At 36.6% G+C, this 57,671-nt stretch carries 57 protein-coding genes, 4 pseudogenes and 1 riboswitch; of the genes and pseudogenes, 38 read left to right on the top strand and 23 right to left on the bottom strand.

The genetic code is table 11. The annotated features are described in order from the left end of the window. Positions 1–111: 111 nt before the first annotated feature. The 6 genes from LBYS11_RS21775 (at position 112) to LBYS11_RS21750 (ending at position 5,154) form a co-directional block, all read left to right on the top strand. Positions 112–348, top strand: coding sequence for a small acid-soluble spore protein Tlp (locus LBYS11_RS21775; protein WP_066037929.1), 237 nt, complete (start codon positions 112–114; stop codon positions 346–348). Positions 349–599: 251 nt separating this feature from the next. After that, a complete protein-coding gene (locus LBYS11_RS21770; protein ID WP_004225288.1) occupies positions 600–1,133 on the top strand; it encodes an RNA polymerase sigma factor in 534 nt (177 codons plus the stop codon). Further along, a complete protein-coding gene (locus tag LBYS11_RS21765) occupies positions 1,120–2,763 on the top strand; it encodes a DUF4179 domain-containing protein (RefSeq protein ID WP_103118975.1) in 1,644 nt (547 codons plus the stop codon). Before LBYS11_RS21770 ends, LBYS11_RS21765 begins: the two co-directional genes overlap by 14 nt. Positions 2,764–2,916: 153 nt before the next feature. Continuing rightward, entirely contained in the window at positions 2,917–3,198 is a 282-nt protein-coding gene (locus LBYS11_RS21760; RefSeq protein ID WP_103118974.1) for a transporter suffix domain-containing protein, read from the top strand. Continuing rightward, positions 3,188–3,619: a MarR family winged helix-turn-helix transcriptional regulator gene (locus LBYS11_RS21755; protein ID WP_103118973.1), complete on the top strand. Its 432-nt coding sequence runs from the start codon at positions 3,188–3,190 to the stop codon at positions 3,617–3,619. Before LBYS11_RS21760 ends, LBYS11_RS21755 begins: the two co-directional genes overlap by 11 nt. A 251-nt stretch (positions 3,620–3,870) precedes the next feature. Further along, a complete protein-coding gene (locus tag LBYS11_RS21750; protein WP_103118972.1) occupies positions 3,871–5,154 on the top strand; it encodes a histidine--tRNA ligase in 1,284 nt (427 codons plus the stop codon). Between the two features lie 62 nt (positions 5,155–5,216). Here the strand turns inward: LBYS11_RS21750 and LBYS11_RS21745 are convergent, their stop codons facing one another. The 4 genes from LBYS11_RS21745 to LBYS11_RS21730 all read right to left on the bottom strand — a co-directional run bounded on the left by LBYS11_RS21745 (position 5,217) and on the right by LBYS11_RS21730 (position 9,949). Next, complete coding sequence (locus LBYS11_RS21745) at positions 5,217–6,839, bottom strand: hypothetical protein (RefSeq protein WP_066037933.1); 1,623 nt, start codon at positions 6,837–6,839, stop codon at positions 5,217–5,219. After that, a complete protein-coding gene (locus LBYS11_RS21740) occupies positions 6,836–7,618 on the bottom strand; it encodes an ABC transporter ATP-binding protein (RefSeq protein WP_066037934.1) in 783 nt (260 codons plus the stop codon). The genes LBYS11_RS21745 and LBYS11_RS21740 overlap by 4 nt, the downstream gene beginning before the upstream one ends. 419 nt (positions 7,619–8,037) lie before the next feature. Next, the gene (locus tag LBYS11_RS21735; RefSeq protein ID WP_054549706.1) at positions 8,038–9,249 is read right to left on the bottom strand and encodes a Zn-dependent hydrolase; all 1,212 of its coding nucleotides are present in this window, start codon (positions 9,247–9,249) and stop codon (positions 8,038–8,040) included. Positions 9,250–9,253: 4 nt separating this feature from the next. Next, entirely contained in the window at positions 9,254–9,949 is a 696-nt protein-coding gene (locus tag LBYS11_RS21730; protein WP_103118971.1) for an L-2-amino-thiazoline-4-carboxylic acid hydrolase, read from the bottom strand. 137 nt (positions 9,950–10,086) lie between these two features. On the opposite strand from LBYS11_RS21730, the gene LBYS11_RS21725 reads away from it, so the two are divergent. The 4 genes and pseudogenes from LBYS11_RS21725 (at position 10,087) to LBYS11_RS21710 (ending at position 15,045) form a co-directional block, all read left to right on the top strand. Further along, a complete protein-coding gene (locus LBYS11_RS21725; RefSeq protein WP_054549705.1) occupies positions 10,087–10,968 on the top strand; it encodes a LysR family transcriptional regulator in 882 nt (293 codons plus the stop codon). Positions 10,969–11,054: 86 nt separating this feature from the next. Continuing rightward, positions 11,055–12,509 carry a sodium/proline symporter gene (locus LBYS11_RS21720; RefSeq protein WP_054549704.1) on the top strand — a complete coding sequence of 485 codons (1,455 nt, stop codon included), beginning with the start codon at positions 11,055–11,057 and terminating at the stop codon, positions 12,507–12,509. Between the two features lie 176 nt (positions 12,510–12,685). Further along, a complete protein-coding gene (locus LBYS11_RS21715; RefSeq protein WP_048393985.1) occupies positions 12,686–14,125 on the top strand; it encodes a MocR-like pyridoxine biosynthesis transcription factor PdxR in 1,440 nt (479 codons plus the stop codon). A 12-nt stretch (positions 14,126–14,137) separates the two neighbouring features. After that, positions 14,138–15,045 (top strand): annotated as a pseudogene (locus LBYS11_RS21710) (D-alanine--D-alanine ligase). 263 nt (positions 15,046–15,308) lie between these two features. On the opposite strand, the gene LBYS11_RS21705 reads toward LBYS11_RS21710, so the two are convergent. Further along, on the bottom strand, positions 15,309–16,148 hold the full coding sequence (locus LBYS11_RS21705) for a YitT family protein (RefSeq protein ID WP_036079667.1): 840 nt from the start codon (positions 16,146–16,148) through the stop codon (positions 15,309–15,311). Between the two features lie 202 nt (positions 16,149–16,350). Between LBYS11_RS21705 and LBYS11_RS24155 the strand changes: the two genes are divergently transcribed. The 5 genes and pseudogenes from LBYS11_RS24155 to LBYS11_RS21690 all read left to right on the top strand — a co-directional run bounded on the left by LBYS11_RS24155 (position 16,351) and on the right by LBYS11_RS21690 (position 20,036). Continuing rightward, positions 16,351–16,395: an erythromycin resistance leader peptide gene (locus LBYS11_RS24155; RefSeq protein ID WP_115364072.1), complete on the top strand. Its 45-nt coding sequence runs from the start codon at positions 16,351–16,353 to the stop codon at positions 16,393–16,395. A 277-nt stretch (positions 16,396–16,672) separates the two neighbouring features. After that, positions 16,673–18,121 carry an Msr family ABC-F type ribosomal protection protein gene (locus tag LBYS11_RS21700; protein ID WP_103118970.1) on the top strand — a complete coding sequence of 483 codons (1,449 nt, stop codon included), beginning with the start codon at positions 16,673–16,675 and terminating at the stop codon, positions 18,119–18,121. A 123-nt stretch (positions 18,122–18,244) separates the two neighbouring features. Beyond that, entirely contained in the window at positions 18,245–18,688 is a 444-nt protein-coding gene (locus LBYS11_RS21695; protein ID WP_103118969.1) for an SRPBCC family protein, read from the top strand. A 75-nt stretch (positions 18,689–18,763) separates the two neighbouring features. Continuing rightward, positions 18,764–18,901: pseudogene (locus tag LBYS11_RS23850) on the top strand (hypothetical protein); the annotation flags it as partial. A gap of 13 nt (positions 18,902–18,914) precedes the next feature. Further along, complete coding sequence (locus LBYS11_RS21690; protein ID WP_103118968.1) at positions 18,915–20,036, top strand: serine hydrolase; 1,122 nt, start codon at positions 18,915–18,917, stop codon at positions 20,034–20,036. Between the two features lie 26 nt (positions 20,037–20,062). On the opposite strand, the gene LBYS11_RS21685 is transcribed toward LBYS11_RS21690, so the two are convergent. Further along, positions 20,063–20,524 (bottom strand): SMI1/KNR4 family protein, encoded by a 462-nt coding sequence (locus tag LBYS11_RS21685; RefSeq protein WP_103118967.1) that lies wholly within the window; start codon positions 20,522–20,524, stop codon positions 20,063–20,065. Between the two features lie 117 nt (positions 20,525–20,641). Here LBYS11_RS21685 and LBYS11_RS21680 point away from each other — a divergent pair, with 117 nt between their 5' ends. Together LBYS11_RS21680 and LBYS11_RS21675 are read left to right on the top strand one after the other, a co-directional pair. After that, positions 20,642–21,169 carry a cupin domain-containing protein gene (locus LBYS11_RS21680; protein ID WP_048393994.1) on the top strand — a complete coding sequence of 176 codons (528 nt, stop codon included), beginning with the start codon at positions 20,642–20,644 and terminating at the stop codon, positions 21,167–21,169. Positions 21,170–21,272: 103 nt separating this feature from the next. Next, complete coding sequence (locus tag LBYS11_RS21675) at positions 21,273–21,692, top strand: Rrf2 family transcriptional regulator (RefSeq protein ID WP_103118966.1); 420 nt, start codon at positions 21,273–21,275, stop codon at positions 21,690–21,692. Between the two features lie 40 nt (positions 21,693–21,732). Here the strand turns inward: LBYS11_RS21675 and LBYS11_RS21670 are convergent, their stop codons facing one another. Continuing rightward, the gene (locus LBYS11_RS21670; RefSeq protein ID WP_048393996.1) at positions 21,733–22,137 is read right to left on the bottom strand and encodes a carboxymuconolactone decarboxylase family protein; all 405 of its coding nucleotides are present in this window, start codon (positions 22,135–22,137) and stop codon (positions 21,733–21,735) included. Between the two features lie 110 nt (positions 22,138–22,247). Here LBYS11_RS21670 and LBYS11_RS21665 point away from each other — a divergent pair, with 110 nt between their 5' ends. The 4 genes from LBYS11_RS21665 to LBYS11_RS21645 all read left to right on the top strand — a co-directional run bounded on the left by LBYS11_RS21665 (position 22,248) and on the right by LBYS11_RS21645 (position 24,972). After that, entirely contained in the window at positions 22,248–22,667 is a 420-nt protein-coding gene (locus LBYS11_RS21665; RefSeq protein ID WP_103118965.1) for an Lrp/AsnC family transcriptional regulator, read from the top strand. A 215-nt stretch (positions 22,668–22,882) separates the two neighbouring features. Further along, complete coding sequence (locus LBYS11_RS21655) at positions 22,883–23,227, top strand: YunG family protein (RefSeq protein ID WP_103118964.1); 345 nt, start codon at positions 22,883–22,885, stop codon at positions 23,225–23,227. A gap of 137 nt (positions 23,228–23,364) precedes the next feature. Next, positions 23,365–23,958 carry an NADPH-dependent FMN reductase gene (locus LBYS11_RS21650; protein ID WP_004231581.1) on the top strand — a complete coding sequence of 198 codons (594 nt, stop codon included), beginning with the start codon at positions 23,365–23,367 and terminating at the stop codon, positions 23,956–23,958. A 75-nt stretch (positions 23,959–24,033) separates the two neighbouring features. Beyond that, a complete protein-coding gene (locus LBYS11_RS21645) occupies positions 24,034–24,972 on the top strand; it encodes a ring-cleaving dioxygenase (protein ID WP_158651975.1) in 939 nt (312 codons plus the stop codon). Positions 24,973–25,104: 132 nt separating this feature from the next. Here the strand turns inward: LBYS11_RS21645 and LBYS11_RS21640 are convergent. The 3 genes and pseudogenes from LBYS11_RS21640 to LBYS11_RS21630 all read right to left on the bottom strand — a co-directional run bounded on the left by LBYS11_RS21640 (position 25,105) and on the right by LBYS11_RS21630 (position 28,376). Further along, positions 25,105–26,045 (bottom strand): annotated as a pseudogene (locus tag LBYS11_RS21640) (alpha/beta hydrolase). Positions 26,046–26,073: 28 nt separating this feature from the next. Then, positions 26,074–27,147, bottom strand: coding sequence for an LLM class flavin-dependent oxidoreductase (locus tag LBYS11_RS21635; RefSeq protein WP_103118962.1), 1,074 nt, complete (start codon positions 27,145–27,147; stop codon positions 26,074–26,076). A gap of 23 nt (positions 27,148–27,170) precedes the next feature. Next, the gene (locus LBYS11_RS21630) at positions 27,171–28,376 is read right to left on the bottom strand and encodes an MFS transporter (RefSeq protein WP_103118961.1); all 1,206 of its coding nucleotides are present in this window, start codon (positions 28,374–28,376) and stop codon (positions 27,171–27,173) included. A 248-nt stretch (positions 28,377–28,624) separates the two neighbouring features. On the opposite strand from LBYS11_RS21630, the gene LBYS11_RS21625 reads away from it, so the two are divergent. Then, positions 28,625–29,206, top strand: a complete 582-nt coding sequence (locus LBYS11_RS21625) for a TetR/AcrR family transcriptional regulator (protein ID WP_048394004.1) — start codon at positions 28,625–28,627, stop codon at positions 29,204–29,206. 89 nt (positions 29,207–29,295) lie between these two features. Here LBYS11_RS21625 and LBYS11_RS21620 read toward each other — a convergent pair whose 3' ends face one another. Further along, positions 29,296–29,685, bottom strand: a complete 390-nt coding sequence (locus LBYS11_RS21620; protein WP_103118960.1) for a RidA family protein — start codon at positions 29,683–29,685, stop codon at positions 29,296–29,298. Positions 29,686–30,107: 422 nt separating this feature from the next. On the opposite strand from LBYS11_RS21620, the gene LBYS11_RS21615 reads away from it, so the two are divergent. The 3 genes from LBYS11_RS21615 (at position 30,108) to LBYS11_RS21605 (ending at position 33,016) form a co-directional block, all read left to right on the top strand. Continuing rightward, a complete protein-coding gene (locus LBYS11_RS21615) occupies positions 30,108–31,160 on the top strand; it encodes an AI-2E family transporter (protein ID WP_048394009.1) in 1,053 nt (350 codons plus the stop codon). 65 nt (positions 31,161–31,225) lie between these two features. Then, positions 31,226–31,759: a GNAT family N-acetyltransferase gene (locus LBYS11_RS21610; RefSeq protein WP_048394011.1), complete on the top strand. Its 534-nt coding sequence runs from the start codon at positions 31,226–31,228 to the stop codon at positions 31,757–31,759. Between the two features lie 225 nt (positions 31,760–31,984). Continuing rightward, positions 31,985–33,016 carry a S66 family peptidase gene (locus LBYS11_RS21605; RefSeq protein WP_103118959.1) on the top strand — a complete coding sequence of 344 codons (1,032 nt, stop codon included), beginning with the start codon at positions 31,985–31,987 and terminating at the stop codon, positions 33,014–33,016. Positions 33,017–33,058: 42 nt separating this feature from the next. Here LBYS11_RS21605 and LBYS11_RS21600 read toward each other — a convergent pair whose 3' ends face one another. Then, positions 33,059–34,402, bottom strand: coding sequence for an MATE family efflux transporter (locus tag LBYS11_RS21600; RefSeq protein ID WP_103118958.1), 1,344 nt, complete (start codon positions 34,400–34,402; stop codon positions 33,059–33,061). Beyond that, complete coding sequence (locus LBYS11_RS21595) at positions 34,389–34,856, bottom strand: GNAT family N-acetyltransferase (protein ID WP_048394017.1); 468 nt, start codon at positions 34,854–34,856, stop codon at positions 34,389–34,391. Before LBYS11_RS21595 ends, LBYS11_RS21600 begins: the two co-directional genes overlap by 14 nt. An 86-nt stretch (positions 34,857–34,942) precedes the next feature. Between LBYS11_RS21595 and LBYS11_RS21590 the strand changes: the two genes are divergently transcribed. The 3 genes from LBYS11_RS21590 (at position 34,943) to LBYS11_RS21580 (ending at position 38,436) form a co-directional block, all read left to right on the top strand. After that, positions 34,943–35,773: a MerR family transcriptional regulator gene (locus LBYS11_RS21590; RefSeq protein ID WP_009370580.1), complete on the top strand. Its 831-nt coding sequence runs from the start codon at positions 34,943–34,945 to the stop codon at positions 35,771–35,773. Between the two features lie 184 nt (positions 35,774–35,957). Continuing rightward, positions 35,958–37,259: an SMI1/KNR4 family protein gene (locus LBYS11_RS21585; RefSeq protein ID WP_103118957.1), complete on the top strand. Its 1,302-nt coding sequence runs from the start codon at positions 35,958–35,960 to the stop codon at positions 37,257–37,259. 1 nt (position 37,260) lies between these two features. Then, a complete protein-coding gene (locus LBYS11_RS21580) occupies positions 37,261–38,436 on the top strand; it encodes a DUF4272 domain-containing protein (RefSeq protein ID WP_048394020.1) in 1,176 nt (391 codons plus the stop codon). Positions 38,437–38,485: 49 nt separating this feature from the next. Here the strand turns inward: LBYS11_RS21580 and LBYS11_RS21575 are convergent, their stop codons facing one another. The 3 genes from LBYS11_RS21575 to LBYS11_RS21565 all read right to left on the bottom strand — a co-directional run bounded on the left by LBYS11_RS21575 (position 38,486) and on the right by LBYS11_RS21565 (position 41,097). Further along, on the bottom strand, positions 38,486–39,898 hold the full coding sequence (locus LBYS11_RS21575) for an erythromycin esterase family protein (protein WP_048394022.1): 1,413 nt from the start codon (positions 39,896–39,898) through the stop codon (positions 38,486–38,488). A 139-nt stretch (positions 39,899–40,037) separates the two neighbouring features. Beyond that, positions 40,038–40,391 (bottom strand): hypothetical protein, encoded by a 354-nt coding sequence (locus LBYS11_RS21570; protein WP_016993423.1) that lies wholly within the window; start codon positions 40,389–40,391, stop codon positions 40,038–40,040. A 22-nt stretch (positions 40,392–40,413) separates the two neighbouring features. After that, the gene (locus tag LBYS11_RS21565) at positions 40,414–41,097 is read right to left on the bottom strand and encodes a DUF2225 domain-containing protein (RefSeq protein ID WP_016993422.1); all 684 of its coding nucleotides are present in this window, start codon (positions 41,095–41,097) and stop codon (positions 40,414–40,416) included. Positions 41,098–41,419: 322 nt separating this feature from the next. Between LBYS11_RS21565 and LBYS11_RS21560 the strand changes: the two genes are divergently transcribed. After that, on the top strand, positions 41,420–42,193 hold the full coding sequence (locus LBYS11_RS21560; RefSeq protein WP_054549687.1) for a Cof-type HAD-IIB family hydrolase: 774 nt from the start codon (positions 41,420–41,422) through the stop codon (positions 42,191–42,193). Between the two features lie 61 nt (positions 42,194–42,254). Further along, a complete protein-coding gene (locus LBYS11_RS21555; RefSeq protein ID WP_103118956.1) occupies positions 42,255–42,851 on the top strand; it encodes a DedA family protein in 597 nt (198 codons plus the stop codon). 30 nt (positions 42,852–42,881) lie between these two features. Here LBYS11_RS21555 and LBYS11_RS21550 read toward each other — a convergent pair whose 3' ends face one another. From LBYS11_RS21550 to LBYS11_RS21530, 5 genes are all read right to left on the bottom strand, one after another. Continuing rightward, complete coding sequence (locus LBYS11_RS21550; protein WP_103118955.1) at positions 42,882–43,619, bottom strand: cyclase family protein; 738 nt, start codon at positions 43,617–43,619, stop codon at positions 42,882–42,884. 89 nt (positions 43,620–43,708) lie between these two features. Next, positions 43,709–43,814, bottom strand: a riboswitch (SAM riboswitch). Between the two features lie 81 nt (positions 43,815–43,895). After that, on the bottom strand, positions 43,896–44,300 hold the full coding sequence (locus tag LBYS11_RS21545) for a YuzC family spore coat inner layer protein (protein ID WP_233732235.1): 405 nt from the start codon (positions 44,298–44,300) through the stop codon (positions 43,896–43,898). 114 nt (positions 44,301–44,414) lie between these two features. Continuing rightward, complete coding sequence (locus tag LBYS11_RS21540; protein ID WP_103118954.1) at positions 44,415–45,986, bottom strand: helix-turn-helix domain-containing protein; 1,572 nt, start codon at positions 45,984–45,986, stop codon at positions 44,415–44,417. 74 nt (positions 45,987–46,060) lie between these two features. Then, positions 46,061–47,011, bottom strand: a complete 951-nt coding sequence (locus LBYS11_RS21535) for an ABC transporter substrate-binding protein (RefSeq protein ID WP_066037947.1) — start codon at positions 47,009–47,011, stop codon at positions 46,061–46,063. A 158-nt stretch (positions 47,012–47,169) separates the two neighbouring features. After that, positions 47,170–48,354, bottom strand: a complete 1,185-nt coding sequence (locus LBYS11_RS21530; RefSeq protein WP_054549682.1) for an MFS transporter — start codon at positions 48,352–48,354, stop codon at positions 47,170–47,172. Positions 48,355–48,464: 110 nt separating this feature from the next. Between LBYS11_RS21530 and LBYS11_RS21525 the strand changes: the two genes are divergently transcribed. Continuing rightward, positions 48,465–48,848: a winged helix-turn-helix transcriptional regulator gene (locus tag LBYS11_RS21525; RefSeq protein WP_016992625.1), complete on the top strand. Its 384-nt coding sequence runs from the start codon at positions 48,465–48,467 to the stop codon at positions 48,846–48,848. Between the two features lie 56 nt (positions 48,849–48,904). On the opposite strand, the gene LBYS11_RS21520 is transcribed toward LBYS11_RS21525, so the two are convergent. Next, entirely contained in the window at positions 48,905–49,750 is an 846-nt protein-coding gene (locus LBYS11_RS21520) for an aldo/keto reductase (RefSeq protein WP_016992626.1), read from the bottom strand. Between the two features lie 332 nt (positions 49,751–50,082). On the opposite strand from LBYS11_RS21520, the gene LBYS11_RS21515 reads away from it, so the two are divergent. Next, on the top strand, positions 50,083–50,523 hold the full coding sequence (locus LBYS11_RS21515) for a VOC family protein (protein WP_103118953.1): 441 nt from the start codon (positions 50,083–50,085) through the stop codon (positions 50,521–50,523). Between the two features lie 56 nt (positions 50,524–50,579). On the opposite strand, the pseudogene LBYS11_RS21510 reads toward LBYS11_RS21515, so the two are convergent. After that, a pseudogene (locus tag LBYS11_RS21510) lies at positions 50,580–51,457 on the bottom strand (LysR family transcriptional regulator). 424 nt (positions 51,458–51,881) lie between these two features. Between LBYS11_RS21510 and LBYS11_RS21505 the strand changes: the two are divergent. The 6 genes from LBYS11_RS21505 to LBYS11_RS21480 all read left to right on the top strand — a co-directional run bounded on the left by LBYS11_RS21505 (position 51,882) and on the right by LBYS11_RS21480 (position 57,661). Beyond that, positions 51,882–52,550, top strand: a complete 669-nt coding sequence (locus LBYS11_RS21505; RefSeq protein WP_103118952.1) for a response regulator transcription factor — start codon at positions 51,882–51,884, stop codon at positions 52,548–52,550. Next, positions 52,547–53,920: a HAMP domain-containing sensor histidine kinase gene (locus tag LBYS11_RS21500; protein WP_103118951.1), complete on the top strand. Its 1,374-nt coding sequence runs from the start codon at positions 52,547–52,549 to the stop codon at positions 53,918–53,920. Before LBYS11_RS21505 ends, LBYS11_RS21500 begins: the two co-directional genes overlap by 4 nt. 110 nt (positions 53,921–54,030) lie before the next feature. Next, positions 54,031–54,942: an ABC transporter ATP-binding protein gene (locus LBYS11_RS21495; RefSeq protein ID WP_103118950.1), complete on the top strand. Its 912-nt coding sequence runs from the start codon at positions 54,031–54,033 to the stop codon at positions 54,940–54,942. Next, complete coding sequence (locus LBYS11_RS21490; protein ID WP_054549677.1) at positions 54,939–55,649, top strand: ABC transporter permease; 711 nt, start codon at positions 54,939–54,941, stop codon at positions 55,647–55,649. Before LBYS11_RS21495 ends, LBYS11_RS21490 begins: the two co-directional genes overlap by 4 nt. After that, positions 55,649–56,386 (top strand): ABC transporter permease, encoded by a 738-nt coding sequence (locus tag LBYS11_RS21485; RefSeq protein ID WP_066037953.1) that lies wholly within the window; start codon positions 55,649–55,651, stop codon positions 56,384–56,386. Before LBYS11_RS21490 ends, LBYS11_RS21485 begins: the two co-directional genes overlap by 1 nt. A gap of 18 nt (positions 56,387–56,404) precedes the next feature. Next, a complete protein-coding gene (locus LBYS11_RS21480; RefSeq protein ID WP_103118949.1) occupies positions 56,405–57,661 on the top strand; it encodes an erythromycin esterase family protein in 1,257 nt (418 codons plus the stop codon). Positions 57,662–57,671: the final 10 nt, after the last annotated feature.

Genomic DNA, 57,671 nt, shown 5'->3' with positions numbered 1-57,671 from the left:
GAATTATTGGATAGATAGCGTTTAAAGGATGTTATTTTAGTAAAAGTTAGCACTCATATAATGATAAAATCATTCCAAAATAACCTTATGTCATAATTTGAGGAGGTTAACATGGCTAATTCAAGACATCGAAAACCAGATGATCGCTCCAATAATGTTGAACGCATTCGTGATATTGTTAAAAATACTGAGGAGAAAGTGCAGGAAGCAGAAATTAGTATGGAATTTGCAGATCCTCTAGAAAGTAACAGGCTAAAGGAAAAAAATAAGCGACGTAAACAGTCAATTGAAGCTTTAAAAGATGAAATGAAAGATGAAATGACAGCACGAAAAAAAGGTGAAGTTTAAAATTAGTTTCTAGAAGAATCAAATGTGATTCATGATATTGCCTTCGCTCACCATTTCCCAATAGCCAAAAACAGATGGATTAGATGTTCCATAACGGACCTCTATTGCCATCTGTTTTTTTGTACATTAACTGGATCTTTTTACATAAACACTAAATTAAAAAAGTACGTATATGAATTTCTTAAAAAAATGAACCTTTTCAAGTAGTCATTTGTTTATAACGTAGAACCATCAGAAAGGAGTGCCTTGGATTGACAGAACGTGAATTATTCGATTCATACAACAAAGATGTTTACCGTACCTGTTATTATATGCTACGGAATGCCCAAGATGCGGAAGATCTCTGCCATGATGTATTTGTCACCGTCTTTCGTCAGGATTGGAGAAGTGTAGAGCATACACGTGCTTGGATTTTACGGATTGCGATGAATCAATGTTTAAATTTGCTTAAAAGAAAGCAGGCTCAGTTAAAAAAAGTGAGTCAGGTACAGTTGCTACAGGAGCAAACTACGGCATCAGTTAAATCTGTAGACACCATTGTACTGGAGAAGGCAGCTGAGGAGGAGTGGGAGGCACTACTCAGACAGTTACCAGAAAAGTTAATGGCTGTTGTCACCCTCCGCTACATTGGTGAGCTATCATTAGTGGAAATTGCGGAAACGCTAAAGATTCCAGTGGGAACAGTGAAATCGAGACTCCATAAGGCATTGAAAATCATGCGCAAAAAACTAGAACAAAATCAAAATTTATGGTTGAAGGGAGAGAATCAATTTGGAACGCATTGAAAAGAAATTGAAAAAAGAGATGAACGCAGACCATAACATGAAGTATCCTGACTTTGAACAAATGTGGAATGGTATCCAGCAGGATGAACTAAAAATGGTAAATGAACCGATCGAACTTCTACCTCGAAAAAGGAAGAGATTTGTTTTGGTCGCAGGATTAGCTGTTGCTCTAATGGCTACACCTGTCTATGCAGCACTGAACTATGATTGGTCAACTATTCTATCTTATAGAGCTGGTATTCAGTCGGCATTAGACCAGGGCTTAGGGCAGACGATTGAGAAATCCGTTACGAAGGATGGGTTTACGTTGACCGTACATACGGCGTTTATCGATGATAACAGAACCTTTCTTTTATATAGTTTGAAACCTGATGCCACTTGGGATGGAATGAATGTGAGTTTTGATCAAATCGGACTTCAAGATTCTAATGGTGATTTTATTCAAGGGAATTACTCACATCGCTGGAATGAAGATCTTGGTCTTTTCCAAGGGTATTTTGAGACAGACTGGGTGGCAGATAATCAGAAGTCAGACATTAAATTTTTAATGAAGAATATTCATTCTATTGGTGATAAAGAACTGCCTATTAATTACAACCCTAATGACTCTCATACGCAGAATTTCACCATTCAAAAGGATGGAATTGACAATGTAATTCTACAAACCTTTGAACAATCAGACGGGAAAGTAATGCTTCAATCAGCGGTTCAATTTACAGATTCTGAAATGAAGAACAAATGGGTACGAATTAAGGCGCTAGATGATAAAAATCAGACTATTAAAGAAGCGGAAACACCTGTTTTTGGAACTCCTGGTGCAACTGGTGAATACTTTAGTCAGCAAATTTTCACTTCAGACAGCTTACGAGCGAAGGATACAAAGTTCCAACTAACTTATGAACATACATTAGATATTGCAAAGGATAATTGGAATATAGAGATGAATTTATCCAAAGAACAATTAAACAAGGGATCATTTAAAAAAGTCGTCAATATTCCTTTAGAAAATGCATCTAATGGAATAGTAATTCATGAAATGAAAGTTACTCCAACACAGGTACGTTTAATACTGACCCATAAGGAAAAATATGCACATATTCCTTACATGGGCTATCAGCTGGATATTGGTGGCGTACTTTTGGATGGAGGTAGATGGAATATAGAAAACGAGCCTTATAAAACCGAACTTCGTTTTGAATTGACTGGAGTGGATGTGACCTCGTTAGCGAATCAATCTGTGGCATTGGTAGCTAAACATCGTGTTGATATAAAAGACGGTGACGAGCAACCGATTCATTTGACTGATATATCAGATACACCTCAAAGTAAGACATCTACGATTGGAGAGTATTCAATTACATGGACTTACTATAAGAAAGATAGCAATCTCTATGTGGAATCCTTTAGCACTGAACCTACATTTGGTGGTGTCTCTCAGACTTATTATCTAGATCATAAAGAGCGAAATTATGGAATGCCTATGATGACTGGCATACTTGGTGATGAAAATAATAAGCAGATGGATGAGTATAAGAATTTTAAAGATAAAGATCTTGATATTTATATTTGGAAATATACTACGAATTATCCAGATGCAGAGCTTCGTATACCACTTACATTTGGAAAATAACAGTACTAGCAGCCCCATCTATTTGATTCTTCGCTATTCAAATAGATGGGGCTTTTTAATTTCTTATAAAGATTAAAGGGCTTTACATAAAAAGAAATGTATCATATAGTTTAGTTAACTTAAATAAATTAATTATTGTACAGGAGAAGATACATGACCTCTAACGAAAAAACACAAAAATCTTTTGCTTATAAGCTTGGATTAGGCATTATTATCTTTTCACTTTCTTTATGGTTAATCCCAATTATTACACCTTTCACACCGATACCTACAAAAGTAAAGGCAGGGATAATACCAGGAAGTATTATTTTGGCTGAAATCTTATTTTGGCTTGGTGCTTTACTTGTTGGAAAAGAAGTAGCCAACAAATTTAAAAGCTATCTAAATCCTAAAAAATGGCGAGAAAAAGGTGACACTCAAAAAAATGAAGAATAACCAGGTAGCGGAGCAAATAAATCAAACCATTGAAGATATTTGGATCATGCTTGAGAAAATGGAAAGGGCTTATACTAATTTCTCCTTAAATAATCAGCAATATGTTCTTTTAACATTAGTGATGCGTCATCCATTCTGCTCGCCTTCAGAACTAGCAGATAAAATGGCTATTACAAAAAGTGCAGTGAGTCAGCAATTAACCAAGCTTGAACAGGATGGCTATATAATGAAAAGGCAGCATGAGGAGGATAAGCGTGCCTTTTCTGTCGAATTGGGTGAGAAGGGTCTATTATATAAACAGGAAATTGAAGCCTTTAATCAACAGATTACAGAAAAGTACCATGCTAACTTAACAACTGAAGAATTAGCTGAAATGTTAGCTACTCTAGAAAAAATGAAAAAAATACTGTATGAATTTTAGAAAAAATTTGACATTTTGTTAGGTGTGTCTTATAGTAACCCTTAATAAAAAAGGGGGAATAAACATGGTCATTACTCTTGTCCAATCATTCACAACAAAACATCATCATAATCACTAGTCTTGCTATCTTTATTAACTTATTAATATTGAATAGGAAGACTATTTCTCATGTAATCGTATAAATAAAGCTGATTTGAAGCTTTATCGCTATACGGTTTTTTTATTGCTCAAAAAATGAGGAGGAGATTATGATGAAAAAAATAATGGACTATCAGAATGTTCGAGGAACACAAGATTATTTACCAGAGCAAGAGGCTACTCGTCGTGTGATACGACGTACGTTAGAAGATACATTTATAGCCTATGGCTGCAAGCCGTTAGAAACACCTATTCTTAACTATACAGAGTTGATGGCTTCTAAATATGCTGGTGGTGCTGAGATTTTAGAGGAGATGTATACATTAACAGATCGAGGTGAGCGAGATTTAGCGTTACGCTATGATTTAACAATTCCATTTGCAAAAGTTGTAGCGATGAATCCAGCGATTGCTATGCCATTTAAACGATATGAGATTGGCAAAGTGTTTCGAGATGGCCCCATCAAGGCTGGCCGTTTTCGCGAATTTACACAATGTGATGTAGATATTGTTGGGGTAGAATCACAGGCTGCTGAGGCGGAGCTAATGATGATGGCGATAGATGCCTTTAATCAGCTTAAACTTAAAATTAATCTCCAATATAATAATCGCAAGCTTTTAGTTGGTTTACTGCAATTATTTGAGGTTGAACAGGAACAAATGAATCGAGTTATTTTAACATTAGATAAGATTGAAAAAATAGACGAGAAAACAATGCTCGCAGAATTGAAGGCATTGGGGTTATCAGATAATAGTATTCATAAAATAAAGCACTTTTTAGATGAACGTCCTCAAATAAGTATGGCGTATTTTGAAGGATTCGCGACCGAGAATGTCTTTTTACAACAAGGTTTACAGGAATTAATGGAACTAACTTCTTATTTAGAGGCACTTGAAATAAGTGACCAATGTATTTTCAATCCATTTTTAGCGAGGGGACTTGAAATTTACACAGGAACAATTTATGAAATTTTTTTAGCAGATGGAACAATCCGCTCAAGTATTGGTAGTGGGGGACGCTATGACAATGCTATTGGTGGCCTTTTAGAGACAAATCAAACCTATGCTACTGTTGGTATTTCATTTGGTTTAGATGTCATCTATACAGCATTGGAGCTTTCGGGAAAAACAGAGCAAAACGCTCCTAGCGTGGATATTTATATTATTCCTCTGGGAACAGAAAAAGAGGCACTAAAGCTAGCAACTGCATTACGGCGAGAAAAATATAAGATAGAAGTTGAGCTAAGTGGGAAAAAAGTGAAAAAGGCGATGGAAAAAGCCAATCGTGAAAACACACCAAAGGTTATTGTATTAGGAGATAACGAGGTCAATCAAAATATGTATAAAATAAAAGATATGAAAAGCGGTGAGGAAGAAATCGTTGCATTTATCTTTTAAACACCATAGCATGGAAAAAACGGCTGATCCCACTCTATTATAGGATTTGAGCCGTTTTTTGGTTATTTTTTCGATTTAAAAACCAGTTTCCATATCAAGATGTTGATGAAGAAAAGCACAATGAAATATATAGTGGAGCCGTATGTTATCTGACTAGCTATTATATAGTGCAGCCCTACAAGTAAACCTAAAGGGAGCAATAACAAAAGAATCTTCCAGCCTTGCGCATCATTAACTTCATCATAGGGTTTGGTAAAGGGTAATTTGTTTGTCATCATGACGAAACAAAGGATGGTATATAACCAACTTGTTACCAAAACAGCTAGTAAATCAGGGATAATTCGAATACCATAAATATAGCTAAAGACTATACTTAGTACTAAAAATAACGGAGTATACAATTTAATTAAAAATGCCTTTAAGCTACCTTTTTGTAAATCTGTATAATCTTTAAGCGGTAGCGTTTTATAAATCCATGCAGCCTTATATTTAGCAGAGTGACCAAGCATAAGGACAGCGGATGGTATAATCATCATACTAAAATAGATATTTAAATAGCTCATACTACTAGCATAATCGACTTCTTCCCCTCTGCTAAAAGTAAACATGAAAATAAAGGGAATAATAAATGAAAAGCCTAAAGATGGGTAGACCTTTAGCTTAAACTCTCGCTCTTGCTTCATCATCAGAGCTGCGAAGCGATAGAAAGCTCGTTCCTCGTGTGTTCTACACACAATGGTTAATAAAAACGACTTTAGTCGATTGTTCTTTTCCTTTTTAGACTTACTTGTACTTAGCAGTTTTTGGAGATTGCGTTCAAAGGTTGGTATGAGTTTAATATAGATCCAAATCGAAATAATAGGTACAATCACTGCTAAGATGGTATAAATGACTGTCAATAAGGATGTGTCACCATGCAGTATGAGTTCATAAGGGGCAGCGAACCACATCGGTATTAAGAAGAGGTTCCACCAATGAAACGATACTACCATATCTAAATTGACGAATTCAAAGGATCGAATAAGAACTTGGTAGCCAATCATCAGCATTAGAGATAAAGCGATTTGTACATAATTAATCATATCCTTCAGCTTTTCACCATCGAAGAAGCGTAAAATGGCAATATATAAAATGGCTGTGATGGCAACTATAAATAAATTCATTAATAGAATCTCAAGACCTGTTAAAATAAAAAACACAATACCTTGAGTAAAAAGGCTGACTATTAGAGGGATGGCTGTTAGGGCCAATGTTAAATAGGATAAATAAATAAAAATATGCATAAATTTTGCTGCATTAATTGTTTTAGCTGAAATAGGCTTAGTTGAAAGTATGCTTTTATCTCGTACATCTAAAAGCACAGAAGAAAAGTCAGAAATCAATGAAGTCATAATCAAAAAGATGATCATTGCAAAGGCGATACTCATCTGAAATAGAAAATTTTGACCAAATCCCATAAGCGGGATGAGTATAAGCCCGAATAACATATAAATCCATAGAGACTTAATGTAGCCATACTTTTGATTGTCTTTCTTTTTGTTTTGATTAAATAGGGTAGGTACTTTCCGTTCATCCATTGTTAATTTTATATGGAGGATTTTTCTCATCATGTCATAATCAATGCCCATTTTTATAAAAAGCCATCGGAACTTATCAAGCAATCGTAGCGTTTTGAAATCTGTCATAATTGTCCCCCACGAACGACGGACACAAATTTTTCTCCGATTTCCTGATGTTCATGAAATCCTGTTAACTGGTTAAAAATTCTTTCTAATGTTCCTTCAGTATTATCTGCTTGTAATTGGGCAAATGTTCCGTCCGCTGCAATTTTTCCATCATACAGCAAAATGATGCGGCTACTGATTTTTTCAACGACATCCATAATGTGTGATGAGTAAAATATAGTCTTTCCATTGGCAGCTAGTTGCGTTAAGATTTCTTTAAAAATCATGACACTGTTTGCGTCTAGGCCATTGATTGGTTCATCTAAAAATAGCAGGTCTGGATTATGTATAAGGCTTGCAATAATTAGTAGTTTTTGACGCATGCCTTTAGAATAGGAAGAAATTCTAGAATGGTATGCTTCACCAACTCCAAACAGTTCCATTAGTGATTTGGATTTGTCAGCCGCCTCCTCTAGCTCTAATCCATATAGCTGGCCGATGAAGGTTAAATACTCATAGCCTGTTAAGTTATCATAAACATCAGCGATTTCAGGGACGTAACCAATTCGCCGTTTATAATCAATCTGGTCTTGTCCTATGCTTTTCCCAAAGAGCTTAATCTCGCCACCATAATCACCTTCTAGCCCTAGAATAAGTTTTACAGTTGTACTTTTACCCGCGCCATTGGGGCCGATATAACCGATGATTTCACCTCTAGCTGCGTGAAGGTCAATCCCTTTCAAAATTTCCTTGTTTCCATAACTCTTCGTTAAATTCGTAATTGTTAAAATCTCTTCCATTTTATAGCCCCTTTCAATTAATTTGGAAAATTAACCATAATTACACTATATCATATTAAAAGAGATAATATTCCTTATGCTAAAATGAAACCAGTTCAATCAAAAATAGAGAGATCTTCTTATATAAAGGGAAATTTAAAAACGAAATAGATTTATTATTTTAAGGTAAATACGCTTTATTTATAGTTGGCTTATTTCAAAAAGTGAGGTGAAGGACACATGAAAAAAATTGAAGTGGTATTGTCCGACTATAAAACCAAATTGGGCTATCTTTTTCAATATGATTCGCCCAACATATACTCTGAAAAAAGAGCCTTTTATTCAAAAGGTGATTACTCAAGCTAAAAATGAAGGTTATGGAAAAAATTAAAAAAGCCATTCTAAAAAAATTAGAGAATGGCTTTCTTCTATATAGTAGTCTATTTAGCAAGTTCAACAACTGTATCATAAAAAATATTAGTTGCTACAATAATATCCTCATCTGAACTGTATTCTAAGGGATTGTGACTAATACCATCCTTTGAACGGACGAATAGCATCCCAATCGGGGCAATTTCAGCTATATTCATTGCATCATGCCCAGCACCACTTATGAGAGAATAAGGACGTATACCTTGCTTTTCAATACTTGTAGTAAGTTGCTGTTGTAGTAAGGCATCGGTTTTTGCAGGCTTAATGCGCTGTAATACTTTAGAAGCCAATGAGACATGTCTTCGTTCAGCAATTTGTTGAAGCTGTTGCATAATTTCTTGCTCTAATGCACTTACTTTATTTTCGTCAATATCACGAAGATCAATCGAGAACGTAACTTTACCTGGTATAACGTTTGTCCCATTTGGGGAGACCGTTAGCTTACCAACCGTTGCAACGGAATCTGTTGTATTGGTTAATAGTTGCTCAATAGCTAAAATCATTTCACTTGCTGCAGTTAGAGCATCCTGACGAATCGGCATAGGGGTTGCACCAGCATGTTCACTGACACCCGTTACGGTTACCTCTAACCATAATGGGGCTGCAATACCTGTGACAACACCGACTGGTAGGTCTTCATTTTCTAACACTTTTCCTTGCTCGATATGCATTTCTAAATAAGCTTTTATGTCATTACGATGCACTTGTGTTAAAGGATAAGGTGATAAATGGAAATCTTTCATGGCTTCTTCGATGGAAATGCCAGCTTCATCTGTATGCTGTAATTGCTCCTCTGTTAAAAGACCAGCCATTGCACTACTGCCAAGGAGCCCAAAGCCAAATCTCGTTCCTTCCTCATCCTTAAAAGCGACAACTTGAATTTTTTTAGAGGGTATCAACTGTTGCTCATGCATAGTATGTACCACTTCAATAGCTGCTAGCACCCCTAATGCTCCATCATATTTGCCACCCTCTGGTACTGTATCGATGTGAGAACCTAGCATAATGGTTTCATTTCCTTCACCATATGTACCAATAAGGTTTCCAACTGCATCGATTGTGACATTCATACCTGCTTGTTCCATATAAGTTGTAACTAACTCAATTGCCTGCTTTTCTTCTGGTGTGAACGAGAAGCGGTTAATGCCACCTGTCTTTTCATTACGACCAATTTGACTTAAGTCTTGAAGATGCTGTACGAGCCTAACTCCGTTAATCATGACATCACTCTTTCATTTGGAATTGGAAGTGGCACTGTCCTTCACGTAAAACAAATTGATCATGTACCACCTCTAGGCTTTTATTGTACCCTTTAGCAATAGAGGGGTCGATGACTTTACAATACAAAATTCCATATTTACCCATATCATCATCTGCCCATTGTTGACCTAATGGGCAGTGAGTAAACGTTTGTTCAACCTCATTTTCCTTATAAACTGTATCGATTTCAAACAAATCACTGCGACCCATATCATAGTTAGTTAAATAATGCTCCACGGAATTTTCTAGACCGTTTGTGCGAGCACGTTGAGCAATACCTTGGCCTCGCTTATGACCAAAACGTTCTACTGCCCGCATAATCACTTGTTCACCAGCTTCTCCATATTCATCTACAACTGGCTTGGCAATCTGTGCAAACATTTTAGAAAATCGAGCAAACGGTGTTAAATCAGCAAATTTCTCTTCACCTACAACGATTTGGGGTAAGTATTCAAAGAAAGTATGATTTTCCCCTTCTGCTGTTGCTTTTTTCGCCATGGCTTCAGCATCCTTTAAACCAAACGCCTCTAAGCCTTTTTGTACTAATCTCCGACCATGCTCTCCATACTGCTCTGTAATGGAGAGATGTAATTCTGTAAACATTTTTGCGGTAATTATGTCCATAGATAAAGCCTTCATCATTAATTTTTCCTCTGCCATTTTATGAGCCCCCTCATTAACAAATCATATTGATTTACTTGGATTTTATTTTTATTATAGAGGTGGCAAATAATTTAAATCAAATGAATATTTACACAATCAACTATGAAAAAAAATCATAAAAGGAGCAGAATAGCATGGCTACATTAGCACAATATATTGCTTTCCATACACTTATCGATACAGGAAATTTTACAGAAACAGGCTTAAAGCTCAATCTCACACAGTCTTCAATCAGTCATACGATTAGTAATTTAGAGGCAGAATTAGGGCTTTCTCTAATTATTCGAAACCGCAATAATATTGTTTTAACGAGTGAGGGGAAAATTGTTTACGAACACATCTCAAAAATATTGCAGCAACAACAGCAGCTTGAAACCTCTGTAGCAAATTTAAAAAATCTCATTGGGGGGACGTTATCGGTTGGTATTCTACCAAGTGTTTCTCTGGTCTTATTACCAAAGGTTTTAGCGTATTTCGAACAGCATCATCCAGACCTACAAATACGTTTGATGGAGGGAGATTATGATCAAATCGAAGAATGGCTTCATAATGGCGTTGTCGATATCGGTTTTTTAGTGCAACCAAATTCTAAACATCTTGTATTCGATGCGATTTTTAATGATGAGCTTGTTTGCATTATGGCACAGGAGCATCCATTGGCGAAGGAAGAGATGCTCTCTCTAGAGCAATTGCAGGATGAACGCTGGATTATGCCTAAACGTACGATTGATCGAGATGTATCAAGGATCTTAGCTAAACATAAAATCCATCCCAATGTAGTCTATGAATTATCAGTTGACCAAGTCATTTTGACAATGGTCAATGAAAATTTAGGCATTTCTGTTGTGCCGAATTCGCTTTTACTACATGCACCAAGTAACCTGATTAGAAAAAAATTTTATCAAGCATATATTAGACAGGTTGGAATTGCACACAAACACAGTATTCATCTTTCTCCAGGAGCTTTAAAGTTTGTAGAAATATCGAAATACTTTGCCTCCTTTTTACAAAATTAGTTATTGACAATTAAAAAAACCCGAACTATTATCTGATAAAACCAATTGGGATTGTTTAGATTAATCAGATGGAGGACTTTGGGTATATGCATACAATTGTTTATGTTGAAATATTTATCTATTTACTCGCTATGCTAGGAGTAGGGATATACTTCAGTAAAAAAGATTTATCACATAATGATTACTTTCTAGGGGGAAATAAACTACCGGGCTGGGCGTTAGCCTTTTCTGAACGTGCAACGGGTGAATCCGCCTATATGTTTTTAGGGGCAATTGGCTTTATTTATGTGGCTGGGCTGTCAGGCATTTGGATTTTATCTGGCATGCTTTTAGGGGTTGTTGCATCATGGCTATTTTTATCAAAGCGCTTTATGACAGAGCAACAAAAATATAAGGTGAATAGCCTAACAGATTATATTGCTGTTAAATTTCCAAAGCACGCAGATATAATTCGTTGGTTAGCTTCTGCAGTAATGGTGTTATTCTTTGTTTGCTATTTAGCAGCTCAATTTTCCGGGATGGGTAAAACGATTTATTCATTCTCAGGACTCAACATCACTTGGGGAACAATTATTATTGGAGCAATAATAATTGCCTATTCATGTATGGGAGGATTTATGTCCGTTGTTTGGACAGATACAATCCAAAGTTTTTTAATGCTGATCTCGTTTGTTATTGTTCCAATTGCAGCTTATATGGAAATTCAACATCAAGGTTTAAGCATTTCAACAGAGCTAGCTCAAATGGGCAATGGTGCGGATAGTTGGGTTGGAGGCTTAAATGGACTTGCCTTAGGGGCGATGTTATTTACAAATCTATCCTGGTTCTTTGGCTGGCTTGGGGGGCAACCTCAATTGAGCTCTCGCTTTATGGCTATTACTACTGAAAAAGAGCGAATTACTGGCCGTAATATGGCGATTATTTGGACATTAATTGTCTATGTGGGTGCCTTTTTATCTGCGATTTTCGCCTCCACTTTGTATAAGCAAGGTTCTATTGAAGATCCTGAAATGATATTGCCACATATGGTATTTGAAATTTTACCACCTTGGGTTGCGGGAATTATTGTGGCTGGTATTTTAGCAGCTATTATGTCAACAGCTTCGTCTCAATTGTTAGTCATCACAACATCGATAAGTGAGGATATAATTCATAAAACATTACGTTGGAATATTTCTAGCAAAAAATTAGTTCACCTTTCGCGTCTAGTGGCTGTTATTAGTGGGATTGTGGGTATTATCATTTCACTCAAATCAGGTTCTGTAATTTATAGCTTAGTATCCTTTGCATGGGCAGGGATTGGCAATACATTTTCGGTTGTGATCCTTTTAATCTTTTTCTGGAAACGTGTGTCAGGCATTGGGGTTATTGCTACAATTATTGTCGGTTTTATTAGTGCGATTGTATGGTCCCTGTCACCTATGGAGGCTGTAGTGTCAGCCAAGGCAGCGACATTCTTTATTTGCTTAATTGTTGGAGTTGTGGTGTCTTTAGTATGTCCTGATAAAAAGGAAAACGGTCTGGATGATATTTTAAAATAATAATAAAACTCCTTTTTTGCTGATATATTTCTCAAAAGAGGAGTTTTCTTTTTATGCTTATGACCATATTGAAATATGATAGAAAGAAGAGCAACCACTCTAACAGGAAATTACATAATGTGTGGACCTTTTTGGTTATCATGGTTTATGCAAAAATGAAGCAAGGGGGTTAGGAAGTGTTTAGTGATTTTAAGCTTATGGATGAACGACCAGTTTATGTACAATTGAAGGATTATGTTCAAGACATGATTGTCAAGGGGCATCTGTTGGAACATCAAAAGCTTCCATCTACCCGTGAACTTAGTAAGTTATTAGCGGTCAGTAGAAACACGGTGCTGAACGCATATGCCGAATTAGAGCTAGATGGCATCATCTATGCAGTGAAAGGAAAAGGGCATTTTATCGGAAAGGTTACTACATTGAAAACTTCTTCTATTGAAATAGATTGGAAACAAAGGCTGAATGAAACAACTTTATTAGCTGATGAAATTGATTTAATACGACAAGATATACACTGGAAAAAAGGCATGATTTCATTTACTAGTATAGCTCCAGAAGAAAAGCTTTTTGATGTTGAAAATTTCAAAAGGGCATTTCTCACAAGGATGTCCATTGAAGGAGATATTGTCTTAAACTATGGCTATGCCAAGGGCTATAAGCCCTTAATTGACCACCTTCTTAGCTATATGGAGATGAAAGGTGTGGACATTTCTAATAAAGATATTTTAATTACAAATGGTTTTACAGAAGGTCTAGATATTTTATTGTCCTCTTTAGCTAAAAAATCAGGGCGTGTACTATGTGAAAATCCTACACATCATGCAGCATTGAAGCTTTTCCGTTTGCATGGGTTAGACGTACATGGCATCGATATGCAAGATGACGGGATTGACATGGAACAGGTGGAAAAAACATTAGCAGATAAGGACTTTGATTTTGCCTATCTTATCCCGTCCTATCATAATCCAACAGGAATTGTCACTTCCTCCGAGAAAAGGAGTGCTATTTTTCAGCTTTTTTCCAAATATCAAATACCCATTATAGAAGATGGTTTTAATGAGGAATTAAGGTATTCAAGCTCACATTTGGCACCACTAATCGCTTTTAGCGGTATAGGTAATAACATTGTCTATATTGGTAGCTTTTCTAAAATTCTTTTCCCAGGCTTACGTGTTGGCTGGATTTTAGCAGATAGGGAGTTAATTGATAGCTTGGAAAGTATGAAAAGAGCTCGAACAATTCATACATCAACACTGGATCAGGCAGTGTTATATCAATATTTACAGGATGGTTACTTTGAAAAATATTTAAAGAAAGCAAGATTTGTTTACAAGAAAAAATATGAGCTTGCCCGTCAAGCTTGTATCCAATACATTCCCTATAGCAGGATAACAGGGGATGGGGGGCTTCACCTTTTTATAGAACTAAAAGAGGACGTAGATGCACGATTGTTGCTTGAGAAATGCTATGACAAGGGCGTTGTATTTTATCCAGGTGATGTATTTTATACAAATGGAAGAGGTAGTAATACATTTCGTTTAGGTTTTTCCCGTTTAGCAGATGACGATATTGTTCGAGGTATTCAAATTATTGGTGATACATTGAAAACGTTATGAGGAGTTGAAAAAATGAAGGTTGGCGTAATTATGGGTGGTACTTCCTCTGAAAAGCAGGTTTCCATCATGACAGGTAAGGAAATGGTCACTCAATTAGATAAGCAAAAATACGAAGTTGTGGCAATCACATTAGATAACAACAAAGAGGTAATTGACAAGGTAGGTGATATTGATGTGGCTTTGTTAGCACTTCACGGTAAGTTCGGGGAAGATGGTACGATTCAGGGGGTACTAGAAACGTTGGGTATTCCTTATACAGGAAGCGGTCTTCTAGCAAGTAGTTTGTGCATGGATAAAAATATGGCAAAAAAATCCTTCGATATGAAGGTGTCGCAACTCCAGATTGGGTGCATCTCATAAAGGAAGAGGAGTTGCCCTTGCAGGATATAGAGCTTATGGGTTATCCACTTGTAGTTAAACCAAATGCTGGCGGCTCTAGTGTGGGTGTTCAAATTGTCCATGATAGGAGTGCCTTATTGGCTGCGGTTGCAGAAGTATTTAAGTGGGATAACGAAATCATTATTGAGCAGTATTTGATTGGTGACGAAATTACATGCCCAATACTCAATGAACAGCTATTGCCAGTCCTGTCAATCAAACATACAGCAGTATTTTTTGACTATCAGGCAAAATATGACGATGCTTCTACCGTGGAGGAGCCTGTGGAACTACCACTTGCAATTCATGACCGAGTGGCAAAGGCTGCGATGATCAGTTACAAGGCTTTAAGATGCAGTGTCTACGCAAGAGTAGATATGTTAATGAAGGATGGCGTTCCTTATGTGTTGGAGGTTAATACGTTGCCTGGCATGACGCAAAATAGCCTACTACCAAAAAGTGCCCTTGCTGCGGGGATCAGCTATTCAGCACTATTAGACAGCATTATCCAAAGCTCTTTACAGATTGATAGAAATAGGTAAATCGAAAAACAAAACCACCAATAGAATTTTTGTGAAAGGAGAAAATGAACATCCGTTCCAAGCTACTTCTAATTGGTTATTCGATCTTTACTGTTAGGATGAAAGATAAGGAAAAGACACTTTTGCACATGGTGATTTGAGTGACGCTGGCGGAACGGAAATCAACCCTTCGCTTTGCCAAAAGTTCTTTTTCTGCTAGTGAAATCTTTTTCAACAACATAAAACACCTTTTGTTGTTACCTACAAAAGGTGTTTTGATTGTTTTATGATTTTGCTAATTCAATAAAGCCTTCTCCGAAAACGTCCCTTACATCATGAATGGCAATAAAGGCGTCCTTGTCGACTTCTTTGACAATTTTTTTGAGCTTTACAACTTCTTGCTTACTAATAACAATATACAGGATTTCCTTTTGTTCCTTTGTATAATAACCATGACCTGATAGCACAGTTACCCCACGATTCATATAAGCAGTTACCTGTCCAGCAATGTCTTCAGGTTTTTTAGAGATAATGGTAACTGCCTTTTTAGGGTTAACCCCTTCAATAACAAACTCCATTACCTTTGTACCAACATACAGCATAACAATTGTTAGCATTAATGCCTCCGCACCAATGATAAAATAAGATGAAAAAGCAACAATTAAATCGAAGAATAAAAGTCCATAGCTAATACTCCATCCAAGATATTTGTTAGTGATTCTCGCTAAAATTGTAGAACCTGCTGTTGTACCACCAACTCTTATAATTAAGCCAATACCGACTCCTGCAAATACGCCACCAAAAATTGTATTGACGATAATCTCATCTGAAGAAATAGACCACGTTTCTGTTAAATGTAAAAATAAAGAGTGGAATGAGACCGCAATGATTGTATAAATTGTTGTTTGTCTATTTAAAAATTTATAACCAACGATAAGTAAAGCTGCGTTCATAACAAAGCTGACAATACTTGGCGACCATCCGAACAGATAATAAGCAATAATCGTTAAGCCTGTTACGCCACCTTCACCTAAATCATTAGGAATAACAAATAAGTTAACTGCTAGGGCAAAAAGCAGTGATCCAAGCATAATCATTAAAATATCGATAACATATTTCTTCATTCACATAACACCACCAAATCAAATTTTATTTTTCTTAAATTCCATACTATATCAGGTTTTCAGCAAATGATATACTTTTTGGAATGTTCATTTGTGATATATCGACAGTAATTAGTGTGTCTTTAGAGAGAACTTTGGAAACTTGACATATTATAGCCAGAATTTATAATAGTCGTAACAATGCTAGGAGGGTTATTAAAAAATGACACATGCTATGAGACTACGTTTCCCAATATTGAACCAGTAACTGAATAGGGCCAAACGCTGTTTTGTGAAAACAGAGTAAATGGGATAGTCTGTCCTTTTTTAATCATCTTCATAATCATGAGAAAAAAGAGACGTTTGTCTTACAATAAATCTCTTTTACTTTACATCACAGGCAAAGTTGTCTGTGTTTTTTTATTGAATGTAGGGAGGAAAGTGAAATGTATAGTCTATTATTCTTTTAATACGAGCTTTGATTAAAAGCTCGTATCGATACCATCGCTATCGGTACGGAATGATCAATTTCGGGAGGTAGCAAAATGGAAAAGGTTTGCTTTGAGTTAGAGAATGTAGTCGTTACTTATTTAGATAAAGAACTATTAAATATTGAAAAATTAGCTGTGCATCAATTTGACCGAATAGGAATCGTTGGTAAAAATGGTGCAGGTAAAAGTACGTTGATGAAGTTACTTGCTGGCAAGATACAACCAATAAGTGGGAAATTGAAAAGGCATGTTCATTTCGAATACTTTGAACAGATGGAGGCACCAACGTTAATAGAGGCAGATCCACAGTTATTAGGGAAATTAGCAGTACCTACGTATTCTGAAGGATTAAGTGGTGGAGAGCAAACAAGATTAAAGCTAGCACAATTATTTACTTCTTATGAGGAAGCTTTGCTTATTGATGAGCCGACAACACATTTGGATCAACTCGGCATCTCATTTTTATTAGATGAATTACGTTATTATTATGGGGCCCTCATACTCATCAGCCATGATCGTGCTGTACTAGATGAGCTGGTTACAACGATATGGGAGGTAGATGGTGGTAAGGTAACGATCTACTCAGGGAATTACAGCGAGTATGCCATGCAAAAGCAATTAGAGCAAGATCAACAAAATCAGGCTCATGAACAATACTTGAAAGAAAAGAGCAGACTTGAAAAAGCTGTAGATGAAAAAATGAAAAAAGCTGAAAAAATTGCTCAGGCAGGCAATATGTCTAAAAGAGAGGCTAACGCTAAACCTAATCGTATGTTTATGACAAAGTCCAAAGGCACAAGTCAAAAAGCCGTACAGCGTGCAGCAAAAGCTATCGAACATCGGATAGGGAAGCTTCATAAAGCAGAAGCGGTGCAGGAAGAAAGAAAAATTGTTTTTCGACAATCAAAAGCCTTGGAATTGCATAATAAGTATCCCATTATGGCAGATCGATTCACTTTACATGCTCAAGATAAGGTACTATTACACGAGGTCAGCTTCCAAATCCCGTTAGGTAAAAAAATTGCGCTTAAGGGTAACAATGGTAGTGGTAAAAGTACATTACTAAAACATATAGCCAATAATGGTGAGGGAATAACTATTTCTCCAAAGGCTAAAATAGGTTATTTTCATCAGATGAGCTACCAATTTGCTGGTGAGGAAACAGTGCTACAATTTTTAAAGAATCGCTCTGAATATGATGAAAGTTTATTACGAAGCGTACTTCATTCCATGCAGTTTGCTGGCACTGATTTACAAAAGAAAATTACCACACTTAGTGGTGGTGAGGCCATACGCCTTCAGCTTTGTCAGCTATTTTTAGGAAATTATAATATTTTGCTGTTGGATGAACCAACTAATTTCTTAGATATTCAAGCACTAGAAGCCCTTGAACAATTTATAGCTGCTTATGAGGGAACAATAATCTTTGTCACACATGATAAAAATTTTATCGACAATGTAGCAGATATTCAGTTTACTGTTCATAATAAAAAAATACTTTAAGTGAAAAGGTGCGATTCCATTAGGAGAATCGCACCTTTTTTAGTGAATTTTTATTAGTAAGGAAGGTTAATGGAAAATTTCGGCGAAGGTGTAGATAGACAATATGAAAAAGGATGATGAATGATGATAAATACGGATGTGACGACGAAACTAAAAATCAATCAACCAGCCCATAAAGTATTTGAAGCCATTATTTCCCCTACTGAAATCGGTCATTATTGGTTTTCTAGCAGTTCCGAAAGATGGGCAGAAGGTAAAAGAATCACGCTTAAATATGAGGAGTATGGTGCAGAGGGTGTGATCACTGTGCTTGAAATGGAGGTGAATAAAAAAATTGTGTTTGTTTGGGGAGAAGAGCATGGCGAAGTGACAATGGTTGCCATCTCTTTTGAAGAATCACAAAGTGAAACAATTATTACTGTTGTAGAATCTGGGTTAAATGCACATGACCCAGAAATTGTGACAAAAATGATGGGCCAAAAAGAGGGTTGGGTCTATACATTAACATGCCTCAAAGGATATTTAGAAAATGGGGTTAGCAATTTACGAGCTTCTCTAATTCATTAAGGAGGAGAGGTATGTCAACGATCGATATCATCGAGCAATTGGAGCTGAATTAGTTTGTGCTAAGAAGGGTTATTCGAGGTGAATCAAGCAAGGGATTCTGTATGCATACTTGTTGAAGTGATGCCTCCAGAAATAAAAACAGAAATAGCATTACGATTAAATAACCAGTCGTCTACAGTATTACAGCAATGGTTGTTAGAAGCAGCTGAGTGATGGAGGGATGAATATGAAAAAGTTGTATTGGATGATTGGCGGTGTTTTGGTTTGTATAGGTTTTGTATGTAGCATTATTTTTTGGAAGTTTCAAAAAGAAATCAAGAAGAACGATCCTGAATATATCGTGCAATTTATCAAGGAACATAAAGAGGATAAAAATATTTCTGTAGCCATTCAATATAATCAACAACATTGGGTGGAGCTAAACACCAAGGAACAGCTACCGTTAGCAAGTACAGTTAAAATAATCGTAGCCATCGCCTATGCGCAACAAGCAGCGGATGGCCGTATTAATCCTAAAGAGCAAGTAAATCTAAAGGAGTTAGAGGCATTTTACATTCCTAAAACAGATGGCGGCGCACATAAAGCATGGTTGGCGCAGTTAAACCTTCAGGGTGCAGATAGTGTACCTTTAAGTGAAGTAGCAAATGGCATGATTGCCTATAGCTCCAATGCAAATACGGAATATTTAATGCATGTATTAGACTTTCAAATAATTAATGATGTGCTTACACAGTTAAATGTAGAGGATCATGAACCTTTGTATCCAATTGTAAGTGCACTTTATATTCCCATTCACTTGATGGAGGAAAAAAATTTAACGAAAAAAGCAACATTAACTGCTTTACGAAAAATGGATATGGTTGAATATCGTGAGCGTGCATTGGCTATTCATTCGAATTGGATAGAACATCCTTTAACAATTGAGGAGAAAACAAAAGCTCAAAAAATGCTCAATATGGATTTTCAAAAGATATGGTCTGATCGTTTAATAAGGGCCACAACAAGTGATTACATCTCTATTTTAGAAAAATTGAATGGTAAAAATTTCTTTAGCGCAGAAGTACATAAATATTTAGATCCCGTGTTGGAGCAATTGATGCAGAATCCTAGAAATCAAGCATGGTTAAAACATGCTGGTCAAAAGGGAGGATCGACTGCATTTGTGTTAACACTAGCAGCCTATGCGGAAGATAAAGATGGAAATCAAACAGAAATAGCCTTTTTCGCTAACAACTTAAATACAATGGAGCAGATTAAGCTCTCAAATAGTATGAATAGTTTTCAATTGAAATTTCTTACAGATGATAAATTTCGTAAGCGTTTGAAAGAGGAATTTTCCGAGTTGTGAGTTGCCCATAGATAAGGCAACTCATACTATTGACTACGCTCATCAATCAGTTTTTCAAGAAATTCTGAGAAAGAAGAGGCATATTCATAGATCATGTCATTCATTAAGTCATAGCACATAACTGGAAATTCGCCGTGTTCATCTTTAGACGAACGATCAAAGAAGTACAATTCGTCAGAGTCTGGAATAAATAAATCCAATCTATTCGGAAATTGTTTACACCACTCCTCGTCAGCCAAGTTAAGACGATGTATATAGAGAATATCATGATCATTGATGTCTCTGTATACTGGTGGACCGATTGAGAGAATAGATCCACCATTCAGCTGCCCATTGCCATAATTTTTTAACCACCAGCAATAGGATGGTGGTAATTCAAATCCTAACTCTGCTTCCACTTCTACAATCCATTCATGTTTAACAACGTGTCCAGAAAACCATTTAATTGCAGGAGTGCCTGCAAGTTTTTCTGTTAATCTAGCATACACTGTATCTACCTCCAGTCTCTATATAAAGATTACTCAATTAAGTCACACTACATGTGAGTACCTTCTTTCATTCAGCTGCATACTATAGCGTTATCATGCATGAGAGGATTGAGATAAATGTACCACCCTTATTACGGTAATTATCAATCGTATCATTACGGTTATCAACCTGTTTATTGGGCCTATCCAAATCAGGCAGAACGAGCGCCAAGAAGTAATGTCCAGAATGATTTTGGACCAACACCATTTGTTATCGACATTGAAGAGGCTACAAAGCGCAATAAAAATTATCGTACAGCATTGTGGACAGGGTCAAACTTACAAGTAACGGTGATGAGTCTTAATGTCGGAGAAGATATTGGTTTAGAAGTACACCCACATGTGGACCAATTCATTTGTATTGAGGAGGGGCATGGATTAACTCAAATGGGGCCAACTAGAGATTATTTAAACTATCAGAGACATGTCGCAGAAGATACGGCTATTATGGTACCAGCAGGAACATGGCATAATGTTACGAATACAGGGGATAAACCACTAAAGCTTTACACGATTTATGCGCCACCAAATCATCCATTTGGGACTGTACAAGTAACAAAGGCTGATGCTCTTGCTGGAGAAGCGGGTTATGGACAGCATGACTAGGGATCATAAAAGCGTGTTTTCATACAAAACATGCTTTTTTCTTGAATTATGATAGAATGTGTTTTAATTGCAGATAATAAAGGTCCTGAATGAAGGGTGATGAATGATGAAGTATTCAAAAGCAACAAATTATGCTTTACATACAATGGTGTTTTTAACACTCAATCCTAAAGGGAAATCAATGAGTGTAGAGTCTTTAGCAGAAATGCAAAAATTATCTCCAACCTATCTTTCCAAAATATTAACTAAGCTTGTGAAGGCAGGTTTAATTGAGTCGAACCCAGGTGTCAACGGTGGTTATCGAATTTCTAAGCGCCCCCATGAAATATCGTTTTTAGATGTGATATATGCAATTGAAGGACAAACCTCATTATTTAGTTGTTCCTCTGAACACGATCATTCCTTCCATCATCAAGGCTGTCTCATTGAACAAGTGATGGTGGATGCTGAAAATAATATGAAAGAAGAGCTTAGTAGGAAATTTATTATAGATATAGCTAATAAAATGGAATTAAAAGGATAGTAGCTGGAATAGGAACTAGGGTTTCGCCCCTAGCTCCTTATTATTTTAATTGCATGAGTGCGCCAAAATATTGCTGTGCTGTCGTGAAGCAAATAAATGCTAGTAGCTCGCTAATCTCGGCTTCTGTTAAATAGTCCTTTAATACAGCCGTGACGTTGGGGGCGGTGTGCCCCTTAGCAGCTAAGAATGCTTCCGCAAAACCTGTGCATACTGCCGTTTTCTCATCATAGTTCTGGGGATCAGGCTTGCCTTTTGCCTGACAATACTGACAGCCATTTTTTTGAGCTAAAGTTTTTCGAACCTCTTCTTTTAATGAAGCGGATAGATGCCCGTCTTTTTCGAGTACCTCCCCCAACTGCTGCCAGTGCAGCTGAATTCCCTTGTTGTAGCCTAATAATTGTTGAAAGGGTGTTAAGCCCTTGTCATATAATTGAATAAGTGTCATCAATCATTCCTCCTTCTATTAATTAGTGTAAAATGTTCATAACGAAGTTAACATATCAATTCGAAGGGAAATATGATTGTTTTCCTTCAAAAAGAAGGGGTATTTACAAAATGGATTTCATTAACGAAATAATACTTAAAGAATTAAAAGAAGATAGTCGAATTTCTATGAGCGAACTAGGGAGAAGGGTTCACTTATCTGCACCAGCAGTTCGCGAAAGAATACGGCAATTAGAGGAACAGAACGTTATTAAGAGGTATACATTGGATATTAATAAAAAAGCATTGGGTTATCCAATTGACGCTATTGTTGAAGCGACAATCAAAAATAACCGCTATGCAGACTTTAAAGAACATCTGAAGGTTTATACAAATATAGACTTCTGCTATCGCATTTCAGGTGAGTCATGTTTTTTATTAAAGGGGTATTTTCAATCTTTTCCTGATGTAGAGCAGTTTATTGATGCATTACAACCATATGCACATACGAAAACTAACTTTATTTTTTCAGATATATGTGAGGACGTATAGATGAAGGGAGATATGTATGGAAATCAAATTATTTGAAGAAGAAATTGATGATTTAGTTCATTTATTAGTGCAAAATAAATGCTTGGGAAAATAAGATGGTACTGTGACAGATAGTATTGTCTATGGTGCTATTAAAGATGATTGGGTAGTAGGGAAGTCGACACCAATAAGAATGGATGAAGTTCCATTTTAAAGTGTTTGAAAGGAGTTTTTGCATGGAAAAAGACGTATTAAATGCCTTAAGAAAATCATGGTCCATTCAATCAAGTTCTAAATGGAGTGTGGACAACCCTGCAAAAGGACAATGTGGCGTCACTTCATTAGTTGTGCAGGATATTCTTGGCGGAGAAATTAGGAAGACATTTCTTGAGGAAGGCTGGCACTTTTATAATATTATTAATGGAGAAAGAAAGGATTTCTCCGAGGAACAATTTCCATATCTAATCGACTACCAAGATATTGATTCAAATAGGATAGAGGCTTTTCAAGATACTAATGATAGTCAATATCGTTATTTAAAAACACAAGTTTATAAGCTTTTAGGGAAGGCAGAGAATTAATTATCTCTGCCTTTTTAATTTTCAAAACAAAGTTGTTGACGTTTATAAAAATATCGTGTTATTATTATCTCGAATTCAAGATAAATAAATTCAAGATAAATGAATTCGAACCTTTAGCTTCGCCAGGAGGTACAATTATGGGGTTTTTTAATAAATTATTTCGTACAAAAAAAGAGGAGGAACAAACAATGGCAGAATTAAATATCGGTATTATTATTGGATCAACTCGTGAGGGGCGTGTAAGCCCTCAAGTAGCACAGTGGGTAAAGGAAATTGCAGATCAACGTGGAGATGCCAATTATACAGTGATTGATATTGCTGATTATAAATTGCCATTATTAGGTGAGCCAGGACAGGATGCTTCAGGAGCACAAGGTTGGTCAGAAATTATTGCTAAACAAGATGGTTTTGTATTCATCGTACAAGAATACAATCACTCTATTACAGGGGCATTAAAAAATGCACTAGACTACTTACGTGTTGAATGGAATAACAAAGCAGCTGGAATCGTATCTTATGGTTCTGTTGGCGGTGCTCGTGCAGCAGAACATTTACGTGGGATTATGGGTGAGCTTTTAATCGCAGATGTGCGTGTTCATCCAGCACTATCATTATTCACAGATTTTGAAAATGGCACAGAATTTAAACCAAAAGAAGTACAAATAGATTCAGTAAACCAAATGTTAGATCAATTGATCCCATGGTCTAAAGCGTTGTATACAATTCGCTAAGCTTTTACAGATTGAGGTAGGTATAAATAGGGCATAGTATAGGTGAGAAATATAGTCATGAAAGGGCTTGTTAACATGAAAAAACATACAGCAGGTATACACCATATCACAGCGATCGTAGGACATCCGCAAGAGAATATTGATTTTTATGCGGGAGTATTAGGCTTACGTTTAGTAAAACAAACAGTAAACTTTGATGATCCGGGCACATATCATTTATATTTCGGTGACAAAGGTGGGAAACCAGGAACAATCATTACCTTCTTCCCTTGGGCTAATGCTTATCAAGGACGTATTGGTGATGGTCAGGTTGGCGTTACAACGTATGTTGTACCAGAAGGAGCACTACCATTTTGGGTTAATCGCTTAGCGAAATACTCGATTCCTTTCCAAAAAGCTGAACGTTTTGGTGAGCAAGTCATTCAATTCGATGATCCACATGGTTTGCATATTGAACTCGTGGCACGTGCGAAAGGCGGGCACAACGAATGGTCATTTGGTGAAGTAACACCTGAGGTTGCTATCAAAGGATTTGGTGGAGCTACACTATTCTCAAGTCACCCTGAAGAAACTGCCAAAGTTTTAACAGAAGTAATGGGTCTTGAAAAGGTAGCGACGGAAGGTGACTATACGCGTTTTACTTCTAGTGCAGAGATCGGCAATACAGTGGATTTAAAAACAGTTGCAGGTCAACGTGGCCAAATGGGTGTAGGAACTGTGCATCATATTGCGTGGAGAGCCCAAGATAATACAGATCATTTAGAATGGCAAGAGTATGTGATGAATCATGGACAACATGTAACAGAAGTAAAAGATCGTAATTATTTTAATGCGATTTATTTCCGTGAACCTGGCGAAATCTTATTTGAAATCGCTACAGATCCTCCTGGATTTGCTCATGACGAGACACCAGAGACAATGGGTAGCCAATTAATGTTGCCACCTCAATACGAGCAACATCGTGAACAACTAGAAAGAACATTAATCCCGATTAAAGTGCGTGAGCTTGATTAAGCGGCAGGATCAAGCTAAGCTAAAGTTTGCGGGATTTATGAGATAGAACGTCCACAATAGATTTTCAATTAATGCGAAAATGTTGATAGCCAACATTTTCGCATTTTTTATTATTAGAAGGAGAAGTGCTAATCAAAAATTGAGTGCACCTGCCATGGCATCTAAATAGTTCTGAATAGCCTGTTGACTTACTTTTGCTTCAGGCACAAAGACCTCAAAGCAATGGTAACTGCCAGGGTAGAGGTGGAATTCAACGTCCACTCCTGCCTGTGCAAGACGTGTTACATAATCAATGGTTTCATCACGAAATAAATCAAGTTGGCCAATACATATATAGGCTGGCGGTAATCCTGTTAAGTTTTCAGCTCTTGCAGGGACCGCATACGGAGAACGGGCATTGATGTCCTTCTCCTCTCCTAAGTACAAATGCCAAGCAGTCAAATTATTTGTTCTACTCCATGTTGCATGATTATCAATAATCTCATAGCTGGAAGGTGTTACATTTCGGTTATCAAGCATCGGATACAGTGGCATCTGGAATATAATTGATGGTCCTCCTTTATCACGAGCCATTAATGCAAGTGCTGCTGTTAATCCTCCTCCACCGCTTGCTCCAGCAATTGCCACCCGTTTGACATCGATACCAAGTGATTGGTGCTCATTAGTCATCCAAACTAATCCAGCATAAAATCTTCAATAGCCGCTGGGTAGGAATGTTCAGGCGCTAGTCGGTAATCAATGGATACGACAACGCAGTTAGCTGTCTCAACAAAGCGTTCACATAAAACATCATCCATATCAGGGTGCCCCATGACAAAGCCACCTCCGTGAATCCAAAGCATAGCTGGAAGTTTATCCTGCTCCCGTTTAGCTGGTTCATAGATTTTAACCAGCATTTCGTCCCCGTCACCTCTAGGAATCATACAGTTGGTCGTAAGTACATCTTCTGATTTTTTTGAAGGTGGATTGGACAAGAGACCTCGACTCCAAGTTAAATCCTCCTCCAATCGAAAGCCAGGAAATTCTGAGTAAGCCTGCCTTAATTCTGGTAAAATTCGGTTAATGATAGTCATATATACTCCTCCTGTTGAATAATGAATCTTAAAGAAATGGCTTTCCTTCTAGAGCCATTTCAGCTTCCCATTTAGCGACTTCTTCACGTACACGGGGAGCAACTTCTGTTCCAAGCAGTTCTATAGCTTGCATGACTTGATCATGCGGCATGGTACTTAAAGGAACGTATAGCATAAACCGTGTAATTCCTACATGTTTACGAAGATGAATAATTTTTTCAGCAACTGTATCTGGATCACCAACATATAATGCCCCTTCAAAGCTTCTTGCAGCATCATAACTAGAACGGTCATAATAAGGCCAGCCTCTTTCCTTGCCTAATTTATTCATACCAGCCATTGTTGATGGGAAAAATGTGTCTGCTGCCCATTCCGTATTCGGTCCAACGAAACCTATTGAATGAGAACCTACCTGAAGTTTTGATAAATCATGACCTGCATGAAGTGCTGCCTTTTTATATAGCTGTACAATCGGTGCAAATTGCATTGGGCTGCCACCAATTATTGCTAGCATAAGGGGTAATCCTAAAAGGCCAGCACGCATAGCAGATTGTTGGTTTCCTCCACTAGCCACCCAGATTGGGAGAGATTTTTGAACAGGTCTAGGATACACACCTAAATGATTGATTGCTGGACGATGTCTACCTTCCCAAACTACTTTCTCAGACTGACGAATGCTAAGTAGTAAGTCTAAATGTTCCTCAAATAATTCATCATAATCATGTAAATCGTAGCCAAATAAGGGGAAGGATTCGATAAAAGAACCACGACCTGCCATGATCTCTGCACGTCCATTTGATAGTCCATCCAATGTGGCAAAATCCTGAAAAACACGCACAGGATCTGCCGAAGAAAGGACTGTTACAGCACTTGTGAGTCGAATGTTTTTCGTTTGAGAAGCAGCAGCAGATAGCACCATTGCTGGAGAAGAGGCGGCATAGTCTTCACGATGATGCTCACCAATGCCAAAGACATCCAATCCTACTTGATCTGCAAGAATGATTTCTTCTACTACTTCACGTAAACGCTGTGCATGACTAATTAATTCACCACTGTGAACATCTGGTCTTGTTTCTACGAAAGAAGTAATTCCTATTTCCATTTGTTATCTCTCCAAGTCTAATTTTATTTAGTAAATCGTTTGGTTATTGCCCAAAAAAGAAGAGCAATTGTACTAATAGAGGCTCCGAGTAAGCAAACCCCTCCCCAACCATAATGTGCATACATCTGAGTTGAAGCGATTGAACCGCCAGCACTACCAATAGAATAGAACACCATATAGCCTGCGGTCAGTCGACTTCGTGCTTCTATACGTAATGGGAGAATCATCGTCTGGTTTGTGACATGTACTGCCTGTACTGCCAAGTCTAGTAACACAATGCCAATAATTAATGCCAAGAATGACTTATCTAAATAATTAATAAATATCCAGGAGATAAGTAAAAGCGTTAAAGCAATACCTGTCGTTCTTTGTCCATAGCCTTGGTCAGCAAGTTTACCCGCTTGTGCAGCAGCTAATGCCCCTGCCACACCTACAAGACCAAAAGCGCCAATTACAGTGTGTGATAGAGCCAATGGTGGTGAACTAAGTGGTAGAACAAGGGACGTCCACAAAATACTAAAATCAGCGAAAATTAGCATGGCTAGAATAGAGCGGATACGTAATGTTCGCTCTTGAATAAACAGCGTAAACACGGATTGAATTAGCTGAGAATAGGTGATTGATTTTACTTCACGTTCGCCCCTTGGTAAAACTTTTAAAAACATACCACTCATTAGAAGCATGAACGCGGCGGAGGCTAGATAGACAGAACGCCACCCTGCAAGATCTGTTACTAACCCAGCAAAGGTACGAGCAAGTAGTATGCCAATGACAATGCCGCTTGTAACAATGCCTACGACACGACCACGTTCTGTAGAGGAAGCCATAGTTGCAGCGAACGCAACAAGGGTTTGAGTCACGACTGCAAGTAGACCAACTAAGGCCATACCCGCAAATAGCACTACAACATAGGAGGCAGTACCGACTAGAAGCAAAGCAACAGAGGACAATAGCATTTGTCCAATAATCAAGCGTCGTTGGTTTAGTAAATCTCCAAGTGGAACTAGAAGAAGTAAGCCTAGCCCATAGAAAATTTGTGTGACAGTAATAATCAAACCAATAATTGATTGATCAATAGCAAAATCATTCGATAATTCATCTAGCAGCGGCTGAGCAAAATAAATATTGGCGACAGACATTCCGCAGGCTGTAGCGAATAATAATGTTACAGCTCGGGATATAGAAGATGATTGATTTATATGAATTGCATCATCATTTGCATTGTTCACATTGTAACCTCCCTTTCTAATTGAATTGTAATTATAACATACCGTTCGGTACAAAATAATTAATGGTAAATATATCTTAACTACATTGGATTTGTCAATATTTATTTGGTATATATTTTCTTTTTATTTCGGTTGATGAAATGAAATTGACAATAAAAAAAGCCAGATATAAAATAATTACATACTGTTTAGTATCGTAAAATTCAATGATTAACTTACTATTTTTTCCTAATGGGGGTGTATCTATAATGGCAAGAACTCGGGAATTTGATGAGGCAAAAGTGTTAGAGGCAGCAATGCAATTATTTTGGGAGAAGGGATATGAAGCAACTTCTTTAAGTGATCTTACTACTAGAATGGGGATTCAGCGTCCTAGTATTTATTCAACGTTTGGGGATAAAAAGGAACTATTTGAAGCGGCCCTTCGTAGATATACGACAACTCGCGCATCCGAAATACGGACTAAACTTCAAAGTTATGCCTCTGTAAAACAGGCGTTTTCTATATTTTTTGAAGATGTGATTACTGCTGAATATACAAAAGATCTTAGTAATGGCTGTTTTTGTATCAATACAATGGTTGAATTAGCTCCACATGATGAGAAGTTCGAGATTTTGACAAGAGAGCATCAACTCTATCTATCAGTAATTTTTCAGGAGACAATTGAACGGGGAATTCAATCAGGAGAACTAGAGGCGAACACGGATTCAAAGTCTTTAGCGCAAGCATTAATTGTTGCGTTAATAGGGTTAACAGTTATGCTGAAATCGCAGCCACAACGCTCGTTTGTTGATAACGCCATTGCAACGACGCTGACATTACTTAAATAATAAGGCAATACCCCTTTAGCGTTGCTAAAGGGGTATTGAAAAAATAAGAAAAAAATGCACAAATTTAGTTTATAAAACATAGGATGAATTTATAATTCCTTACAAGCCCATGCGTCAATCTCAACCTTTAAAGCTGGCGTAGCGAGTGCAACGACATACATTAATGTTGTGCATGGAAGATGTTCCCCAAAGAAGTCACTGATAATTTCCTTACGTTGAATAGCATCCATATCCCCCACTAAATAAAAGACGAGCTTTGTAATATCTTGAACCTCCATATCGGCACTATCTAGATTTCTTTTAATATTTTCAAGTGCTATCTTCAATTGAGCTATTGCATCTTCAGGTATAGATCCATCAGCTATCATGCCAATTTGTCCTGATAATGTTAACCATCTCTGAGGTCCCGTCACCTCAATTTGATGAACATAAGGAGCAACGGGTGGATGAATGTTCTGAGGGTTTCTCGCAATTTTCATAGAATCAGTCCTTGTCTCTGTTTAATTTATATCTCTAATCAAAATAGCATAAAGTAATAGTTGATAAAAGTTCTATACAAATACCATTATAAAAGAACATACAAATTGGATATGCTGGTTTAAAGGGTTATAATAGATTTATAGAATTTTGGCTAATACGCTGGTAAAGCTTTCACAAAGGATAAGAGTATCGACTTTTTAATTTGACAAGACATACAATTCACTTCAACCCCGCCTTAGGTTTTATACAGACACTTCTAAAAGAAACATACATTTCGTCTTATTTTGAAGGTAGATGGCTATACTCATTAAATGAGAGGGAAATTTTTACATAAGAATGATGCGTATTGTTATAAATCAATTTTATAGTGTAGCCCTAGGTAGCAGAGGCAGCGAGGCCGTTTTGTAGAAGGAGTGAATAAATGAATAATTTCTTTCGGAGTAATGGATTTAAGCGTTTTATTATTCTAGTCGGGATTGCTCTTGCATTATATTTAATGCGTAGTATGATCAATCTAATTTTACTTACGTTTATTATTACTTATTTGATGAACCAGCTTACTACGAAGACAACGAAAAGCATAAGAAAATATACGCCGATGAATGAAAAAGCTGTGACGGTAACATTATACCTTTTACTCGTTGCGGGTATTGTAGCTGTTATTTACAAATATTTACCAATTGTGACCCAGCAGATCACACAGCTTTTCGACCTCATTGCAAGTTTTAATCTCGATCCAGATGACAATGAGATTGCGAGATACTTAGCACCGACTTTTGAGAAAATAGAGCTCGGGAAATATTTAGAGCAAGGTGTGGATTTAACTCTTAAAAATATTACGAATATTGGTAAAATCATTATGCAAATATTGATTTCTCTAATTTTGAGTTTATTCATCTTGTTAGAAAAGAATCGTATTATTGAGTTTACAGCTAAGTTTAAGGATAGTAAAATTGGGCCGCTTTACGATGAGCTTCATTATTTCTCAAGAATATTCATCCGCTCATTTGGTAAAGTAATTGAAGCACAATTTATTATTGCTGCTGTTAACTGTGTGTTATCCGTCATTGCCCTTTCTATTATGGGCTTCCCACATTTGATTGCACTTGGGATTATGCTTTTTATTTTAGGCTTAGTTCCAGTCGCGGGAGTTATCATCTCATTAATACCATTAAGTATTATCGCATATAGCATTGGTGGCTTGATGTACATCGTCTATATTTTAGTTATTGTCATGGTTTTACATGCCATTGAAGCTTACTTCTTAAATCCAAAGCTTATGTCTGCCAAAACAGATTTACCGATTTTCTATACGTTTATGGTCATTCTCTTTTCTGAGCATTTCCTTGGTGTATGGGGACTAATCATAGGTATTCCACTATTTATGTTCCTGCTTGATATTCTAGGTGTAACCTCCTCGGAAGACCCTGCGAAGAAATCGGTAAAGGTACACACTGAAAAACAAATGGAATAGTTCCAAACAAAGGAATCATCTACATATATGATGATTCCTTATTTAATGCACAAGAGGTGTTTATATTGATAAAAGGTCAACAGGTCTATTTAAGAGAAATACGTGAAGATGATAGTGATAGTATTATAAGATGCTTTCAAAATGAAGAAATCATGTATATGACAGGAACACGGAATATTTTAACAAAGGAACAAATCAAAGAGGCGATCAAACGCTTTAAAGCAGATTCTTCTCGCTATGATTTTGCTATTTGTTTAGTTGATAATGATCAGGTAATTGGTGATTTGGCGATTATGGAGGTTGATTTAGATAATAAAAAGGCAGTGTTCCGTATAGCTTTACATAATATAGAGAATTGTGGCAGAGGTATGGGTTCAGAAGCAGTTAGGCTTGCTCAAAGATTTACATTTGAGGAGCTAAATCTGAATCGCTTAGAATTACAGGTATATTCACACAATAGTAGAGCAATTAAATCCTATGAAAAGGTCGGCTTTAAAAAAGAAGGTGTTTTGAGGCAGGCCTTGTTTATGAATAATACATTTTCTGATGAAATCATTATGAGTCTGTTGCGTGATGAGTATATGAAAATTCAAAAGTAGAAATTTAACCAGCACAGATTTTTGTGTTGGTTTTTTTTCTGAACACAAGTATAATTGGTAAAAATTTCTGTGTGTGAAGGACAGAAATAGTGTTGAAACTTTCATAGCTGTATTTTTAGTTAAAATGCATTCTAAATCTGATATAGCAAAACTAATTAAGAGACCCAAAATCGTCTTGTTGTTGTAAAACAATTATTTTTTGCAGACATAAAGGAGAGATGGTAAATGAAAATACAATATCCTACTTTAAAAACGCCTCTTACGATTGGCGTGACAGCACCCTCTAGTGGAGTCGAACAGCATCTTCATCTATTAATAACAGAAGCTGAAAAACAATTAATACAAAGAGGAATGAAAGTTATTATTGGAAATACTACCTGGACGCAGCTTAAAGGTAGAAGTACAACAAAAGAAAAGCGAGTCTATGAACTTATGGACTATTTATTAGATGAGCGAATAGATGTCGTCATGCCACCGTGGGGAGGCAGTTTTCTAATGGAGTTATTACCTTTAATCGATTGGGACGAATTAAAAAAAGCGGGACCCAAATGGATATTAGGGTATTCAGATATTAGTACTTTATCTTTTGTATACACAACCATGACGGGGTACGCATCCGCACATGGGGTGAATTTTACTGAATTATCTGCACCTCAATGGGATGAACTTTCTTCTAAATGGATAGACGTAATTACATGTAAGACTGGTCATTCAATAACTCAAAGCTCTTCTCACTATTTTCAATCGAGCTGGGAGCAAGTTTATAAAAATCCTGCTACAGGATTTTATTTTGACAGTGAAACCGAATGGAAAGTTCTAAACCAAGAGCGTAGTAATCGTATGACAGGTAGGTTGATAGGTGGCTGTTTAAATACATTGCAAATTCTTATAGGTACGCCCTTCGATTACGTTCAATCATTTATTAACGAATATTGCTCTGAGGAAGGAACAATATGGTATTTAGAAAGTGTTGGTATGGATGCAGCAAAAATCTACCGAGCTTTGTGGCAATTAAAGTATAATGGTTGGTTCAATAAATGTAATGGTGTTCTAATCGGGCGAGCAGGACTATATGAAAATCTAGGGGACTTTACATTGGTGGATGCATTAAGGGATATTTTTGACGAGATGGGAATACCAGTTTTCTATGAAGTAGATATTGGACATGTCCCCCCTCAATTAATTCTAGTGAATGGAGCAGTTGGGGAAGTAATAGTAGAAGAAGGAAGAGGTACGCTAAAAATGCAATTTTGTTAGGCAAACATATTAAAAGGGGACCTTGATGAGGCCCCCTTTCATTTAAGCATGGTCAGGAGATGAAAGGGTTCTTGGATTTTTCCTAATGAACAAGTAAATAAGCAATGCTGTAATTCCTTCTGCTACTGGGAAGGTCCACCAAATAGCCTGGGAGCCAAGTATCTTGGGTAGTATGATGAGAGTAGGGATAAATAAGATAATACTACGTAGTAACATAATCGTTGTAGCAATACGAATTTTTTCAATGGATTGAAAGAATTCTGCGAACACCATGTTGATCCCTAAAAATACATAGCCAATGGCAAAATGTACAAAGCCTTGTGCTGCCCTACTGCGAATTTCAAATGAGCTATCTCCAAATAACGCCATTAATTGAGAAGGGAAAAGAAGAGCTATAAGAGCTGTTGTTAATCCTAAAATAAATGCGGTAGCTAAACCGATTTTCAATAAAGCAGTTAATCTTTCAAGTAATCTTGCCCCGTGGTGATAGCTTACTAATGGTTGTAGAGCCATACCGACTCCAAGGAAAATAGTCAGCAAGACAGTATGGATATAATTGACCATTGCATAGGCAGTAACGCCATTCGCACCCAAATAATGTAAAAATGTAACGTTATACAAAATAACGATAACTGCAACGGAAGCTTCAACAATAAAGCTAGGTAAACCTATAGCAAAAATTTTTTTCAAATCTGATAGATTTAAAAATGAAGTGACAAATTTTAATTCAGATTGAGGACGGAAAAAATGAAGACATAGCACAGACGTACCTATAATTGTAGCTATTGCTGTCGCTAAGGCACAGCCAGTCACGCCATAATCTAGTACGAAGATGAAAACATAATTTAAGAGTATATTCAAAGCCGATGTTGTAATTAAGCCCAGCATAGCCAATTTTGGGTTGCCGTCATTCCGAATAAAAATACTTAATAAATTTTCAATTGTGTAAAATATCCCAAAGAGCAAAATTACATGTAAATACTCCTGCACATACGGATACGTATCATCGCTCGCTCCGAATATATAAGAAATGTCCTTTAGATTTAACGCGAGAAATCCAATAATCGTTATCACAACCACTAGCATTGTAGAAAACGCCAATGTAAATAGTTGATGGGCACGTTGCTTATTGCCCTCTCCTAGAGAAATCGAGAAAAGAGTAGCTCCTCCCATGCCAATCCATAGAGAAATAGAAAGCAAAATAGAGAAAATAGGAACAGCTATATTAACTCCAGCTAAAGCTGTAGGTCCCACGCCATGACTAACGAAAATGCCATCTACCAATATATTGACGGACATTAAAAGCATCCCGATCATTGCAGGGAATAAGTATGATAAAAATAATGGTTTCAGTGGCTTTGTTTCAATTGGATTAATGGTTGTCATAACCATGCACCTCCAAAACCATCACTTTTTCCCCTTTATCATCTAGCTCACCATTAAATATAAAACCAAATTGCTTATACAGCTGGATAGCTACAGCGTTATTGTCATAAACACTTAAATATATCTGAAGACAGTTGAACTTTACTGTTAAATATTGAATAAGTTGCTGTAAAAAATGTTTTCCCAAACCTTGTCCTTGGTATTGTTCTGCAATTAGATAGCGATCAAGCCATACTCGTTGACTGTAATCATCATGAGGGAATAAGCCGTACATAGCGAAGCCTATAGCGGTGTTATCTTTATACAGACCTAAAGGCGTAAAGCGTCGATCCATTTCCGCCTCTGCTAAGCATTGTTCTGTAGATTCAATAAAATGTTGCTGATTGTCAGCGATGCGTAATGCTAAAATTTCTTTCTTGTTAAAAGCTGTAATGTCACGAATCTCCGTGAACATAATGTCAAAACCTTTCTATTTTTATTTTGAATAGGTACAATCTAAAGTATATAGTAACTATATAGTCAAGGGAGGAAACTCAAAAAATGCTTAATAAAAATGTAAAGTATTTTACAACTGGTGAATTTGCTAAATTATGTAAGGTGAATAAACAGACACTTATTTATTATGATCAAATTGGTTTATTATCTCCCATCATGAAAGATAGTAAGGACTATAGGTATTATTCACTTGCTCAATATGATTTTTTCGGTGTTATTGAATTATTAAAGGCAGTGGGGATGTCCTTAAAGGATATTCAGCATTATATGGCAGAGAAATCACCTGAAAATTTTTTAGAATTGATGCACCAACAAAAAGAGCATGTTGCGAAGAAGCGTAGAGAACTAGAAATGATTGAGAATATTATTGATGTCAAAATCAAAATGACAGAGGAAGCACTGCATCTAAATTTTAAAGATATCACGATTGAGTATTTTCCTGAAGATACATTATATTTGAGTAAAAATATTGAGAATTCTACAGAAGAGCAGTTTGTGAAGGCTGTATCTGACTTTATTGAGGAATTGGATCGCTCTCAATTAGATACGGGGTATCCCATTGGAGGGATAACAAGAAGAGAGCAAGTGTTAGCTGGGAATTACGATAACTATAGTTATTTGTATATTGAGCAGCCTCATCCAAGAGAAGGGCATCCTTATTTTAAGGCGATAGAAGGTGAATTTGTGATTGGTTATCATGTAGGCCCCTCCTCAAAACTTGGTGAGACATACACACGGTTATTTAATGTCATGCATGAAAAGGGTTATGAGCTAGGTCAGTATGTATACGAGGAATACATTTATGATGCCGTAATGAAAAATCGAGAAGAAGAGTATGTAACCAAAATTATGATGGAAGTAAAGAAAGTAAAATAATTCATTAAGACGTAATAGAAAAGAATGAATATAGCTGAGACATTTATCATATACGAAGGTTTAGATGGCAGTAAAATAATAGCATTTTGTCATTCTGTTTAAAGTTAGCCTAATCAGTAAATGATTTCCTGACGATAAATAAGAAGTATGACATCACATGAGCCTTATATGGAGGTTAGAGACAATGTGGATTGAGCGTTGGAATCATTTAGTAGAGCGATTGAAGCAGCAGGGAGCTTGTGTACATCCGATTGAAATGCGGCCAGTCGCTACCGAGCAAGAGTTACAGCAGGTTGAGGAAAGACTTGGTGTACAAATCCCTAATGGGTTTCGTCAACTGTTGCAAAATTGCTCAAAGCAAGTAAGTATTTATTGGTCATTACCAGATGAGGCGATACTTCCCACTGAATTGCTAGATACGCCTTCTGGTGAATTTGGCTGGAGCCTAAAAGCTCTAGACTTTCCTTACTTTGGAGAGAATGATGAATCGTATGAACAGCAATATTTACAATTTTTTACGGCCGGTAATGGAGATGCCCTTCTCCTTAAGCTTGACGACGAAACGGTTTGGTATTGGAGCCATGAAGAAGATGAGCTTGATTTGCTGGCTGCCAGCTTTCATTCGTACGTTGATAATATGACGGCTTTAGGCTGTATTGGCGTAGATTGCGGACAGCATCGTCAATTTTGTAGTGAAAATGGATTGGATATTGAATTGTATCGCTCACAATTATGGCTAACTTGGCTAGAACAATATTTAAGCTCTAATTTACAGCAGGCTCAATCCAGCTTAGCATCTTTACTTCATTATGTTTCCATGCATGGTGTGAAAAAAACAAGCGTGCAGGAGGCATTTTTGCATTTTGATGGAGTACAGGTGTATCAGGCTCTTCGACATAAGTTAGAGCGAGCTCAATCTCAATCAGAACAAAAGGCGTGGAGTGAAATTTTAGTCAAGATATGTCCGAGAGAAGCGGGAAATTGGGCGAGAGAACTTTGGCAAGTACAGAGTGACGTACCTGATTGGCTGCGTGATTATGTAACAGCACATTGTTTGCCAGTTGATGAAGGACAATCTTTCATCTTAATGGATATCGAAAAAGATAGAATTGATGCCTATACGGCTCTATATCGTCTACGCCAATTTCATCATCCCAATATTATAGACTGGATGAGATCCTATGTCACATTTCCTATTGATGGGTGGGATACACTTTTGGCTGAGTCACAGCCAAGTGCAGAGACGTTATATGAGTGGTTAAATGGCAACGAAGTAGAGAGGCTAACATCCATCCGAGCTGTTTGTCAGATGATGCAGCGGGGAATCACACCAACAACTATGATAGACGAAGAAAAATGGCGTCCTTTGCTGGCATATTGGGTTGAACATGAGGTGCTACGGAAAAACAAACAGCTGTTTAACCAAGCGCTTAGTTGTTTGGAAAATTGGTTATTAAAATGCTATATGCGACTAAGGAGAGAGTAGATTGAACCATTTTACGATATTTGCTTCCAAAAATGATACAGATGATATTCAGGATAAACTATCCGATGTATTGGCAAAAAGCTTCATTATTGAAAAAGTTGAAAACGAATATTTATTAAAATCAAGAGGTTTATTTAATAAATATAGATGCTCCATAAATATTTTAACTGAAGATACGCACCCTGATTATTTTGTAAAAAATATACCTGGGATGATGGGCTTTTACGATAAAATTCCGTTTAAAGATGAACAGCTAAAAGAACGCATAATGATTCAAATATCAGTGCTCAATACTGTCGTTGCAATCGAAATGAACAAAGAGATGACAGAAGACCATATGCAGCAATTTATAAAATTACTAGCAAGCATAGGGGGGATTGGTTTCCTATCAGATGGTACTTTGCTGGATCAGAACGGTATGGTTATTGTTTATCCTAATGGAGAATCAGGTCCATCTGATTTTCAACCACATGCTTGTACAAGAAAGATACATGCACAAGAGGTCACATCAGCACAGGGAGAGGCACGAAAAATTAGAACGATAGCCTTTTTAAAAGAGAAGGACATACCTTATGCGGCATCGCTTCCTCAGCTACCACCAGTAGAAAATCTTCAATTTAAAAGCCAAGAGGATATTGCAAGAAGAGCGGTTGCCCTGTTGATTGTTATTCAATTCGCTTGTGATGTAGCACAGAAGGGTGATATTGAGGAGTCTAGAGAGTTCTTTACCAATATGCTACACACATATGAGGTGCATGAATTTTTAACGGAGCATGAAAAATTCTTTCTTGAGGCTCAGCATCCTGGTGCTCAAGAAGCGGTCAATATATCATGGCAATATGAAGCCTATTGGACAATTATTTGGGCATTGGGACTTGTGGAAGAGCTAAATTTCCCTGACGATGTATGTGATTGTGAATATGCAATTCAAGTAGTTTCTCGTTGCGAGACATTTGAGCAATTTTATGGTCAAACGGTACTGCGCAGTAAGGAAGATATAGTGGATGAGGCGGATAAAATTTACAGATTACATTGGGCTTGTGTAGATAGCCGCATCAATGGACAAGAAGCTCCTTTAGCATTAAATGAAAGTGTTGTGATGGAAAGACGGAGAGGCTTATTTTGGATGATTGGATATCAAGACGAAGAATGGGATACTATATCGATGGATACTTAAAATAATAGCAAACTAGGAAATCTAGTTTGCTATTGTTTAATAAGAGAGATTATTTGATATAAGTTGGTTTATTCACCTGATCTATTAAAAGTATACCATCGTATTGGTCGCGCGGAACAAGACTTTCCTGTATCATTCCCCAACTATAGGATAAGCGTGGTTCAAACATCCATGAGTTGCCTCGTTCATTTTGTCGATTGCGTAAATCGATGAATGTGTAAGGTTTATTTGTTGAAGACAGAATATCTTCAATAGATCCTTTGACAGGAGGTAAAACAGGCATAGGTTCTCCCATATTATTAGCTGTCTCTCCACTAGTCATGTATAGACCTAATACATAGCTATATTTCTTATAGATATCAGGTAAACGTTCCCCCATTAATTTAACTGGGTAAGGAGATCCCATTACATCCGATTGTGCTTTACGAATATGATCGTTATGAGCCCATACAATAAACTTTTCTGTAGGGTACACCTCTTCAGCTAACCAAAGTAAGTTCTCCATCATCGCTTGATCTCGCCATTCCATAGTTTGCAAAAATGATTCTATATTATTTTGTTCAATGTCGATATTGGACTGAATTGTTAACTCTATATATTCGTCTGCTAGTCGAATACGATCTGCTAGAGTGCGATCCATTAGTTTTACAATATGAGGCTCTTTTGGATAAGCTGCCTGTAGCTCTTTTTCTTTGAATTGTATTTGTGATTTTACCTGTTTATATACATCAATTATAGTAGCTTTTACTTTTTGATAGCCCTTCAAATCTTTTCCTGAGCTCCATTCAGCAAGTTGCTTCTCAGCTTCATTGAATTGCTGAGCCAACTTAGGGTTTTGCAGCCAATCTCCGTTCGTAAATGCTCCTTGTTGTTGAATATCGAAGCCAGTAAGTACAAGAGGTTGCTCTGTTGCTTGAGTCGATTTTGCATAGTCAAACAGAGGCAAAGTTTCTTTTGTCCACCAAACGCCGAAAATGGCATCCTTCATTGTTTGTAGAGCTGCTTGTTTATCAATTTGTCCTTGAGCATTCATCACATTACCCATACCACTTTCAAAGGCTAGGACATTATAGCCCATATCTTGATGTAAAAATTGTATTAAACGTGTTTTCGCTAGATTGAATTGCGCCACTCCATGAGAGCTTTCCCCTAAAAAGACAATACGTTTATCATGTAATAAAGGTTTTAGCATCTCTAAATCGTCAAATTTGTTAGCGGGAATTTTTTGTCCGTCAAACGTTTCAGGCTGGATGGATGACAGGCTGTATGCATGGTCATTCGCCCATTTTTTCCAATCAAGTAATGTTTCATTAGAAGTCCTAGCTTGTTTGACAGCAGAATCGTTTTTAATAATCTGCTCATTTACAGGGACAGCAGCAGAGACATTTACTACTCCACTTACTGTCATTAAACTTGCCAGTGCAAAACTTAATAAAACCTTATGTTTCCTAGCTTTCCTCATTAATTATCAGCCCTTCACTTTATATTGATACTAATTATAGAAAGGCAAGTTTAAAGTTTAGGAAGAATTTGTTTAAAATTAGTTTAAATTTAGTATGTAAAAAAGAAAAACACCTCCAATTGATGGAGATGTTGGAATGCTATTTATAGTGATACGTACTTGCTCTTACATGGTTACGTTGAATTTGGTTAAACCATGCACGATCCTTTTCTTCTTGTTTTAATGTCCCAACAATGGAGGAAGAGCAGCTCACGCAAATTTTAGCTTGCGTAATCTGTCCACATCGTTCGCATGGAGCCCCTAAATTAGGAAAAATGGAGTTCTTTAATTTTCCTGCTTTTACCCATTTGTAAAGCAGCTCAGATGATACGCCTGTTAGAGCGACAACTTCTTCGTTTGTTAGGTAGCGATTATTTTTTCTTAATAAAAAATGATGTAGCTCTGAAAATATATCCTCTTCTCTCACATCAATTTTCTTTTGAAATAGCAACATAATTAATCATCTCCTCGTCCCATTAATTAATGATTTCATTAATTGTTATGGGTTGTTCGTCATATTTATAATTTTCCCAACGATTGCGTGCAAGCTTGCGATATTTTGGCGAAACATTTCGATCAGCGATTAAGCGTGAAAATCCTTTTTTTGCTTCAGGAATATCACCAAGTCGAAGGCTTAATTCAGCATGTAAAAACTGAATTCTCTCTCCACCTTCTTGATTAGAGGCAAAGGATTTACTATAAAAGTCTCTAGCTGCAAAAAGATAACGCTTTTCGGATTCTTCGTCCTTTTTTAATCGATAGAGCCAAGCAATTTTTAAAGCGAAATTCGCCATTAAAAGAGATTCTTCCATTGATGCACGGGATACTAAATAGGCGAGCTTAAAACTGATAATGGCATCATCAATTGTACGTTCCTGACAGATATCCATAGGTTTCTGGAGCTCTTTAATGTATAGTTCATCAATGAGTAGCATGAAAGGTCCATATGTCCGTGTCATAGATTTATGGTAGGCATAGCCACAATGTGGACATACGGCAACTTCATATAGCAAAGGGTTTAGGCCATCGTAAACAGGCATGAAATCCGTCTGTTCTTCGATAATTTTATATCGATTAGGGCGAACTTTATAAGTTGTAAACTGCTTTTTGCAAAATTTACAATCCACACTACTTTCATAGTAGTAAATGTTAAATGCCATAAGAATCAACTCCTTTGCGTGCACTAAAATTTTATTTCTTTTGTTCTATTTATACGTAAGATTTTATCGTTCAATGTATTTAAGATATTATCTTTTATTTTAACAATTTTGTGTTCTTTGGTATACTCCTTTAGAATTATTAAATAAAAATATTCAAGGAAATTTTAGTTAAATATTATTATAAATACGCTTGTAATAGTTTTTATCGGTGGTGCAAAAGGAAGTTATATAGTTTGCTTAAAGTTTGTCAAAATACTTTCACATATTTCATGGGAGAAAAATTATAAATTGGTTCTAAATGACTATGAAGGAGGTGCTCAAAATGAAGTATAATATCGTGTTTTTTGATGTAGACGGCACATTGATTAATTACGAGGATGGCTGTGTGGAAGAAAGTACAAAACAAGCTATTCAGCTATTGCAAGAAAAAGGAATCCATCTTGTAGCGGCTACTGGAAGACCCTTATCTATGTGCTATGAGTTAAAAGCGCTGGGGATTGAAACCTTTATTACTGCAAATGGGGCCTATGTGAAACATAAGGATCTTGTCATACATAAAACTCCGATTGCCAAAGAAATTGTCCACAATGTACAGGCGTTTGCACAGGAACAGCAGCATAGCCTAACATTTTTTACAGAGCAGCTATCCATGAATAGCATACAAAGTCCAGTAGCTTTAAGAGCGATGCAAGAAACTTTATCTTTACGGGATTTTCCACATATAAATGAAAAAATTGTAGATGAAGAGGTTTTTCTCATGTGTCTATATGCGGATGAGCTGGCTGAAAAAAGATATACTAGCCAAGTTTCGAATATATTTTTACAGCGTTGGCATCCTTATATTGTGAATGTATTACAGCAGGATGTTTCGAAGTCTATAGCTATTAAAGCGGTGCTTGATCATTTCAATATTGACCCTAAGAATGCGATTGCCTTTGGGGATGGGGATAATGATATTGACATGTTGGAATATGTAGGAGTAGGAATTGCCATGGGAAATGGTAGTAAAGCTCTAAAAAGTGTTGCGAATTTTGTTACAAAGACATCTACGGATGGCGGTATCAATTTTGCTTTACGTCAGCTTCAAGTCATTTAGAGCGCTGAGGCTACACTATATATAGCAGGTAGATTTTAATAAATTTTAGGTGGGATGATTTATGGCACATCACGTGCAGTCTCTAATTGAACATTACGGATACTTTGGAATTATCGTGATTCTAATTGGAGGTATTGTAGGGGTGCCACTTCCTGATGAGGTGTTTCTAACTTATGTAGGCTATAGTGTTTACCGAGAAAGTCTTGAACATATTCCTGCTTTAGTCAGTGCAATGATTGGTGCGGTTGGAGGCATTACCTTAAGTTACTATATTGGTTATCGTTTTGGCTTACCGTTATTGCAGAAATATGGGCCTAAAATTCATATTACAAAGCAAAAAATTGACTTTACGAAAAAGATGTTTACAAAAATAGGACCTACCCTATTATTAATTGGCTATTTTATCCCCGGGGTACGTCATTTGACAGCGTATATTGCGGCTATTAATAATTATCCTTATAGAAAGTTTGCGCTTTTTGCCTATACAGGGGCATTTATCTGGACGTTCACATTTATATCATTAGGAAAGATGCTTGGAGAGAAATGGCGATTTGTTGGATACTATCTGACTCATTATAGTATCTATCTTATCCTTTTATTTATTGTAGGGATGCTCATTGTTTACTTTCTATTCAAAAAAAGAAATGGACAAACATAAAAGTCGGTATACGCTATACCGACTTTTAAGTTATGGCAAAATAGCAAATGAGCGCACAGGGAAGCCAGATGCTTTTTCTGGCTTAGGTACGATATTGAAGATGATAGCGCCTTTCGCAGGTAGCTTGTCCAAATTCGTCATTAGCTCAATTTGATAGGTGTCTTGGTCAAGTACAAAATATTCGCCATCTAGCTTGCCATTTTTACGAAAATCAGCAGCAGAGTCCGTATCGAAAGTTTCATGACCAATTGCGCTTACCTTGCGTTCTTTTAGTAAAAACTGTAAAGCTTCTAAACCCCAGCCAGGGATATGGTTATGTCCATCTGCATCCTTATTACTGAAAGCCACTTTATCTGGCCAGCGCTTACTCCAATCTGTGCGTAATGCTACAAATGTTCCTGCTTCAATTTCTCCATGCTTGTCCTCAAAATCAAGAATATCTTCAACACTTAATGAAAAATCATGGTTGCTCGCAGCCTCTTGTGATTTATCAATAACAACAAGGGGAAGAACAAGCTCTTTTAGTTCTAATTCTTCTAAGTAGCGAGTATCTCGCACAAAATGAATGGGTGGGTCGATATGTGTGCCATATTGACCAGGGAACGTGAATTGTTGAGCGAAGAAACCGTCCTTATGAGAAAATAACGTTTCAAATTTAGCGTCCTCAAACATAAAAAAATGTGGTGAATTAGGGCCGAATGTATGTGTTAAGTCAACCCACTGTTTCGATTTTAATAATTGCAATGCTTGTAAAAGTTCATTAGACATCGATTTCCCTGCTTTCTGTAAAAATAGTTGTAAATAAAAAGGAGTCCCCTAATAGAAGAGGACTCCTGCTGCAACAACGGTAGTTCTTCTTCTCATCTTCAAGGCTGATCATTTTGCCAATTGGAATTAGCACCATACTGTTAGCTGGTTGCTGAGACTTCATCGGGCCAATCCCTCCGTCTCTCTTGATAAGAAAAGTAATATAAGAATTTTCAGAAATAACAATACAAACACTTTAGCATAGTTTTTTATAGTTTACAAGTTCACTAGGAATTTTCACCAATTCAAATTTAAGGTGACTCCACAACAATCATTATCAATAAGACGTATTCTAAAACTGTCTGGTGTATAGTTTGTTTCAAATTTCATCGTAATGCCTGTTGATGTGATTAATTTTTCAACCTCTGTTTTATTTGAAAGTTGAGCAGCATTCATTAAATCATGTGCGAATTGTTGGGAGCTATCTATTTTATCCGTAAGTAATTGGGCTTGCTGCATCATTGCCTTTATCCGTGATGCTGAAGCTTTTAATTTGTGTGTATCGACAGGTGGAAAAGGATTATTGGTCGGCATTGCTAGATGTTGCGAAAAGGGTCTAATGGCAAAATGATTAGCGATAGGCGATGTTGGATAATGATAGGGATGCACAAAATACGGATAAGGATTGTAATACAAGGTCATTCCTCCTATCCTATAACTGATATCCTATCTTATGTAGCAAAACGGCTTTCGGTGTTATTAGCAGTGCAATGTTTGTCCTAATCATTGAAAAAGGAAGCTAAAGTAAGCTTCCTTTTAGCCAAGTACATTTAAGACATCATCAATTTTTTTACTATGTGATAAAATGCCATAATTCATCCATGTTAAAAAGTCTACTTCATAGACACAGTTGCTTTTAACGGCAGCTAGGTTTTTCCAAGTAGGAGTTTTTAAAATAGCACGTTCCTCATTTTCATAAATGGAATGTTGTTTATCAAAGGTAATAAATAAATGATCAGCATCTAATTGCAACAATTGAGCAAATGTCAGTTGTGCTTTACGTTGATTGTGCGGAATACTCCATACTAGTGAATGTGGCATTAAACCTAAGTCACGATATAAAATGGGGCCCGTATAGCCACATTCAGGACCCGCATATAGAGTAATGCCAATGGCTGAAATACGGAGAAATGCTACACTTTGCCCATAAACAGATTTGCTAAGAATTCCTTTTGCTTGTTGTACTTTATCTTCATATTGTAGGATTACGTCTTGCATCAAGGAGGTTTTTCCTGTTAGATCTGCAATTTTAAATAAAGTAGATTGCCAATTCTCTCCAGGGTGTGAAAGATGGCAGACGGGGGCTACTTCATCTAAGTGCTGAAAGGATTCCCAACGCTCTACACCAGAATCTAACATAATTAAAGTTGGCTTATAGTAAAAGAGTCGATCCATTTCTCTATTTTGTACATCGATATCTGGCACTTTCTGTAGACCTAAATAGTCTTGTTTCCCCCATTTTGAATGACTGAATTGAGCAATTGGCGTAATCCCAAGCGCAACAAAGAAATCTTCTAAGAATGGTGCAAATACACGTATATGGCTGCTTTGATTTCTTCGATATTGTCCTGGAGAGATGCCGACATGTTCCTTAAAGCGACGATTGAAATAATACTCATTATTAAATCCGACAGACTGGCTAATTTCAAATACTCGATCATTTGTTGTCATTAATAAATGCTTAGCTTTTTCAATACGAAGTTTAGTTAAATAGTGAAGAGGAATTTGTCCCGTAATATCTTTAAAAATGCGCGTGTAATTCCATCTTGGTACGTCAGCTAGCTGTGCTAGCTGCTCAACCGTCCACTCTTTTTCAAAATGTTTTTGTAAATGGTTAACGGACTGCTCAACAGATTGGCGATCATTTTTTTTCATCTGCTTGGGTATGGTTAGATGTAAGAGTAATAACATCAGCTCTTGAAAGTGCACATGCTGTTCAAAAATCGTGTGTTCATCCTCCGCTAACCGGTTTTGATAGATGACTTCTAGCAGTCTATGACATTGTGAAAAGGGGAGAAGATGTCGTTCGCTGATACTTGTAAAATGACTATATGAATTTTGACTATTGCTGAGATTGACAATGTTGAATTGTAACTGATAAAAACAAAGGTGTTCACTTTGAATGTGGATACTAACCGTGTTATTTGGCGGAATCAATATGCACTTTTCTTCACTAAAATGAATGGTGTCATGATCTATGGCTAGCTTTCCGCTACCATTCATTACGATAAAAAGTGTATAGAAATCACTACTAATCAATAACTTTTTTGACGGTTGAATTGAATAAGAGATATTTTGTAACGTATAAACATGTGTTAAGTTACCCATTAATAATTCACCCCTTTTTTTGAATTGGCAGAACAACACAAAGAAAGCCCTCATTAAGAGCTTTCTTTGGAAAATTATTTGACGAACCATTTCTCTAAATCATCATACTTTAGCAAGTTGGCTGTGATTGCGCCAGATTGCCAATATGTGCGATCAGCAATATAAACATGCCCATTTTTTACAGCAGGGAGTGTTTTCCATAGTGTACTATCTAACCATTTAATGGCTTCTTGGTTTTCTTTAGACTCCCATGTTCCGTTTGAAGGGAAAAGGATGATATGATCCGCATCTAATTCCGTGATAGCCTCTTCTGATAAAACCTCGTGAAACTCTGTCATATCACGGGCTAATGGATGTGGTGTTAAGCCTGTCTCTGTGTAAATATAGCCAGAGTAGCGATTTTTAATACCAAATAACGCTAATGTATTATCTGCTACATTTAGTCGTACAACAGCAACTGTTTCGTCTTCGATTGATTCATCTAGTTTTGCTTTTAAATCGGAAACACGTTGCTCATATTGATCAACCATTTCTTTTGCTTTATCGGAAATATTTAAAACATCAGCTATTGTTTTCGCAATTTCACGTGGATCTTGTAGAATATCTTCTTTCAAGCGGTAAGTAGGCGCTACCTTTGAGTATTCATCATACTTTGCCTTGTCCGCGGCACCATCTACAATGATTAAATCAGGCTTGGCTTGTAATAATGTTTCCATGCTACCAGTAATGTCGAACTCAGGAACATCTAATCCTAAATAGTCCTGTTTTCCCCAAGATGGGTGATACCATTGCACAACGGGTTTTACATCCAAAGCAGTTAAATAGTCTTCCAAATAGATAGCAGCTACACGCTGTGGATTTGTAGGAATTTCTACTTTTCCAAACTCGTCTTCTACAATTCTTGTATCTTTAGATGATTGTTCTTCTGTAGCTGTATCCTCTTTTACTTCATTTGAGCCACAGGCACCTAATACGAATATAAGTGCAAAGAAAACTACAAATGAAAAATATCGACCTCTACGCATTTTATTCACTCCTATAGATTTACTAAAACAGTAAGGGTATTCCCTTAAATTAGAATGATAATCATTCTCGTTTGGTTCAAGTAAATTATAGGATACTACATATCAACAAACAATACACATTCTCTACTACTTTTTTATACAAAATGAAATTCAGAGAGTTATTGTTTTTTGTTATCGAAAAGTAACCATAAAAGTGTAACAATTGCAGCTAGCATAACCATCAGGAATCCGTATATAGGCGTATGCGCCAACGATTGGTGGCGAATAATAAAGCCTCCGATATATGAGCCTAAAAATATGCCAATATTGAAAGCAGAAATATTCAATGCTGAGGCCATTGAAATTGCTGATGGTATATATTTTTCAGATAGTAGAACAGCATATAGCTGCAATCCTGGGACATTCATAAACATGAACAATCCCATTGTCAGCACCATTATTAATCCCATAATAGGTGATTCAAGAGTAAAGCCAATGCCAAGCAATGCCAATGCAAGTCCAACAAAAATAATAAAGATGGAACGTAGCGGATTATGATTAGCAAAATGACCTCCAAGAGTATTACCGATAGCTACACAAATACCATAGACAACTAGAATAATGACGACTGTATGTGGGGAATACCCCATATATTGCTCTAAAATAGGTGAAACATATGTGTAGACAACAAAAGCACCGCCGTATCCAATTGCGGTAATGAATAGTATTAAGATCATTCGAATATTGCCTAATACTTTGCCAATATCACGGATAGAGATGGGGTTGCCTTTCGATAATTGGCTAGGTACTAAAAATGCATTACTAATTAAACCGACAATTCCAATGACAACAATAAAAATGAATGACATACGCCAATCTGTTACTTGTCCAATAAATGTACCGAGTGGGACACCTGTTACAGTAGCCAATGTTAAGCCAGTAAACATAAAGGCGATAGCACTTGCTCGTTTATTTGGTTCCACTACATCTGCTGCTATAACAGAAGCGATGGACATAAACACACCATGTGCTAATGCTGAAATAATACGTCCGATTAATAGTAATGCGAAATTAGGAGCTAAAGCGACTGCTAGGTTACCCACTATAAAAATGGACATGACAAGCAATAATACGGTTTTTCGACTAAGGCGGGATGTTAAAGCTGTTAGTAAGGGAGCCCCAACAGTTACCCCTAGTGCATATATAGAAACGGTTAAGCCAGCTGTGCTAAGAGAAATACCAAAGTCATCTGTAATTAATGGTAAAAGTCCGACACTGATAAATTCAGTGGACCCTATACCAAATGCACTAATAGCAAGTGCTAGTAAGGTAAGTTTAGCATTTGGCTTTTTTGATTTTGACATTTTACTACTATCTCCTTTGATTTTTTTTATTATGTGTAGTAATATTCATACATACCAAAAAGATATGTAGAGTACTTTTAGTTACTTTTGGATATTACAGGAGGTTTACGATGCAAAAAGTTTATAATATTGGTGTTGAAGCTACACTAGAAGTTATTGGTGGTAAATGGAAACCAGTTATTCTTTGTCATTTAAACCACCATGGTAAAATTCGAACAAACGAATTTCGACGATTGATCCCAGGTATTTCACAAAAAATGCTCACAAACCAATTAAGGGAACTGGAGCAGGCTGGGTTAATCAATCGAAAGGTCTTCAATCAAGTACCACCAAAAGTTGAATATTCATTAACAGCCTATGGACAAGGAATGGAACCAATTCTGAACATGCTTTGTACGTGGGGTGAAAAACATGTTGAATTATTACAGGATAAAGGTGAAGATGTACTGTTAAAACAACGTGATGATGATATTGCCATGCAGCAAACATCATAATGAGGGGGAGAAAGAGACTGTCATATACAAGACAGTCTCTTTCCTCTTTTTAATGCTTATAGAGCAAAGTCAAATTCATCTGGATTTGGTCCAACACGTTGTTCACGATTCATCTCATTGATTAATGCCATTTCTTCGTCTGTTAAAGTAAAGTCAAAGATATCAGCGTTTTGCATCATACGCTCTCTACGTACTGATTTTGGAATTGTAATCACTCCATTTTGTACATCCCAGCGTAAAATAACCTGAGCATTTGATTTTCCGTATTTTGTTGCGATTTTTGAAATTGTTTCATCTTCAAGAAGTCCACCTTGCATTAAAGGTGCCCATGCTTCAAGTTGAATTTGGTGCTTGTCACAGAATGAACGAAGCTCCACTTGTTGTAAGCGTGGGTGGAATTCCACTTGGTTCACAACAGGTTTAATATGAGCAAATGATAATAAGTTATCCAAGTGTGCCACAGTAAAGTTACATACACCGATTGCTTTGATCTTGCCTTGTTCATATAAGTCTTCAAGTGCTTTCCACGATTCAGCATATTTATCTTTACCAGGCCAATGAATTAGATAAAGGTCTAAATAATCTAATCCTAATTTTTTTAGGCTCTCTTCATATGCTGCAATTGTTTCATCATAGCTTAAACCATCGTTCCATACTTTAGATGTGATAAATAAATCTTCACGACGTAAGCCAGTAGATGCTAGAGCTTGTTTAATACCTTCTCCTACACCTGCTTCATTGCCATAAATAGCAGCAGTATCGATGCTTCGATAGCCAACCTCGATAGCATTTTTAACCATTTCTGCAGTAGCGTCATTTTCTACTTGAAAAACCCCTAAACCCATACCAGGCATTTGTAGGCCATTATTTAAAGTGATTGTATCTTGTAAATGAGTAATCATTTTTAGTCCTCCATGTTTTGTGATTATTGGATTGCTTACTCATTATGCTGCTAATAAACTCTCAAAAAAAGTACGTACTTTTTTGTGTCATAGAAACGTAGAGGTAACTTTTGTGAGCTGGCAATGATTAGAGGAATAAAAATATTTATTGATGATGAACGATTAAATAAAAATGTCACACCTGATTGGTCTTAACTACTAGTAAAAAATATCGAGTAGTCTACAAAAGGCTTTGGAGACAATTAAACAAATATTTTTCTTGCGGTAATAAAAGGAAATATACGTTCGGTAGAGAATTAAAGTAGTAATACTTTAAAAAGGGGATTTTGAAGATGAATCGTTTAAATTTAATTACATTAGGTGTTAAAGATATGGTGGAATCTCTAAATTTTTATCGAGAGGGACTGGGTTTTGAAGTGGTGGTATACGGAGAGGAGACGAATCCCGATGTCATGTTCTTTAATAATGGAGGAACAAAAATATCGTTATTTCCAATTGAACGTTTAGTCAAAGATATTAATGAATTCAATCCACCAGAAATTAGCCAAGGCTTTGGTGGAATCACGCTTGCCTATAATGGTAAATCAAAAGAAGAAGTAGATCGAGTCTTTGCATTAGCAAAAAAGGCGGGTGCAGAAATTATTAAGGAGCCCGTAACTGTATTTTGGGGTGGCTATAGTGGATATTTTCAAGATCCAAATGGCTACTATTGGGAAGTTGCCTATGGCGACATGTGGCAGTTTGATGAGAATGATATGCTGATTATTCAATAACTGTTCAAAAAGAGAGCAAACTAACGTTTCTAATTTGTTCTCTTTTTTATTAATCGTTAACAATAATACTTCCCCATTAAATCCACAAAGTTTTGAGCGGCTTTAGATAAATAATGATTCTTCAGCCATACGAGTCCTACTGAGGTGGATAATTCTGCTGATGGAATTTTGTATGTATGAAGTGGTAAATCTCCATATTGCTTTAAAATAGTTTCAGGTACGATAGAGGAGCTAAAGCCAGCAGCAATCAAGTTCATTAACAGTGCCGTATCTGAGCATTCTCCAACAATGTGGGACTGCAACTGGAAGCGAGAAAATGCTTCTAATATCGAATAATGTACGCCTAAGCCTTCAGTGTTTGGTAAAAGGATTGGCCAATTTTGTATGTCAACTAAAGATACATCGTGTTCTAAGAAGTCGAATTTTTTGGATTGTATAAAGTAAAATGGTTCAGTGTACATATGAAGAACAGAGAAATCATCTAATTCTAAAGGTAAGCGAATGATGGCAAGTTCTACAATACGGTCTCTTACTAATTTACATAGATAAGAAGATTCGTTTTGTTGAATTTTATAAGTCACCTTTGGATAATATTGTTGAAATTGTTGTAGTAATTGAGGTAGCTCAATTACTGAAAATGTATTAATGCCCAATGTCAATCGACCATGAAGGCCTAATCCAATATCCTTAACCTCTGCTTCTGCCTCTTCCATTAATTGTGCAACCTGCAACGCATATTTGTATAATGTCTTTCCCGCTTCAGTTACTTCAAAATACTTGCCGCTCCTTTCTACCAACTTTGAACCGAGTTCTTCCTCCATCGTTTTTAAATGCTGACTTAACGGTGGTTGAGAAATATGTAACCTTTCAGCCGCAGCAGAAATCTTTTTTCCTCCACAATTGCTATAAAATAGCGTAGTTGTCTTATATCCAAACATAAACACCCCTCTATTATAGGTAAAACCTAAGTAAATTATATTTCTCTAATATTTTTAATATAGTTAGGGCCATGTTAGCATATTTATCAAAGAAAAAAGAAGTAAAGTTTCTTTTTTCAAGCACCTAAATGTGAAGCGAGCAACGTCGATGAAAAAATAATTCAACTTAGGAGTATATGATTCTTGCATGCTTTGGGGCTTGCCTTGTAATACCGATTCCCTACACCTTTCTAAATGAATTTGAAGCAGTTGATAAAGTAGCAACGTATACTATAAAAGAGCAACTTTTATTAGTTGCTTTTTTCAATAAATCAACGTTTTTGAATTTCCTAAGAAAATAAATAACAGTTCCCCTATAATAACCATGTATGGAAATTATAAATTTCTAATTTTAGTTAAATGTATCAAGGAGGTTGAACATTGATTCGTATATTGTACATAGAAGATGAAAAAGAAATCGGACAATGGGTAAGCAAGGAATTAACTGAACGAGGTTATGACGTGACATGGCTGGAATCAGGGGAGGGGCTTGAGCAACATATTAACTCAAAAGATATTGCTATATTGGATGTGATGCTACCTGGATTGGACGGTTTCTCCTTAGGTAAAAGAATTAAACGGGAAAATAAAGACCTGCCAATTCTAATGTTATCAGCACGAACAGCTGTTGAAGATAAAATTGAAGGGCTGCATTTTGCTGATGATTACCTAACAAAGCCATTTCACCCTGATGAGCTCGTAGCAAGACTGGAAGTATTATTAAGAAGATATCAAAAAAGTGATGATGTACTGACATTGCAGCACCTTAAAATTTATACGAAAGATATGCAAATAATCAATACGATTGATGAAGAAGAAATTCTTTTGACAGGAAAACAATTTTATTTATTACAGTATTTTATTCGTCATTTAAATCAAATTTTAACGAAGGAACAACTCTATGAGGGTGTTTGGGGTGAGAGCTATATAGAAGGTGATAAAACACTCATGGTGCATATTCGTTACTTAAGAGAAAAAATAGAAATCAATCCTGCAAAGCCTATGATTATTGAAACAATCCGAGGCATTGGCTATAGGGTGAAACAATGAAATTTTTTCGATCATTATTAGCGAAATATATGCTCATTATTATATTAGCCATATCTATTGTGCAAATCTCCTATCTGGGTGTTGCTATTTTCGTATTAGGCATTACAAAGACAGGGACAGGAGATTTTTCAAGTGGAGTACTTGTAGAAAGTGATATTGAAGAGCAATGGCATGCACAGGCTAAAAATATGACCAATGCAACAGATGATGCGATTACGCAGTTATTTCAAAAGTGGCAAGAGCAATTTCCTACGGCTTCTATGTTTTGGGTAAGTGAAGAGGGGAACTTACTGACTACATGGAATGTGAAGGATCAGTTACCAGCAAAATGGACACCAGCCTATACAACTCAATTTATAAAAGAACGTTATGGAGATGATCCATTTACTGTTATTGCCTTCTTAGGTGATGATATATCAAATGGCTTTATTGTATTAGAGATTTCAAGGGTAGCATTTAATCCTCCACTTATAAAGGTCTATGATAACTATGGTAACTTTTTATTTTTTGGTGTTATTGCAGTTATTTTATTTTTTATTGTAGTTTCGCTTCTATTTTTCAAGGGAATTCGAAAAAGACTATTACATCTGCAAGAGGCGATGGAAATACGTGATGTAGATGGTCTACCTATTGAAATTCAGGTGAAAAAACGAGATGAGATTGGGCAATTGGAGCATAGTTTTAACAGAATGGTTTGTGAACTGCGAGACAGTAAACAACGTCAACAGAAGGAAGAACAGCTAAGACGTGAACTGATTGCTAATTTATCACATGATTTACGGACACCTTTAACGAAGGTAAGAGCTCAATCCTATACAATTAGCAAAGAAGCGTTATCTGAGGAAGGGAAGCAGGCATTAAAGGCTATGGACACATCCATAGTGAATATTGATGCTTTAATTGAAAATTTGATGTCCTACACATTGCTTATGGCAAGTAAATATAAGTTTGAACCGAAAGACATCAATGTTATCCGATTTGTAAGGGAACATCTAACGACATGGTATCCAGTTTTCGAGCGAGAAGGTTTTACAATCGATATTGAGCTACAGTCATTTGAACCTGTTGAATGGCGTGTTGATCCATTATGGTTAGGGAGAGTATTTGATAATATTTTCCAAAACGTACTGCGCCACGCGAATAGTGGTAAATATATAAGTGTGAAAACCGAATCGACGGCGTGTTATACAGCATTTATTGTTGAGGATCATGGTCAAGGGATGAAAAATGAGTCGAATGCAAAGGGAGCCGGAATCGGCTTGTCAATTGTTGATGTCATGATAAAGGGCATGCATCTTGAATGGGATATCCATTCCGATCACTCTGGTACTAAAATTATCATAAAAAAATCTGCGAAGCTTGAGAAATAAATGCTTCGCAGATTTTTTTATGATAGAAATGATTTTTTAAACAAAATTTAAACTTAGCCCATACCTTTTTTTAAACTTCCCTTTTTAAGATAGTTAAAGAGGTGAGGACATTGGAATATATCGTACAAACACAAAACTTATCAAAACGCTTTGGAAAAGAGCAAGCTGTATCAAATTTGAACTTGCAAATACGCAAAGGTGAAATATATGGATTTTTAGGTCCGAATGGGGCAGGTAAAACGACTACAATTCGAATGCTTCTAGGTTTAATGAAGCCATCTTCTGGAACAATTAAAGTCTTTGAAAAGAATATTACGAAGGAACGTATCCAAATTTTAGCTAAGATTGGTTCGTTGGTTGAAAACCCTTCTTATTATCCACATTTAACAGCATATGAGAATCTAGAGGCACTAAGAAAAATACTAGGTGTACCGAAAACTCGAATCGATGAAGTTTTGGAAATTGTCCGTTTGAAGGAAGCTGCCCATAAAAAGGTCAAAGGTTTCTCTTTAGGAATGAAGCAACGTCTTGGTATTGCTGCTTCTTTACTACATAGTCCTGAATTACTTATTTTAGATGAACCAACGAATGGCCTAGATCCTTCAGGCATTATAGAGATTCGTAATTTAATTAAAAGATTACCAGAGGAATATGGCATGACCATTATAATCTCCAGCCATTTATTATCAGAGATTGATCAAATGGCAACACAAGTAGGGATTGTTTCGAAAGGGAAATTAATTTTCCAAGATTCTATTGAGGCTATGCGTCGATTTGCCCAACCAAAGGTTACCTTTAAAGTAAACAATGGTGAAAAAGGATGGCGCTTCTTATTAGCAAATGGTATTAAGGCAGATTATCAGGGTGGTGTGATTTTCTTAGAAGAGTGCTCGGATGAAAAGGTTGCTCATATTGTCCAAGTTCTTGTTCAGGAAGGTATATCGGTATTCCGAGTCGAGGAAGAGAAACGTTCATTGGAGGATATATTCCTCCAAATGACGATGGGAGAACAGGAGATATGATGGGAAAGCTATTAACTGCTGACTTCTTAAAAATCAAACGTAAAGGATTATGGCTTCTAACGCTTATTGGCCCTTTAGGGGTGGTTGCTCTGCAAATGGTCAATTATGGAGTAAGAAAGGATTATCTCTTACAGCAAAGTGAGGATGATTGGGGCTATTTCTTATTAAATGTGCATTCATTTACACCGCTTGCCATAGTCTTGGGTATTGCCATTCTTACGTCATTCATAGCAAGCATTGAAAATGAGACCAATGCTTGGAAGCAGCTCATTGCATTACCTGTTTCGAAATTAACCGTGTATTTGTCTAAATTTACGTTGTTAGCTATCTTACTATTCTTCGCCTCAACGTTATTAATGTTTTTTACGCTGAGCTACGGGCTGTTTTTAGAATTAGGTGACACGGTACCTTACATGGAGCTAGCCAAATATAGTTATTTCCCTGCTTTTGCAGCATTACCTATCTTGGCACTTCAATTGTGGATAGCGAGTGTAAGTCATAATCAAGGGATTCCTATAACTGTAGGCATTTTTGGGGTGATTTTTTCCTATTCTTCCTATGTTCTTCCAGATTGGATGATATGGAAATGGCCATCATTGATGAACCAATGGAATGAGCCGGTGATCAATGTCTTATTAGGCGTAGGAATTGGTATCTTACTCTATATTATCGGCATGGTTGATTTTGCAAGAAGGGACGTGAAATAATGATTACTTTACTTCAAGCTGAGTGGTTTAAGTTACGTAAATCAAAAATGGTACCAATTATTTTAGCAGGACCCATGATTGGACTTTTTATAGGACTATCCGCTAATTTAGAGGACAACATGCAGGGGATTGAAATCAATGAGTGGTATATATCGTTATTTTCGATGAATTTAACATATGCTCTATTATTTTTACCTCTTATTTCTGGTGTTTTTACCAGTCTTATTTGTAGGTATGAACATCAGTCTGGTGGATGGAAGCAACTTTTAGCATTACCAGTAACAAGAGGGAAAGTATTTGTAGCTAAATACATATTGATTATGCTGCTTGTTTTAGCAATGCAGATATTGTATTTAGGCTCGGTCTTTGCTGTTGGGATGGTAAAAGGCTATACAGATTCTTTTCCTATGGAGATTGTTTGGAAAAGCATAGTAGGAGGCTGGGTAGCGACACTGCCATTAGTAGCCTTGCAATTGTGGATGTCCATTATGTTTAAAAGCTTTGCTGCTCCATTTGCTGTTAATGTCATATTTACTTTACCATCAATTTTAGCAGTGAATTCTGAAAGAATTGGTCCGTATTATCCTTGGGCACAACCCTTTTCGATGATGTATATAGGGGGCAATACAGACGATGTATTCTTTGTACCGTGGGAGCAATTGTTAACCGTAGTAGGTGGCGGATTCATCGTATTTTTCCTCGGAGGATATTACTATTTCCAGCGAAAATCTATTTAAGCTAAAAGGAGAATGAGAATGCTGAAACGTAGCTTACGTTTTTTAACTGCATCGATGCTATTAGTAGCTTTAGTAGGATGTGGACAGAGAGAGGCCGTAAAAGATGCCGCACAATATACGAATGAAATTAAAGATATCAACATTCCTGATGATGTAAAAATTATTGGTTTTGGGGAAGCAACACATGGCAATATCGAATTTCAAACATTAAAAAAAGATGTATTTGAAGCGATGATAAAAAATGAAAATGTCCATGTTTTCGTTTTAGAAGGAGATTTTGGTGGGGCCCAACAGATAAATCAATTTATCGAAAACGGTGTCGGAACGGCGGAGGAAGCTATAAAAGCGTTAGACTATGGCATCTACAAAACTGAACAAATGGTAGAGTTTGTGCAGTGGATGCATGACTATAATCAGACAGTTGATGATCAAGAGAAAATTTATTTTTATGGAAATGATATGCAACGCTATGATTACAGCAAAAAGGGGTTACTTGATTTTTACGCCAAGGTACATGCTGACAATGCACGAAAATTCACGACTAAGCTAGAGCATGTTTCCAACAAAACGATGAGAGATTTATCGGATAGTCAGCTACTTGAGCTTGATAAAACGATTGATACAATAATCAACGATTTACAATCAAACAAAGCGATGTATGAGCAAAAATCTTCAAAGGATGAATTCGCATTTGCTGTTCAATATGCGCAAATTATGAAGCAGCGTACGCAATTATTTTTAAATGATGGTAATTATATGAATTTACGGGACGAATATTTAGCTGAAAATTTACAATGGATTGTTGAATATGAAGCAACACAAGGTCATGATAAAGTATTAATGTCTGCTCATAATGGTCATATTGAGAAAACTTCTGCTACGATGGCAGGCTATCAATCGATGGGGCATTATTTAAGTGAGATATATAAAGATCAATATTTTGCGATTGGCACAGACTTTGTGAAAAATACATTCCAGGCACAAAATGGGTCTGGAGCACGAAAGGAATATACGATTAAGCATCACAATGCTTTAGTGGATGCCTTTAGTGACATTGATAATAACATCTTTTATGTGGATTTTGAAGCTGCCAAACAATCGAAGGAGCTGGCGAATATTCTTTCCAAAAAGCAAAGAATGGGCAATATCGGCGATGATTTTCGTCCGTGGTATAAGCTGACACAAATGCTGTACACCATTAAAATGACACCTAAGGAAGCTTATGATGGTCTCATCGTTGTGCAAGAAGCAACACCAACAAAAATAATTGATTAAGCTAAATTTA

The organism is Lysinibacillus sp. YS11 (assembly GCF_002896375.1).
Lineage (GTDB): Bacteria > Bacillota > Bacilli > Bacillales_A > Planococcaceae > Lysinibacillus > Lysinibacillus capsici.
The sequence above is the reverse complement of the archived record's forward strand: the minus strand, read 5'-3'. Positions and strand labels throughout refer to the sequence as shown.

What these genes read in the sequence shown, in the direction of transcription:
- LBYS11_RS21775 (WP_066037929.1), top strand. Translation starts at nt 112, where the DNA reads ATGGCTAATTCAAGACATCGAAAACCAGATGATCGCTCCAATAATGTT.
- LBYS11_RS21760 (WP_103118974.1), top strand. Translation starts at nt 2,917, where the DNA reads ATGACCTCTAACGAAAAAACACAAAAATCTTTTGCTTATAAGCTTGGA.
- LBYS11_RS21755 (WP_103118973.1), top strand. Translation starts at nt 3,188, where the DNA reads ATGAAGAATAACCAGGTAGCGGAGCAAATAAATCAAACCATTGAAGAT.
- LBYS11_RS21750 (WP_103118972.1), top strand. Translation starts at nt 3,871, where the DNA reads ATGAAAAAAATAATGGACTATCAGAATGTTCGAGGAACACAAGATTAT.
- LBYS11_RS21745 (WP_066037933.1), bottom strand. Translation starts at nt 6,839, where the DNA reads ATGACAGATTTCAAAACGCTACGATTGCTTGATAAGTTCCGATGGCTT.
- LBYS11_RS21740 (WP_066037934.1), bottom strand. Translation starts at nt 7,618, where the DNA reads ATGGAAGAGATTTTAACAATTACGAATTTAACGAAGAGTTATGGAAAC.
- LBYS11_RS21735 (WP_054549706.1), bottom strand. Translation starts at nt 9,249, where the DNA reads ATGATTAACGGAGTTAGGCTCGTACAGCATCTTCAAGACTTAAGTCAA.
- LBYS11_RS21730 (WP_103118971.1), bottom strand. Translation starts at nt 9,949, where the DNA reads ATGGCAGAGGAAAAATTAATGATGAAGGCTTTATCTATGGACATAATT.
- LBYS11_RS21725 (WP_054549705.1), top strand. Translation starts at nt 10,087, where the DNA reads ATGGCTACATTAGCACAATATATTGCTTTCCATACACTTATCGATACA.
- LBYS11_RS21720 (WP_054549704.1), top strand. Translation starts at nt 11,055, where the DNA reads ATGCATACAATTGTTTATGTTGAAATATTTATCTATTTACTCGCTATG.
- LBYS11_RS21705 (WP_036079667.1), bottom strand. Translation starts at nt 16,148, where the DNA reads ATGAAGAAATATGTTATCGATATTTTAATGATTATGCTTGGATCACTG.
- LBYS11_RS21700 (WP_103118970.1), top strand. Translation starts at nt 16,673, where the DNA reads ATGGAAAAGGTTTGCTTTGAGTTAGAGAATGTAGTCGTTACTTATTTA.
- LBYS11_RS21695 (WP_103118969.1), top strand. Translation starts at nt 18,245, where the DNA reads ATGATAAATACGGATGTGACGACGAAACTAAAAATCAATCAACCAGCC.
- LBYS11_RS21690 (WP_103118968.1), top strand. Translation starts at nt 18,915, where the DNA reads ATGAAAAAGTTGTATTGGATGATTGGCGGTGTTTTGGTTTGTATAGGT.
- LBYS11_RS21680 (WP_048393994.1), top strand. Translation starts at nt 20,642, where the DNA reads ATGTACCACCCTTATTACGGTAATTATCAATCGTATCATTACGGTTAT.
- LBYS11_RS21675 (WP_103118966.1), top strand. Translation starts at nt 21,273, where the DNA reads ATGATGAAGTATTCAAAAGCAACAAATTATGCTTTACATACAATGGTG.
- LBYS11_RS21670 (WP_048393996.1), bottom strand. Translation starts at nt 22,137, where the DNA reads ATGACACTTATTCAATTATATGACAAGGGCTTAACACCCTTTCAACAA.
- LBYS11_RS21665 (WP_103118965.1), top strand. Translation starts at nt 22,248, where the DNA reads ATGGATTTCATTAACGAAATAATACTTAAAGAATTAAAAGAAGATAGT.
- LBYS11_RS21655 (WP_103118964.1), top strand. Translation starts at nt 22,883, where the DNA reads ATGGAAAAAGACGTATTAAATGCCTTAAGAAAATCATGGTCCATTCAA.
- LBYS11_RS21650 (WP_004231581.1), top strand. Translation starts at nt 23,365, where the DNA reads ATGGGGTTTTTTAATAAATTATTTCGTACAAAAAAAGAGGAGGAACAA.
- LBYS11_RS21645 (WP_158651975.1), top strand. Translation starts at nt 24,034, where the DNA reads ATGAAAAAACATACAGCAGGTATACACCATATCACAGCGATCGTAGGA.
- LBYS11_RS21635 (WP_103118962.1), bottom strand. Translation starts at nt 27,147, where the DNA reads ATGGAAATAGGAATTACTTCTTTCGTAGAAACAAGACCAGATGTTCAC.
- LBYS11_RS21625 (WP_048394004.1), top strand. Translation starts at nt 28,625, where the DNA reads ATGGCAAGAACTCGGGAATTTGATGAGGCAAAAGTGTTAGAGGCAGCA.
- LBYS11_RS21620 (WP_103118960.1), bottom strand. Translation starts at nt 29,685, where the DNA reads ATGAAAATTGCGAGAAACCCTCAGAACATTCATCCACCCGTTGCTCCT.
- LBYS11_RS21615 (WP_048394009.1), top strand. Translation starts at nt 30,108, where the DNA reads ATGAATAATTTCTTTCGGAGTAATGGATTTAAGCGTTTTATTATTCTA.
- LBYS11_RS21605 (WP_103118959.1), top strand. Translation starts at nt 31,985, where the DNA reads ATGAAAATACAATATCCTACTTTAAAAACGCCTCTTACGATTGGCGTG.
- LBYS11_RS21600 (WP_103118958.1), bottom strand. Translation starts at nt 34,402, where the DNA reads ATGACAACCATTAATCCAATTGAAACAAAGCCACTGAAACCATTATTT.
- LBYS11_RS21595 (WP_048394017.1), bottom strand. Translation starts at nt 34,856, where the DNA reads ATGTTCACGGAGATTCGTGACATTACAGCTTTTAACAAGAAAGAAATT.
- LBYS11_RS21590 (WP_009370580.1), top strand. Translation starts at nt 34,943, where the DNA reads ATGCTTAATAAAAATGTAAAGTATTTTACAACTGGTGAATTTGCTAAA.
- LBYS11_RS21585 (WP_103118957.1), top strand. Translation starts at nt 35,958, where the DNA reads ATGTGGATTGAGCGTTGGAATCATTTAGTAGAGCGATTGAAGCAGCAG.
- LBYS11_RS21575 (WP_048394022.1), bottom strand. Translation starts at nt 39,898, where the DNA reads ATGAGGAAAGCTAGGAAACATAAGGTTTTATTAAGTTTTGCACTGGCA.
- LBYS11_RS21570 (WP_016993423.1), bottom strand. Translation starts at nt 40,391, where the DNA reads ATGTTGCTATTTCAAAAGAAAATTGATGTGAGAGAAGAGGATATATTT.
- LBYS11_RS21565 (WP_016993422.1), bottom strand. Translation starts at nt 41,097, where the DNA reads ATGGCATTTAACATTTACTACTATGAAAGTAGTGTGGATTGTAAATTT.
- LBYS11_RS21560 (WP_054549687.1), top strand. Translation starts at nt 41,420, where the DNA reads ATGAAGTATAATATCGTGTTTTTTGATGTAGACGGCACATTGATTAAT.
- LBYS11_RS21555 (WP_103118956.1), top strand. Translation starts at nt 42,255, where the DNA reads ATGGCACATCACGTGCAGTCTCTAATTGAACATTACGGATACTTTGGA.
- LBYS11_RS21550 (WP_103118955.1), bottom strand. Translation starts at nt 43,619, where the DNA reads ATGTCTAATGAACTTTTACAAGCATTGCAATTATTAAAATCGAAACAG.
- LBYS11_RS21545 (WP_233732235.1), bottom strand. Translation starts at nt 44,300, where the DNA reads ATGACCTTGTATTACAATCCTTATCCGTATTTTGTGCATCCCTATCAT.
- LBYS11_RS21540 (WP_103118954.1), bottom strand. Translation starts at nt 45,986, where the DNA reads ATGGGTAACTTAACACATGTTTATACGTTACAAAATATCTCTTATTCA.
- LBYS11_RS21535 (WP_066037947.1), bottom strand. Translation starts at nt 47,011, where the DNA reads ATGCGTAGAGGTCGATATTTTTCATTTGTAGTTTTCTTTGCACTTATA.
- LBYS11_RS21530 (WP_054549682.1), bottom strand. Translation starts at nt 48,354, where the DNA reads ATGTCAAAATCAAAAAAGCCAAATGCTAAACTTACCTTACTAGCACTT.
- LBYS11_RS21525 (WP_016992625.1), top strand. Translation starts at nt 48,465, where the DNA reads ATGCAAAAAGTTTATAATATTGGTGTTGAAGCTACACTAGAAGTTATT.
- LBYS11_RS21520 (WP_016992626.1), bottom strand. Translation starts at nt 49,750, where the DNA reads ATGATTACTCATTTACAAGATACAATCACTTTAAATAATGGCCTACAA.
- LBYS11_RS21515 (WP_103118953.1), top strand. Translation starts at nt 50,083, where the DNA reads ATGAATCGTTTAAATTTAATTACATTAGGTGTTAAAGATATGGTGGAA.
- LBYS11_RS21500 (WP_103118951.1), top strand. Translation starts at nt 52,547, where the DNA reads ATGAAATTTTTTCGATCATTATTAGCGAAATATATGCTCATTATTATA.
- LBYS11_RS21490 (WP_054549677.1), top strand. Translation starts at nt 54,939, where the DNA reads ATGATGGGAAAGCTATTAACTGCTGACTTCTTAAAAATCAAACGTAAA.
- LBYS11_RS21485 (WP_066037953.1), top strand. Translation starts at nt 55,649, where the DNA reads ATGATTACTTTACTTCAAGCTGAGTGGTTTAAGTTACGTAAATCAAAA.
- LBYS11_RS21480 (WP_103118949.1), top strand. Translation starts at nt 56,405, where the DNA reads ATGCTGAAACGTAGCTTACGTTTTTTAACTGCATCGATGCTATTAGTA.